Source organism: Lysinibacillus sp. TE18511, from assembly GCF_054062295.1.
Window position 1 is genome coordinate 1 of record NZ_JBSSFD010000035.1, and the last position, 50,146, is coordinate 50,146.

The window sequence follows — 50,146 nt, forward strand, 5'->3', positions numbered from 1 at the left end:
AAATCGCTCAACTAGCTATTTTCCTTGGCTCAGATGAAGCAAGCTTTGTCAACGGACAAGTCATTGCTGTTGATGGTGGTTGGACAGCTTACTAATTTTCTATAGATGAGACAACACACGAAATAAAATTGTGAAGGTACCCCAGAAAGGTAAAGTTATTTCATTAGTCAACATGTTCAAAATGAGTCCGTACCGGACTCATTTTATATATAGTATTCGTTCTATTTTGTCACTTCTCGTTTGAAATGCACCCTACTTTCAAATTCCTTCAAATAAAGAAATCCGAATTTCATATTGTTTTTAAATTCATCGTAAGCCCGTAATCAAATAACGCATATAAATAGCCAGGCACCTCCGGCCATTAGTCGTGCGTACTGAGAAGGTCGCTTATTTTTTTATATTTCGGGCTTACAATTCATCTGTATTAATGGCATTCTTACTAATTCCTTCAGGCATTAAAAAATCACGTACATTGTTTACATCCGAATAAACGGTTTTAGTATTTAAATATAAATTTGACTTGGAGGTTCCTTCATATAAATTTATATCCACAATAATATTAAGTGATTTCAGTAAAAAGTCTTTATCAAATATTAGTGTATATTTGACTTCATTAATCGTTATCTTTAGGCGCTTTGTATCCAATTCCATTTTCATATTATTTTCAATATAATCTGTTACAAATGCTAGACTCTTTTTATCTGATGAATCAGTAACATTGGCAATCAATATGTACTCATTTTCTCGGGACTGAAGTTCAATTATGTCTTCAAATTCTAACAATCTTCTGATATCTTCTTTTAAATAACCTTCTCTAAAAAATCCCTGCTTTTCAGCCATATCTAATTCAGATATCTTATACCAGCGTTCGCTATTATTAAGATTGTAATATTCGCTATCACTATCAATATAAGTCTTCGTCATTTCTTCAGGATCAACGTAATTATAATAAATAAGAAACGGCTCCTTTTGAACTGCCATATCCATTGTGTGAGTTTCGTCTTCTATTAATTGTTCTTTTTTAGATCCGATAGTTTTAGATCCACCAGTTGATTCCATCTTCATTTTATAGCTTGTAATGGTTTGTTCAAGTACGTTGTTAATTACTGTCGCTTTTGAAATACCTTCCGAAACTTCCTCAATCGTATCCTCAGATTCTTCTTTGCTGCAGGCTATCAACAAGAGTACTAGGACTAACATGAAACATTGTAATATTTTTTTCATCATATAAATCACTCCTCAAATTCACTACCATAACAATAACATTCTTTTGTGGTTAATTTATCCAAATTAATGTATATAATTTAGAAAAAATCATTATCAGTGTTAAAATCCTTCAGATATTTAGCTAGATTAGAAATTACTGAATGGTTTGTTGTTAGATGATTTTTATATTAGTATGTGTATAAATTATTTTAAAAGCAAAATTCACACAGAAAAGCTCGAGAAATCAACGTTTCTAAAATTGATTTCTCGCGCTTATTAAAGTTTTATCCAGTTATGTCCCGGCCTCATTTAAAACTTTTACACTCTTTTTGCTGGAATTAAATATCCGATCAAAGCACCAATTAACGCTGGTAGTATCCATCCTAAACCTATGTCATAGAAAGGTAAAAAGTCTGAATATACTTTCTCAACCGCATCAAAAATACTTAATTTCGCCGCTGGAATGCTACTCACTAATGCTTTATAGCCATCAATTAAACTAATAAAAAATGTAAAAATCATCGCAATTACATAAACCGATTGCTTATTGTTAAATAGCGATGAGCTTAAAGCAAGTAGAATTAAAACAATCGCTAGAGGATATAAGAACATTAGTACTGGAATGGCGAATTTAATGATATTATTTAAACCGAAGTTAGCAATGGTAAATGACACAAGGCACAATATGAATACAAACCACTTATAGCTTATTTTCGGGAACACTTCGTGGAAAAATTCACTACAAGATGTGATTAAACCAATACTTGTCTTTAAACACGCAAGGACAATAATAAATGCCAATAAAATTGCACCAAAGGATCCGAAATAGTGTTCAGCAACAGCAGCAAATATTAAACCACCGTTATCAAATGTACCAACAGCCTCAATACTCGATGCCCCCATATATGTTATTAAACCATATATTAGCATCATTAATGCCATGGCAAAAATACCAGATTTCCACGTTGCCTTAGCAATTTCTTTTCTATCAGAAATTCCTGCGCCTTTAATCGCGTTAATAACGACAATACCAAAAGCTAATGACGCTAGCGCATCCATTGTGTTATAGCCTTCTTTAAAGCCCGTCATAAATGCTGAATCAATATAGTCTCCCATTGGCTGCTGGAAATGTCCCATCGGCTTTAAAATACTAATAATAATTAAAATAAATAACATAATCAAAAAAGCTGGTGTTAAATATTTACCGATATAATCCATAATTTTCGCAGGATTCAATGAGAAATAATAAACGATGGCAAAAAATACAAAGCTAAATAAAGCAAGTAGAAGTGTTGTATGCTCTGCTTGAATATATGGTTCAAAGCCAACAACAAACGGAACTGTCGCTGTACGAGGAATCGCAAAAAAAGGACCGATCGTTAAATAGAGCGCTAATGAAAAGATGACGCCGAATAATGGATGAACACGGCTCGCTAAGTCACGCAAACCGTTACTACCTGATAAACCAATAGCTAAAATACCTAGAAACGGTAAACCGATAGCTGTTATTAAAAATCCAATTAGTCCAAACCAAAAGTTGGTCCCTGCTAATTGTCCAAGCTGAATTGGAAAAATAAGATTCCCTGCTCCAAAAAACAGTCCGAAAAGCATCGTGCCAATGACTGCATATGTTGAAAAAGGTATTTTTTGTTGCATTTTGATGTACTCCTTAGATGTATTTAACTTTTGCAAATAATTTAAATAGAATGGATTTCTCCCTACAATTCCACTATGGTATCAGGCATTTATATTAAAAACAATAGTTTTTTCTTTTATAAATATTAATTGTATTGTTCTTAGCTTAAAATAGGCAAAACGAAAAGAGCTGTCTGCTGACAGCTCTTAGTTTGCTACAGACCACTCTATATGATCTAAAAATTTGTATACGTCCTCATACACTTTATCACGTTCTTTGTCTAATGTAATAATATGACCAGAGTTTTCATACCAGATGATCTCTTTATCATCTGTTTCCACCGTATTAAGAATGAAAGGTGCACTTTCTTGATAAAGATCATCATCTAAAGAACCTTGTAATACTAATGTAGGTGCTTTAATTGTTGATAATTCATCGCGTGTTTCTGTAGTTAAACGTGTAACACCATCTAATGAATCCTTTGGTGTAATACGAAGTTCATGTAACTCTGAAATAATTTGATCTTTCGATTTATTTTCAAAGTGTTTATATAAACGAGCATAATGATATAAACGCGTAAATAAGCCTTTAGAATTGTCTCGTGTGATTGGTGCACACATTGCAACACATGCTTTCACTGGAAACGTCTCTGCTACTTTTAACGAGAATACGCCGCCAAGTGAAATCCCTACTACAGCGATTTCTTCATAGCCTTTACTTTGCAGGAAGTTATAACCTTCCACAACATCGTTCCACCAATCTTCTGGTTTTGTTTCAAGTAGTGCTTCTGGTTCAACGCCATGCCCACTATAAATCGGTGCATGAACAGTATATCCTCGTTGAGCTAAGAATTCTCCTAGCTTTTTCACATCTTTTGTGCTTCCTGTAAATCCATGCAGTAATAGTACGGCTTTATTGCCTCCCTCAATAGTAAGAGGTTCTGGCTTTGTTAACTTCATTTTATAATATCCCCTTCACGGAAATTTCTTAATTGTGTATTTTATGTGTCTATCTTAACACCCTTTATTCATAATGTACAATTTATAGTTTTTATCATATTGATGTTTTTCATGCATCAATGATGTGAGGTTAATAGCTGTCATATCACACTTTCTGCGACTTTAAATTTTGCATTCTTCTTTTTAGTTCTCCGTCTTTTAAAAATTTTTTATGGCGCCTATACTTCCTACCCTTTTATCGTTATAATGCAGATAACTCAAATTAAAAGGAATGGGGGTGAGAACATGGAGTGGCAGCAATTAGAATATTTTGTCACGGTTGCAAAACTTGAGCATATGACACGTGCTGCAGAAGCATTAGCGATTTCTCAGCCAGCATTAAGTCGCTCGATTTCAAAGCTTGAAGAGGAATTAGGAGTACCCTTGTTTGACAGACAAGGACGTTCGATTATGCTCAACCGATATGGCGAGCTTTTTTTGTATCGTGTCCTACGTATGCGCAAGGAATATGAAAAAGCAGTTATAGAATTACAGGAGCTGAATAACCCAGAGCTTGGTGATGTGTCACTCGGCTTTTTACATACTCTGGGGACTAGCATCGTACCTGATTTAATCCGCGCTTTCCGGATAAACCATCCGCATATTCGCTTTCACTTTACACAAAATTACTCACATTCCCAGCTGAAGCAATTGCTCGCGGGAGAGTTAGACCTTTGTTTACTTGCAGCGATTGACACGGAGCCCCCTGTTTGCTGGAAGGAGCTATGGCGTGATGAGCTTTATATTATGGTGCCGATCGACCATCCTCTCGCCACCCGTAAAAGCATTAAAATGAAGGAACTGGAAAATGAAAATTTTGTTCTGTTGAAAAAAGGCTACGCATTGCGCCGTACCGCTGATCGATTATTAAATGCTGCAGGTATTAAGCCGAAGATTACCTTCGAAGGTGATGAGGTATCGACAGTTGCTGGCTTTGTAAGTGCTGGACTTGGCGTATCGATACTGCCTGTTGACGAAGACTTAAACCCAAATAAATTGGCTAAAATTCGTGTGGAGGATATGGTATGTGAACGTATAATAGGTATGGCCTGGATAGAAAATCGATATCTTCCACCATCAGCACGACAATTTCAGCAATTTGTATTCGATTTTTTCGAAAAAAAATAATTGAGAGCTCCTGTTGGACTAATGAACAAAAGCGAGTAACAATTTTACCTCTACGTAATTGCTACTCGCTTTTGTTCTATGTTTAAATAGTTTCAGGAAAATTTTCAAGAGGTTTATCCATTTTTACTCTTCAGCACAAAGTAATTTTACTATTATTCCCCTACATATTTTACTTGATAAGAATACATATCTTTTGTATCCCCATCAATCTCAAAATGTCCCTGCTTTGCAAGGGTCACCAGACGTTTTTCCACAAACTCTTCACTTAAATAGTCATCAATTGCAGCAAGTGTTTCGCCGATAATGCGCATCGGTATTAGCCATTCCTCATTTAGTTCGGCATGTGCTCTTTGCGCACGTTCAATAATGATAGGATCTAACGCATCTTCCATTACATGTTTAATTCCATTTTGCCAAACCCGCAATGTACTGGAATTTTGTGTAAGCACATCCCATTCCTTTGCAAGTCGCTGACATTCATCAATAGAAAAACGCTTTGCCTCTGAGCGGAGCTTCATTAGCAAATCTGACACAAGCTCACCAGTATGACGAATCATCATGTTTGGCTGTACACGTTTTAAACCTTTTGTGGCATCAATCCCATAGATCATATTACATTTATTGATCAATTCGCTCATAATAAATCGTAGCCCTATCTCTTCATGAGTATTTTGGCTATACCAAACCCAGACATCAACATCACACGGTAAACCTGCAATTTTCTTCTTCCATTCTTCATGATTTTCCTCGTACAATGCACGTTCTTCATTGTCCTTAAATATATAGGCTTCTAACCAGCTGTTGCGTTCTTCAAAGCTGCTAAGTGGACCAATCGAGAAAATATCATCTAGACTAAGCACCGACTCATCTCGCTGTAAATGATTTTGGCGAATTACATTTTTTATCGCACCTTGTGTAGATAAGCTAAAGGTAATATGTAAAATTGCCATAAAAATCACCCCTTTACTGTTTACTAAGTGCTATTTGTATCCCAATAAAAGTGAAAAGGACGCCTTGAATCGTATTTAATCGTTTAGCAATAGCAGGCTTTCCAATAATCACATTTCTTACTTTACCTGCAAAAATACTAAATAATGAAAATAGTATAAGCGCTTGTACTAAAAATATAATACCCAATAATAACATCTGTAAACCTACATGACCATTAGATGGATTTACAAACTGTGGCAATAGTGCTAAGAAAAATAAAGATACTTTTGGATTTAAAATATTCATTAAAATACCTTTTCTATATAACGTCAAATAGGCTTGTTTATTTTGCTGATCCAATGTGAGTGGATCGCCTTTCGCTCGAAATGATTGCCACGCTAAATATAATAAATAGGCCGCTCCTGCAAATTTAACAATTGAAAAAATAACTGTTGATTGATAAATAATAGCCGAGATACCGAGAACAGCAGCTCCAATATGAACGAGCAAACCTGTACATAGACCTAGTGATGTTGCTATACCAGCCTTTTTATCCTGTGTAATGCTTTGTGCAAGTACAAATAAATTATCGGGTCCTGGCATTATTGTTAATATCATTGCGGCTCCTAAAAACGCTAAAATCGTTGAAATTTCCAATACTTCCCCTTCTTTCTATTTATTTGGCTCATCACCAAAAGTCGCGGATGACATTTGTTAAGATGTACGCCTTGTATATAAGTTGATTGGCGTGGAGGCTGGGCGACTACTTGGGCCACACGTTTTGGTGAGGAGCCACTTCTTTCAGAAAGAACCATTATATAATGGTTTTATTCCTAGTATACTACATGACAATATGTTCTCCTGAACTTCGCTAGAAAAATTCACCAACCAATAATGCTCGTAATTACAATACTTTTCTCTTTTAATACCTTATAATAAAAGTAAGTCGTATCGTTTTGGAGAAAGAGGTGTTTGTCGATGGCAGTAAGTGATATTGTCAAGCAATATGAAGACGAGCAAGGGAATGTCTATTATAGAATGAAAACACATGATATCGAAGTACAGGCTACGCAAACATCAGGTTTAGCGCCTGTTATTACTTATTGGATGGGTGAAAAAGAGATTACGGACGATATTCGAAATTTGCGCTTCAGTCCACGTCCTCCCTCAAGTTATATTCAAGATTACGATGAATTTCACGCCATGCTTTATTCGAAAGAACAAGGTGCTATCAACAAACTATATGAACAAATGAGTATCAAACCCAAAAATATGTCTTCTGGAAAACAAATATTATGGAGTTTCTTCGTAATTGTCATGGCGATGCTCCCACTAGTCATTGCAATTTGGTGGTTCAAGTAAACAAAGATTTGTTCCCCTTCACTCTTTCCCCTCGTGTGTTCGGCATTACCTACTTATTTACTCAGAACTTTCTATTAATTTTTCTAATCAACTTGACAGACACGCTGAAGTAGTGCATTCTTTATTCAATTACTTTTTAAGGATTGGGGCATCAACCTAAAGAACCCCTATACAAAAGATGTTGAATTATACAATAAAAGCGTGCGAAGACTAGTACCTAGAAACTGCTTGATCAGAGAGCGATGCCCATCGGCTGTAAGGCATTGTACAAGAAAGACTAAAGAACCTACTTCGTAAAACGTCCTAGCTAAACTAGGCGCAGTCTCAAGCGTTATGAGCAAAGTGGAATGTCAATGACGTTCAATGTAGGTGGTACCACGGAAAGCAAACCTTTTCGTCCTAATTGTTAGGATGAAGAGGTTTTTTATTTTGAAAAAAACTAGTAGCGAATAATGCTAATGAAATGACGAATTGGAGGAATTGTTATGGAAAGAAAAAGAATCGTCGTTAAAATTGGAAGTAGCTCCTTAACAAATGCAAAAGGTGAAATTGATAAAATACGTTTAATGGACCATGTTCAAGCGATTGCTGAATTAAAAAAATGTGGTCATGAAGTGTTACTTGTTTCATCAGGTGCAGTTGCAGCAGGTTTTAAGCAGCTAGGCTACCCTACTCGTCCAATCACGGTCAAAGGTAAACAGGCTGCGGCGGCTGTTGGGCAAAGCTTACTTATCCAAATCTACAACGCTTTATTTAGCATTTATGATATTGTGCCTGCACAAATTTTACTAACACGTACTGATTTCTCAAAAAAGGAGCGCTATAAAAACGCATACGCTACATTTGAGGAATTACTAGAGCGATCTATGCTTCCGATTATTAACGAAAATGATACCGTATCTGTCAGCGAGTTAACGTTTGGAGATAACGACATGCTATCGGCACTTGTAAGTGGACTTGTTCATGCAGATCAGCTCATTATTTTAACAGATATAAATGGACTTTATAACGCAAATCCAAATAAAGACCCACATGCCAAACGTATTGATCGTTTAACAGAGGTAACCGATGAAATGCTTGGTTTTGCAGATGGTGCAGGCTCTAAGGTAGGTACAGGTGGTATGGAATCCAAATTACTGGCAGCTCGAGCAGCTTTAAATGCAGGCGTTAAGGTATTTATCGGAACTGGTCACGGCGCGAATAAGCTTGTCGATATTATGGAAGGACGCGGTGATGGTACGTATGTTGAGCATGAGGCTCTTGCTGTTTTAACAAATAATAAACAGTGGATTGCACTCACGGAAGTATCTGGTAAAATTTTTATAGATAGCGGTGCTGAACATGCGCTATTGGCAAATGGGAAAAGCTTGTTGCCTGCTGGTGTATGTCGTGTCGAAGGTGATTTCGCAAATGGCGACGTAGTTGAGGTCTATAGTGACAATAGGCTACTTGGCCGGGGTGAGGTCTTATATTCCTCCCTTGAATTAGCACATTCGATGGGAAAACGTACAAATGAGTTAGCGAACTATCCAATTGAGGTTATTCACCGAGACAAATGGCTAAAAATTTAAACAAATTAAGGGGGAATTTACATGACAAGTGAAGTTCAACAAAAAGGAAAACTGGCAAAAGCCGCAAGCTATATTTTAAACATTAAAACGACTTGTGAAAAAAATAATGCACTTACAAAAATTGCTGAGCAGTTGATAATCGACCAAGATACTATTATTGCTGAAAATGCAAAAGATTTAGCTCATGGTGAGCAACAAGGAATGCCTGCTTCTACACTTGATCGTATCATGCTCAACAAAGAACGAGTAGAGGCTATGGCAAATGCTATTCATTTACTCGTAAAATTAGATGACCCAGTCGGTAGCCTTCTAGAGCGAATTGAAAAAGATAATGGATTATTGATTGAAAAGCGTATGGTGCCAATAGGTGTGATCGGGATGATTTACGAGGCGCGTCCTAATGTAACAGTCGATGCTGCAACATTATCATTGAAAACAGGAAATGCTGTTATTTTACGCGGCAGTTCTTCAGCAAAATTTTCAAACATAGCCCTTGTAGCAACGATCCATCGGGCACTTGAAAAAACAGCAATCCCTGTAGACGCGATTCAATTAATTGAGGATACGAATCGGGAAACAGCAAAAGAATTATTCCATTTAAAAGATTACTTAGATGTCTTAATCCCTCGCGGTGGAAAGGCACTAATTGACTTAGTCGTTAATGAGGCCACTGTTCCAGTACTAGAAACAGGTGCTGGCAACTGCCATATTTATGTGGACCAAACTGCCGATTACATAAAGTCAGAAAAAATTTGTCTAAATGCGAAAACACAGCGCCCTTCTGTTTGTAATGCGGCAGAAAGCTTACTTATTCATCCTGATTGGTTTAATGAGCATGGCAAACAGCTACTAAGTGCTTTGCATCAGGCTGGTGTAACAATTATCGGTGATGAAATCGTTTGTCAAAAACTTGATTTTGCTCATCAAGCAACCGAAGAAGATTATGCCACTGAATATTTAGATTTAAAGATAAGCGTTAAAATTGTGGAAAACGTTTATGAAGCAATCGAACATATTAATAAATATGGTACGAACCACTCTGAAGCCATTATTACAGAAGATCAACTAGTAGCGGACATCTTCTTAAATAGCGTGGATGCTGCAGCTGTTTATCATAATGCCTCAACTCGTTTTACGGATGGCTTTGAATTTGGCTATGGTGCAGAAATTGGTATTAGTACGCAAAAATTACACGCGCGTGGACCAATGGGTTTACCTGCGTTAACATCTACAAAGTATTTCATTCATGGTAACGGACAAATCCGAGAATAAAGGTAGAACTATTAAGTAAAAGCCGGCAGTTGTTATCTTACTCCTCTGTCGGCTTTCTTTACTTTTTAAAGCGGAGAGATGGATTGTAGTGGTTTGAGTAGCGTGTCCTGAGCTGCTAGTTGAGCGGTTTTAGTATACATAATCGTCTGTCCTCATAATACTTTTAATAGAAAGAAGGTTTAGAATGAACATTTCAGCCATCATAAAATTAACGGTTTCCATGGCTCTTTTTGGCTCCATTGGTTTTTTTACTGTTCATACGGGCGTACCTGCTATCGAGCTAGTATTTGTCAGATGTATTTGCGCTACCCTCTTTCTAGGAGGAATGTGGCTCATTACAGGCGGGCATAAAACAGAGAAATGGGATAAAAAAGAAATATTACAAACACTTCTTTGTGGTGTCTTTATCGTCTTAAACTGGGTATTTTTATTTAAAGCCTTTGAAGAAATGTCGATTTCCATTGCTATTTCTATCTATAATTTAGCACCTATATTTGTATTAATTTTTGGCGCATTGTTCTTAAAAGAGAAGATGACCATTCAAGCATTGCTAGCAACAGTAACTTGTTTTATCGGAAGTATGTTCATTATCGGCTTAAATAATTTTTTGACACTCTCTGAATTTATGAAATCAGGTTTTATTTGGGCATTACTGTCTGCACTATTTTATGCGTTTACGATGCTCACAAGTAAAACGATCATAAACCTTAGCTCCTATGCATTAACATATATCCAAACAACAGTTGGAATTGTCATACTATTACCATTTGTTGATTTTTCACTATTTGAAGGCTTAACGACAACAAACTGGCTTTATATTTTAGGGACAGGTTTTATTCATACAGGATTTGTTTACTATTTATTTTTTGATAGCATTCGTAGTCTCTCTACAATTCTAGTTTCAGTATTAGTATTTGTTGACCCTGTTGTTGCTATATTCCTCGATATGCTATTACTTGATTTTATGCCAAGCTTCATGCAAACACTTGGTATTGTATTAATTTTTGGTGGCATTTTTTACACCATTTACGTACCAAAGAAAAAGCGTGTGCCTCAGACTGATGTAAAGGAGATTATTCCGTGAGTAAACTTTATGCAATTGGTGAATTATTAATTGATTTTACGCCTACTGAACAAAATGCCTCCCTTTCTACAGTAGAGCAATTTACTAAAAATGCTGGTGGGGCCCCTGCCAATGTTGCAGCTGTTTGTGCAAAGCTTGGGCAACAATCAGCTCTCATCACACAAGTAGGTCAGGATGCTTTTGGAGATTTCCTCGTTGACACGTTAAGGCAGGCTGGGGTCGATACGAGCTATATTAGTCAAACGGATCAAGGTGAAACAAGCTTGGCCTTTGTGTCACTGACAAATGATGCGGACCGTGACTTCTTATTTTATCGTCGCCATGCAGCAGATTTACTTTACAACAAAGATCAACTTCCACCAAATATATTAACAGGTACTGATATTCTTCATTTTTGTTCAGTTAATTTAGTGGAAAGTCCAATGAAGCATGCACATATAGCTTTGATAGAACAGGCTCATCAGGCAGGTAGTCTTGTATCTTTTGACCCCAATGTTCGATTGCCTCTATGGAACGATGAGAAGGCCTGTCGTCAAACCATTTTAGAATTTTTACCAAAAGCCCATCTCGTTAAATTGTCCGAGGAAGAGCTTTTGTTTTTAACGGCGATTGAGGATGAAGAATCAGCAGTCCAATCATTGTTTCAGGGGAAAGTACAAGTACTCATCATTACACGTGGAGCAGAAGGAGCAAGTCTTTATACGAATAAGCACCATATGAAAGTACCAGCTGACAAGGTACATGCGATTGATACAACTGGAGCGGGCGATGCCTTTATTGGAGCGGTGTTAACTATTCTCCTTAGCAAGCAGATTACAGCCATCAATCTACTCGACTTTTGTAAGCAGCAGGCTACCCCTCTCCTTACATTCGCGAATCATTATGCAGGAGCATCGACAGAAAAACATGGTGCCTTTGCATCTTATCTTGCCAAGCACGAACTGTCACTTAAAAACGATATTATTTTTTGAATATTTCGGAACTTATTCTAATGTCATTCGTATTAGGTAGTGACACGTTGGATAAGAGGAGGAGCTAAAGTGAAATCTATTACTAAAAAGCGTACGAAAGCATTTTTCATTGATTTGGCAATATCAACAGTTGTCGGAGCTGGTGTAGAATATGTCCTGCGAAAAAAAGTGAAAAACGAGGCAATCCATGCAATGATCACACCAACAGTCGTTATGTGGTCTCTTGAATTTGCACAATTACGTAAAAATGGACAAACAGTTGGCTATAAAACAATGGGACTCGAACTTGCAAATGAAAATGGGTCAAAGCTAACAACCCCTCAAATTATTAAACGGATGGCTTATCGAGATACAATTAGCACTTTTGATTACTTAAAAAATCCCAAAGCCTTTGAACAACAAAACGGTCAACTTCTTCCTCACGACAACTTTTCAGGTACAGTTGTAAAGGAAGTCTAGAAAATAAGGCTGCTCAAATATAATTTTGAGTAGCTTATTTTAATAGATCAAGAATCAAGAAGGGAGAAAATTTACAATTGAAATTGGATCATGTTGTTGATGTTTTACTTGAAAGTTTAAAAAATGATCAATATATTGAAGCTGTATTTTTAAGAGGGTCAATCGCTAGAGATGAGCATGATGAATTTTCAGATATTGATATGTATTGTGTTGTGAAGGAAGAACATATCGAGGCATTTTTGCCACAACGTATCCGCCATATTGAAGCTTATAAACAAATATTATTCGTTGATGACATCTATATAATCGCGCCTCAGCTCTTAGTCGTATATGAAGATATGATTCATATCGATTTATTCACCGTAGCCCCCTCTGAAATAAGTAATAAAGATGTAAATCAATTATGCCTCGGCATAATTGCGTCCGGAATCGGCTTTGTGCTTGCACAAAGTACTCCTTTCCGATTCCTTGACATCCGCCGGAGGCTTTAACTTCTTTCAGTGGTTGTTTGGACACACACTGAAAAGTTACCTTAAAACCGCATTCATCTCACACCTATGGAGGTGAGAGACTTCCACTGAAAGAAGTTAAAGTATTATTTGATCCAAATGGAATTCTTACATCTAAACAGAGGAATACAACTTTGTCATTAAATCCACTTGAATTTCAAGATGCTGTAGATGATACTGTTTGGTATTTGTATCAATATTATAAGAGTGCTTCGCGTGGAAATGACATTTGGTGCGTTCAATTACTGCGGCATAGTTTAGAACATTTCGCCAAAGTACTACTCCATAAATATTGTCCTGAACGGGCATCACTTGGACTTAAAGCGTTACATCATTCGTTACCTCCTAACCCATTAGATGAGATCGTCGATATTATGAATTGTACGAGCCTAGTAACTCATGGGGTAGCCGTAAAGAAATTAGTGAACGCTTTCCACTATGAATCAAGTTGGATATTCGATAATGCGCCAGATCACGAAGAAATTAAACCATTATGGGAAAAAATCAAAGAGCTATTACAGTGAAATAAAATAGCAAACTAGCCTCTTACCTAGTTTGCTATTTTTCAGGGGCTATTCCCTCTAAACTTTTTGCTCCTCTATAAAAATTCTCACCAGTAAAACTTTGTTTCCGCTGCTAAAATCGTCGTTTGCGCCGGTAAAACCACCTTTTGCGCCGCTAAGATCCTTGTTTCCGCCGGTAAAACTTTGTTCCGCTGCTAAAATCGTCGTTTGCGCCGGTAAAATCCCTTTTTCCGCCGCTAAAACCATCTTTTGCGCCGCTAAATCCCTTTCCCCGCTGATAGGACCACCTTTAAAATATAGAAATAGCAGTGAAAAAAACAGCATCCGATATCCTACGCTTTAGAACGTGGATCCATAAAATCACGTAACGCATTGCTAAGCATATATAAGCCTAGCACCAGTACTGTAATAGCTCCACCTGGCGCATAAGTATACCAAGGGGCCCCAACTAAATAGGCTTGTGAGTCTTTTAACATTCGCCCCCAACTAGGGTTTGGTGGCTGCACGCCAAGCCCCAAGTAACTCAGTGCCGCTTCTGCAAGCATTGCGGTTGCAAAGGTCACAGTTGCTGCGACAATAATCTGCGATGAAATATTCGGTAATATATGGCGGAACATGATGCTATAGGGCTTTACGCCAATTAACTTTGCAGCTAATACATATTCGGCGTCACGATGTTGAACAAAGCCACTACGTGCAATTCTGGCAATGGCCGGTATGGCGATAATGCCTAATGCTATAGCAGTATTGACGATCCCTGGTCCAAATACGGCAACGAGCATTAAAGCTAAAATAATTCCTGGAAAGGCCATTAATGCATCCATCATGCGCATAAAAATTTCATCGATCCAGCCACCTACATAGCCCGCTATCCCTCCAATTAAAATACCAAAAATTGTTCCTATACATACTGTCAGTAAACCGACTGCAAAGGCCGTTTGTGTTCCTTTCATAATACGGCTAAAAATATCACGACCAAATTCATCCGTACCAAAAAGATAGTTACTACTTGGGCTGCGTAACTTTTGAGGTATATTCATAGCGTTCACATCATGTGGCGTATAAAAAAAGCTGACAATCATCACGATTAGAAAACCGACAATGACTAGTAGACCAATGATTAAATTGATATTTTTCGTGTACCTTTGTATATTTTTCATCGTATCCACCCCTCATCGTAATCGGATTCTAGGATCTATCACAGAATATAAAATATCGACCATAAAATTGATCATGACCACCGCTACCGTAATATACATGACGATTCCTTGCACTAATGGGAAATCTCGATTGCTAATAGCTGTGATCAGCAGTTGACCAACACCTGGCAATGAAAATACTTGTTCCACAATAATTGTTCCCGCCACGACCTCTGCCATGATCAGTCCAAAGACCGTTAATATCGGGATCATCGAATTTTTTAAAACATGTTTATACATAACATTGTGCTCTGACATCCCTTTACTGCGAATCGTACGCACGTAATCGAGCTGAACTTGTTCTAAAATAGCAGTACGAACATAGCGGAAATTAACCGCAATTTGCGGAATCGCAATGGTTAATGCAGGGAGAACAAGCGTGCTTAGCGCTCCTGCTACACTTTGCGTCCACGGAATATATCCACTAATTTTAAAAAAACTAAATTGCATGCCAATATACAAAATAATCATCATGCCAAGCCAGAAAGAGGGAACGGCCATACCAACTTGTGTCACTGTCGATAATGACACATCACTTAGCTTATTTTGTCTTCTCGCCGCAAACATCCCTAATGGTAAGGAAATGAATAACACAATGATGAGTGTGAGCCCAGCCAATGACATCGTTACAGGAAGTCGGTCAAATAATAAGTCTTTTACTGGCATTGAAAAACGAATAGAATTTCCTAATTCCCCTGTCAATAATCCCTTCATCCAATCCGTGTATTGCTCATAAAGGGGCCGATTCAAGCCAAGCTCTGATCGCAAATTTTCAATTTGTGTGGGATCGGCTTCAGTCCCCAACATTGTCCGAACCGGATCACCAGGTAAAATTTGAAAAACACCAAATGTAATAATCGACACTAAAAGGATGGTTGTCATTAACAGAATGAATCGACGTATAATATACATCATTGGAACTCATCCCTTTCTAGTTAGAAAATTTCACTTCAGACATGTCGTGGAACCAGAATGGGTAGTTCTTTAATCCTGTAACTTGCTTGTCAGAGCCCCAAACAATTTGATAATCCGCGATGTAAACCGCTGCTGCCTGCTCAGCTAAAATTTCCTGTGCACGATGGTAATAGTCCATTTGCTTTGCCTGATCTGCTTCCTTCAAAACATCTGTCATCATTTTGTCGTACTCATCATTTTTAAATAAGAAGAAGTTTTCACTCTCATTCGTTGAAATGTAATCATTTAATACTTCGTAGGCAGATGCTCGACCTGTTAAATCAATCGTTGTCATTTGATAGTCGCGGCCAAAATAAACTCGGTCTAGCCAAATTCCCCATTCTACAACTTCAATTTCCACGTCAATACCGATTTCCTTTAAATTATCTACAACGATTTGAGCGATATTCGAATAAATATCGTTATGCGAAGACACTGTAATTTTTGTTTTAAAGCCATCAGGGTAACCCGCTTCCGCTAATAATGCTTTTGCCTTTTTCACATCTCGCTTATACATGCTTTCTAGGCCTTTCTTTTGATAGTCTCCCATCGCAGGACTCATATTTGAACCGAGTGGTACAGCATAGCCAGCAAACACGGAGTCAATAATATCGGACTTACTTATTGCGTAGTTGATTGCCTGACGGACCTTGACATTATCAAATGGTGCTTTTGTTTCGTTAAATGTAATGATTAACGATGAGTTATTATTTTGATGCGATACATTATAGTTCCCCTTCACTTCACCTACACGATGCCAAGGAACACTCGTTAAGTCTACTTCATTGGCCATTAAACTCATTATTGCTGCTTGATCATCTGATTGGAATGTAAACGTCACTTTATTTAAGTATGGAAGACCTTCCTTCCAGTAGTTTTCGTTTTTCTTCAGCTCTAAATTTGTACCAGGAGAATATTTTACATAAGCAAATGGCCCAGTACCTATTGGATTTTCATTATGCTTGCCATCATTGCTTTTTGGTACGATCGCTGATTGTCGAGCAGTTAATGAATAGAGGAAATTAGAGTTTGGCTCTTTCAGCTTTATGACAAATGTATTGGCATCTGGTGCTTCTGTTGACGCAACATTATCAAAGCTGTTTGACATCTTTTCTCCACCGTTTTTCCCCATTAAACGATCAAATGAATATTGAATATCCTCAATCGTTAAATCCTCACCATTATGAAATTTCACACCTGGGCGAATTTTGAAGGTATATGTTAAGCCATCCTTAGATATTTCATAGCTTTCTGCTAGCCCTTCTTTTAAAGATCCATCGGTTTCTGGTGCCATTAGTCCTTCAAAAATATTGAGAATCATTTGGTATGATATCGATGCTGTTGCTTTATGTGGATCTAAAAAATCTGGGTCATCATTTACACGAACTACAATTTCTTGAGGTAACTCTGCTACTGACTTTTCACCTGAACTGGCTTCTTTCCCATCATCACTTGAGCATGCACTTATTAGTAAACCTACTATCAATACCAACAACAGCAGCAACCAATTTTTATTCAGCCTCATGTCAATTTCCCCCTGTTCCCTCAATGCTCTTTATTTGAATGCTTTTATAGCTCTCTACTTCTGCTAACCTATCAGCCTCTTTCACACCAACTAATATCGCTTCCTCCATAACCGTTGTAGCCAAATGTCCCAAATAGTCGACTGGATATGTTTTATCTCCTGTACCTAGCACGAAAACCGTATCTCCATCTAGCATTGTGTGAACAGGATAAATGGTGCGTGCGAGGGCATTTTGTGTCAGCTGCGCTATTTTTTTCGCCTCTGCTTTTGTTAGTTTGGCATTCACTGCAATGACACCAATTGTCGTATTCGTGCCAGACAGCGCTTCTGATTGCACATGTTCCTCTAAATAAGCACAACAATCCAACCATTCCCCTGTTTTTGGATTCCTCGCACCTGCTAGTATTTGTCTTGTATTTGGGTCTTTTATATCCCCAACAGCATTGACAGCAACAATTGCACCAGCAACAAGATCATTTTTGCCAGCGATAGCGGCGCTACCAAGCCCCCCTTTCATACAAAATTGAGGTCCTGCCAATTTGCCTACAGTCGCACCATAACCAGCACCTGTATTACCATTTGCGAATGGCCCAACAATCGCACTTTTGGCCGCTTCATAGCCCATTTGAGCTGTAGGTCTAGTCTTTGGATCACCGATAAATAAATCAAAAAGCACAGCACTAGGGACAATCGGTATTGTCGTAACACCCGCATCCACACCAACACCCTGCTCCTCTAAATATTGCATGACCCCTGTTGCTGCATCTAATCCAAATGCACTTCCTCCAGACAAGCAAATCCCATGTACTCGATCTATTTCATTTATAGGATCAAGTGCATCAGTCTCTCGAGTGCCCGGTGCAGAGCCTCTTACGTCGACACCGCAAACTGCACCATTTTCGGCTAAGATTACTGTACAGCCTGTAATGCCTTCATTATTTTCTGCATGCCCAACCTTAACTCCAGGCACATCTGTAATATTGCCAAACATACTATACACCTCACCTTCAAAAAAAGACTTAATATTCAGATTATTAATCATATAATAAGCAGGCTACTCGTTGATCTTTATTTTTCTCTTGAAGTACAGGTCGTTCCTGATGACATCTTTCCATCACAAAAGGACAACGTGTATGGAACACACAGCCAATAGGTGGATTCATCGGGTTCGGCAATTCACCTTGTAACGGTATTTCCTGTTTCGGCTTATCAAAATTTACTACTGGAATCGCTGACAGTAATGCTTGTGTATATGGATGTAGAGGATTAGCAAATAATTCTTTCTTCGTGCCAATTTCCACCACTCTCCCTAAATACAGCACCGCCACTCGATCACTTATATGTTTCACAACACTTAAATCATGTGAGATAAATAAATAGGTTAAATGAAATTCATCCTGTAAATCCATCATTAAGTTCAAGACTTGTGACTGCACCGATACATCTAGCGCAGATACAGGCTCGTCCGCAATGATGAACTCTGGATGAATAGCAAGAGCCCGTGCAATACCGATTCGTTGCCGTTGACCTCCAGAAAATTCATGCGGAAACTTTTGCATCGCATCCTCTGATAGACCTACCTTTTGTAAAAGCTCCTTCACACGTTCTTTACGTTGCGCCTTCGTTAATGTTAATTGCAGCTTCATCGGTTCTTCGATAATGGCACCTATTCGCATACGAGGATTCAGAGATGCAAAAGGGTCCTGAAAAATCATTTGCATTTGATTGCGATAGGTTTGTAGCTTGTTGCCTTTTAATTGCTGAATAGGCTGCCCTTTATACAAAATTTCTCCCGAAGTCGGTTCAACGAGTTTCAAAATTGTCCGTCCAAACGTTGATTTCCCGGAGCCAGATTCGCCTACTATGCCAAGCGTCTCGCCACGGAAAATCTCAATGGAAATATCGTCGACTGCTTTAATGACTTTTTTCTCTTCCTTCATCGACTTACGTTTCACAGGAAAGTAGGCTTTTAAATGATTAATTTCAAGCAAAACTTCTTTTTTCGTCATGATCCACCATCCTTTCCTCTTTAAATAAATGGCAGCGTACTTTATGCTCATCTTGAATATGGATGACCTCTGGCTGAGTGACACGGCATTGTTCCATCGCAAATGGACAGCGTGGTGCAAATCGGCAGCCTTCTGGTAACGCATAAGCTGGCGGGACGGTGCCTGGAATGGAAGGTAATCTTTTAACATCCGTCTCAAGACTCGGCATTGTTTTTAAAAGGGCAGTCGTATACGGATGCTTTGGATTTAGAAAAAGCTCCTGCATTGGTGCTTCCTCTACGATTTGCCCCGCATACATGACCATGACACGATCTGCCGTTTGTGCAACAACGCTCATATCATGCGTAATAAATAATATAGCCGAATGATGCTCTTCCTTCATCTTCATCATGAGCTTTAATATTTGTGCCTGTACGGTTACATCAAGTGCTGTTGTTGGCTCATCTGCAATTAACAACTGAGGATTATTGGACATGGCGATCGCAATCATGACACGCTGCCTCATTCCGCCTGATAATTGATGTGGATATTCTGTCATAACCTTTTCTGTATTGGCAATACCGACTTCTTTTAAAAACTGTAAAGATTTCTCCCATGCGTCTTTTTTAGACATCTTTTGGTGTCTGCGAATTCCTTCTATCATTTGATTGCCAATTGTAAAAACTGGATCTAAAGAGGTCATCGGCTCTTGAAAAATCATACTAATTTCATTGCCTCTTATATGGCTCATCTCTTTATCTTTATAGTCTAGTAGATTTTTGCCATTCAATTTAATAGTACCCGCTGTAATTTCTCCTGGTGGTATTGGTAGTAAACGCATAATTGATAATGATGTAATGCTTTTTCCGCTACCAGATTCACCTACAAGTGCAACTGTTTCGCCTTTACGAATCGTAAAGCTCACATCATCAACAACTTTTGCCTGTTTGCCATTTTTTAAATGAAAATTTATTATTAAATGATTTACCTCTAGTAGCACTTGATTTTCTTCCAAATGCATCCCTCCATCTCACTGATTAGGTGGTGCATAGCGTATGGCGATATTTTTCATTTGCGTATAATTTCTTAGCGCGACAAAGCCTTTTTCTCGCCCAATGCCGCTCTTTTTATAGCCACCAAAAGGCATTTGTATACCGCCTGCTGCCCCGTAGTTATTGACAAACACTTGCCCGGCCTGTACTCGGCTCGCGACATAATGAGCAGTATCTATATCCTTTGACCAAACGCCCGCAACTAAACCGTAGTCTGTACTATTCGCTAAGGCAATCGCTTCTTCGACAGTTGTAAACGTAAAAACAGTCAACACGGGTCCGAAAATTTCCTCTTGTGCTAGCGGATCGTTCACATCTACGCCATCTAGTATGGTCGGTTGTATATAATAGCCTTTTTCATAGCCTTCAATCGTCAATGTTTCGCCACCAGTGACCACATAGCCATCTTCCTTCGCTTTTTGCAATAGTGTTGAGATCTTCGTATATTGTCGTTCATTTAACAATGGACCCATATCAACATCTACTTCACCTGGACCAACTTTTAATGCTTGGAATTTTCGTACTAGTTGTTCGATAAATGTTTCCTTCTCACGCTCTTCTATCAGCAATCTTGCCCCAGCGGAGCATGTTTGTCCTGCATTTTGAATAATCGCACGAACTACCCCTTCAAGCGCCTGCTCCATGTTTGCATCCGAAAAAACAATATTAGGCGATTTCCCACCAAGCTCTAATGTCACAGGTACTACATTTTCAGCTGCGGATTTCATAACAGCTATGCCTGTTGGGACAGAGCCCGTAAACGTAATGTGATTGATATCAGGATGTGATGTTAAATATGGACCGACTTCACGACCTAAACCTGTAATATGCTGAAAAATACCTTTTGGCAGTTTATCTGCAAACCATTCAGTTATGGCATGTGCTGTCATTGGCGTATCTTCAGCACTTTTGACAATCACTGCATTGCCCGTTGCAATGGCAGCTGCTACACTTCTCGCTGTTATTTGAATAGGATAATTCCAGGGCACGATATGTACGGTAATCCCAACAGGCTCTAACACTACCGCATTTAAAATACCATCTTCAATTGGAATTGTATCCCCCATCACTTTATCAGCTGCTCCTCCGTAAAACTCAAAATAGCGAGCTGCTGCCTCAATATCTGCTCTTGCCTGGGATAACGGCTTGCCAACATCACGACATTCTAATAAGCTCCATTCCTCTGCATGCTTGCGGATATAGTGTGCGAATTCAACAAGTAGCTGTCCTCGTTCATGTGCCTTTATTTTCCGCCATTCTTCACTTTCAAACGCTAATCGTGCAGCACGAACAGCTTCATCGACGTGCGCTTTATTCGCATTCGTAATTTGGGCAATCATTTCACCAGTAGAGGGATTCATGACATCCAGTAATTCCTCCGAGCCAGCGTGAACCCACTCACCGTTTATAAATATCGGAATTTTTTTCACCTGATCCCTCCTAAAGTCCGCGACCACCGTCTACATGTAATGTCGTTCCTGTAACCATACTTGCTTCATTTGAAAGTAAATAACTTACTGCACCTGCAATATCTGACGGATTCACTAAACGCCCAAGGGGTACTGATTGAACAAAGACACTTTGCTTTGTTTGCTCGATGTCCGCTCCTTGTGCAGCAAACTGACCCAGCATCTGTGTATCCGCTGGTCCTGGATGAATTGTATTGACACGTATTTGGAACGGTGCTAATTCGATAGCCACTCCACGTGCAAAGCTCTCTGCCGCCCCTTTAGAAGCAATATACGCTTGTAAACCAGGTCTCGGGCGGACAGCAGAAATCGAGGCGATTGTTACAATTGAGCCCTTTTGCCGTTCCTTCATATAAGAAACGACCGCCTTCGTTGTTATAAATAAAGTTTTCACATTGACATCCATTAACCGATTCCACTCATCCATCGTGACTTGTTCAATCGGTGTTGCGGCCTGCGCTATGCCAAGTGCATTGACAAGTCCATCAATCCGGCCATACTTTTCAAAAACCTGTTTGCATATGTCGTTCACACGTTCCTCCTGTAAAACATTAACTTCAAAGCATTGCAAGGCATCCTGTGCTAAGTCTGTTAGAGATGCTACAGAAAGATCGAGCCCTACTACAATATTGCCCTTCTCAAGCTGCTCTTGAATAATGGCTTTCCCCATACCGCCGCCAGCACCTGTGACAATAATGACCTGTTGTTCTGCTGCCATGCTATACACCCCCTGCTGCTAATTTCATTTTGACAATCTCCTGACAAATGGCATCACCCATTTGCGCTGTTGACGCCTGTCCACCAATATCAGCCGTTTTCACAATTCCCTCTCGTAGCACCGCCTCAATCGCATGGACTATGAGCTCCTCTAAATCAGGTCTTCCAATATGTCCAAGCAATAAAGCGAGTGACCAAATTTGAGCGATTGGATTTGCAATTCCCTTTCCTGCAATATCTGGCGCTGAACCATGCACAGGCTCAAACATAGAGGGGAATTCCTTTTCTGGATTCAAATTGGCTGATGGTGATAATCCTAGACCGCCGACAATAGCTGACCCTAAATCAGATAAAATATCCCCGAATAAATTGGAGGCAACAATAACTTGAAAATTCTGTGGTCGCTCCACAAAGTAAGCTACTAATGCGTCGATATAAATAGATTCTAGTTCTAGCGTTGGTAAATTTCGGGCAAGAATTCTTTTCGTATGCTCATCCCAGAACTTCATCGAATGGATAATCGCATTCGATTTTGTTGCACTCGTAATTTTTGTTTTGCCATATTTATAGGCATAATCACAGGCGGCTTGTACAATTTTTTCAATACCGATCCGTGTCATAATCGTATTTTGAATCGTCATTTCCTGTAGCTGATTATGATACATTCGTCCACCACTATCGGAATATTCCCCCTCCGCATTTTCTCGGAAGATAACGAAATCAACATCACTCTCGTTGGCAAGCGGTGAGGCTATGCCTGGTAGCGATTTAATTGGACGGAAATTCACATATTGCTGGAAGTTTTTTCGTATCGGCATAATTAATTCCCATACCGTAACGTCGTCTGGAACGCGAGCATCTCCAATAGCTCCGAATAATATCGCATCAAACTCTTTTAAAATGTCTAGTGCATTTTCAGGCATCATACGACCGTGCTTGAGATAATAATCGGAGCTCCAAGGAAAAATGGTTGTTTCTATTTGGAAAGACGAATCATGTTCCTGAAGAAAATTTAGTACCTTTAGCGCTTCCTCCATAACTTCCTTTCCAATACCATCACCTGGAATGACTGCGATTTTTACGTGAGTCATTGTGTATCACCTGCTAAAAACTTAAGTGCTGCCAAACGATATATAGCTGTTGTTTCTGCCAATTCTTCGATATCGACATATTCGTCAATTTGATGGGGAATATCACGATCACCTGCACCAATCGTCACAATTGGGACACCGTGCACATGAAGGAATGTTCCATCTGTAGCCCCTGGGACACCGTTATATTTTGGTTCTTTCTCCGTTACTTCAGCAACTGCCTCATAAATGGCTTGTACTACAGGTTCCTCCTTTGCAGTAGCTGTGGCTGGTCGGTTGTCAAGCACCGTTAGTTCTACCTTAAAATCAGGGTCATCTGCTTGCAGACGTTTAATAATCGCATCAATTTTGCCGAGAAGCTCATCATGATCCTGAGCAGGTACTGTACGAATATCAAGCGTCGTCATACAATGATCAGGAATCACATTAATTTGTGCATCCCCTTTGACTGGTGCTCGCAAAATAGTCGGTGTAATAGATGGCCAATTAAGCATTGGATCTCGTCCCAAACGTGCTTGCTCTTCTTTTTCTAATTTTTCTAGCTCCACGATAAAACGTGCCATACGCCAGTTCGGGTTAATGCCGCTCCAAGAAATTGCACCGTGCGCCATCTTACCAAAAATATCTACCTTCAAACGTATCGCTCCACGCTGCGCAATACTGACATTATTTTCCTGCGGTTCGCATATAATGGCCCCATCTACACCATCTGCCCAACCATTTTTTATAAAATGTTTAATGCCAAGCATCAATCCTTCTTCATCACAAGGAATACATAAAATAATCTTGCCTGTAAATTCCTCCTGATCCAGTAATAACGACTGGCAAGCTGTAATCATACATGCAAGATTTCCTTTTGTATCATTTGTACCACGGCCATACATTCGACCATCAATAATTTCTGCACCGAATGGATCGTACGTCCATGCTTCACGATTACCTTCAGTCACAACATCTGTATGTCCTTCAAAGAGTAGCGTTTTCCCTGGTTTACCCGAATCAATAATTCCAACCACATTCGGTCTGCCTGGCACAACTTCCTCTACATATGTTTCAATCCCGATATCACGTAAATATTGAGCAACAAAATTTGCCACTTCTTGTTCATTGCCATTTGGATCATTTTCTCGATAAACACTCTCAATACGAACTAGCTTTTGAGTAAGCTCAATAACTACTTCTCGGTCACGCAAATAAGATTCTGTTGTCTTTAAATTTATTACTGTCATCTAAAGGCCCCCTTATTTTATAGAATATTCTGAATTCGGATTATTTTAACATTGTCCTTTTAGATAAGCATTAGACAATTTGTTAATAAAACATATAATGCTATTAACATTTTGTTTAGTAGTAAAAAGTTAGAAAAGAACAAAACAATCTATTTTATGTTAATTTTCGATAAAAAAAGATTGAATCATTACCAAAATGTGGGTTTGATTTCCGTTCCGATTGGGCGCTTTCAAAAAAATTTGCTGAATGAAGATAAAAAACCAGCATCTAATTTGAATAGCTCAAATAAATGCTGGTTTTTTCATTTTATTGCTTGCGTGATTCTGTCATTTGCTTCCAAACAGAGCCTTTTGCTTCTTCACCCTGTTCGATGCGGGCAACCGCCATTTTTACTTGTAGTTTCACTTCGAATTCTTTATCTTCTTCGGCAGCCTTTAATGCCACTAATGACTTTTCAGTACCGACTTCATATAAGTACATAGCTGCACGCCATCGAACAAGCTTATTTTTATCCTGTAATGCTCGCTGCATCGCATCTTCAAATTCCACTAAGCCAAGGTCACTCATACAATCGCCAGCAGTTCGTCGTACAGCTGCACTTTTGTCTTGTAATGCCTTTTCTAAATAGGGAACAACTGCAACATCTTCAATCATTCCTAAATACACTGTTGCCAGGCGACGGATGGACATTTGTTCATCTTGTAACGCTAAATCTAAAAGTGGTAAATCATCTAGTTCTGGATCCGCCATTTGGTCAAGTAATTGGAAACGCTTTTCCCATTCAGGTTGTGTGAACTGTTCAACAGTCACTTTTAGCTTAGCAGGTTTCACTATTGTTTTCTCAGAATCATTAGTCGTTGAGACAATTTCTGCTAAACGCTCCTCAGAATATGTCACATTGATTTCCTGCTTCACTGCTTCCGCAATTTCCACGAGCTCTCCATAACGAACGCCATAGTCAATCCACTTACGTTGGAAAATATAATTTTCATCAACTGTTGTATCAATAATTTTATTGAAAGCCTCCACAAATTGCTCGCCACAGCTCACACGGTGCTCACGTTGATTATCAAATACTTTTACTTGTAGTGGCACCTGCTTATAAAACTGCACATGAACGTACACTTCACCATAAAATTCACTGGCTACTTGCGTTTCATTTTCTTCTTGTACTTCTTCACCTAACACTTGACGAATACTTGCTAAAATACCTTCCCATGCATACTTTGCGTTACGCTCTACAGCGAAGAAATCTGCTACATGATAAACTCCCTTGACACCTTCAATTGCTAAAATCGCAGCAGCTTCACCAGTTGCTTGATCTTTATTATCCTTTGTAAAATTATAGCTTTTGCCAAATGGTAACTCTGTATCAACGACAATTTTCATTGAATTAGGACTTGGTGTCGGTTCAATTGTAATAATCTTCACGCATATCGCTCCTTATCCGTTTACAATTTCATCTAAATACGACCATCTTTCAATTAGATGTTCATAATGTGCATTCAGCTCATCAAGCTTCGCCGTTAATTCCTGTAATTTTGTAAAATCAGCACCCGCGTGAGCAATACCTTCTTCTGTCTCCGTAATTGCTGTCTCTGTCTTTTCTATTTCATCAGCAATTGTTTCCCATTCTTTTTGCTCTTTAAAGGATAATTTTTTCTTGTCTGACTTAGGCTTTTCGGTTTTCGGTTTTTCTACCTTTGGCGCCTCTACCTTTACAGCAGCTTCCTGTTCACGCTTTTGTAAATACTCACTGTAAATATCAAGTGTCTCCTCAACATGTCCAAGACCATCTAAAATCCATAGTTTTTTCGCAATACGATCTAGGAAAAAGCGATCGTGGGAAATAGTCATAACGACTCCAGGGAAATGCTCAATGAAATCTTCTAGCACACCTAGTGTTTCAATATCCAAATCATTCGTAGGCTCATCTAGTAACAATACGTTTGGTTGCTCCATTAATAAACGTAATAAATGTAGACGTTTACGCTCGCCACCCGATAATTTACCGATCGGTGTACCATGCCCATGAAGCGGGAATAAGAAACGCTCCAGCATTTGAGCCGCCGAATAGCGCACACCCTCTGCATCTGTTATATCATTTGAAGCTTCTCGAATATATTCAATCATACGCTCATTTTCATTCATTTTCGGTAATGTTTGTTTGAAATGCGCTAACTTCACTGTCGAGCCAACATGAATTTCACCTATATCCGGTGTAAGTTCACCTGCTAGCATGTTCAATAATGTTGATTTTCCTACACCATTAGCTCCGATAATACCAATACGGTCTCCCTGTTGTAGTAAAAATGAAAAGTCTTCAAGGATTTTTTGTTGGCCAAAAGCCTTTGAAATATTTTCTGCCTCTAAAACCTTTCGACCGAGACGCGTTGTAGCTAGCCCCATTTCAAGCGAAACATCCTCTGAATTACGCTCCAAGCCTTCCTCTAACTGTTCGAAGCGTTGAATACGTGCCTTTTGCTTCGTCGAACGCGCCTTCGCACCACGACGAATCCATTTTAACTCTGAGCGATAGCGGTTGCGGTCTTTTTGTGCAGAGGCTGCTCTCATTTCCTCACGAATCGCACGTGCTTCTAAATAATCTCCATAATTCCCTGTATGTCGATACAATGTTTGGTCAGCTAGCTCATAAATATGAGTAGATAATTCATCTAGGAAATAACGATCATGGGTAATAAATATGACTGCTCCCTTTAATCGTAACACCATTTCTTGCAACCACTCAGTTGACTGCACGTCTAAATGGTTGGTCGGCTCGTCCAATAAATAAAGATCTGCTGGCTCTATTAATACTTTAGCTAATGCGACGCGCTTTTGTTGACCACCTGACAGTGTTAATACTTCTTTATCAAACATTTCAATGCCAAGCTTCGTAAGTGCTGTCTTAGCAAGTGCATTTACATCCCATGCCTGCTCCTCATCCATGCGATGCTGTATGCTAAATAACGTTTTTTGTAAACTTTCTGAAGTTGGATTTAATGCAAGTGCAGCAACCGTTTCCTCATATTCACGATTAAGTTTTAAAATCGGTGAATCCCCTGCAAACACTGCCTGTAACACAGTTTCTCCGCTTTCAAAAGTAGGCTCCTGTGGTAAATATGCTACACGGTATTTATTTGGGCGGTCAACATTCATTGAATCCGCTTCGATTTCACCTGCTAAAATAGAAAGCAGCGTTGATTTACCAGTACCATTAATACCAATTAGCCCCGCACGCTCTCCCTCATAAATGGTAAATTCAATATTTTGAAAGAGCGTTTTATCGCCCACTGTTTTCGTTAAATTTTGTACAATTAAATGACTCATTACACTTGTCCATCTCTTTCATTTAGGTGTTGTTAGTGTCCGTACTACTTTTAATATGTAGTTTATTATTGATATCCATTTTTATCATAACATCAAATGACAGGTAAACAAAGGACAACAAACCGAGCTTCCCTATCAAAAAATACGCTCTCCCCCATTAACTTGCTGCCTTTATCCATTGGAGAACAGAAGAAATAGATATATATTATATAGGCTCTTCACCAAAATCTGTACTTGACAGCACATTCCACTACAGGCGGACGCTTTCCTGGGGGCGAACCTTGAGCCTCCTCGTCGCTTACGCTCCTGCGGGGTCTCAAGCTGTTCACTAATCCCCAAGGAGTCGCCGCCTTCCGTTCCATGTGCTAATTTCGTTTTTAAAACCAAGTACATGTTTCGGTGATGACCCATTATATAAGCAGCTTTAATAGCTACTAAACAAAACATGGAACAACCACTTAGTGAAGACTATCCATTCTGATTGAAATAATATCCGAAGAGGAGGTAAAAAATTTTTAAAGGTGTCGAGTACAAAGAAAGACAATATGAAGAAAGGTATAAGCTCGCTATTAATCCAGCGGCGCTTATACCTTTTTATCTTGTTGAAAGAAGTTAAAGTTTTAAAGATTGCATTTACAGTTACTTAGAATTGAAAAGTACATTTATTTTCCTATTTCATTTTTTAATTGCTCTAAAAACTGTACCATAAATTGATGGCGTTCTTTAGCCATTTGCTTGCCTTTCTCTGTTACCATTAAATCCTTTAATAATAAAAGCTTCTCATAAAAGTGTGTGACAGAGGCCGTATTTTTTTTGCGATATGCCTCCTCTGTCATATTCATACGTGCTTCTTCCGTTTCATCGTAAAGCTTTCGACCTTTCGCACCGCCATAAGCAAATGTGCGTGCAATACCAATCGCTCCTATAGCATCTAAGCGATCTGCATCTCTTACTATTTTTGCTTCAAGAGAAGTTACCTCTAGCTCATTACCACCATTAAACGATACTTGTGCAATGCAATCTCGAATATGTTGCTTTTTCTCCTCGTTTAAAGACAGCTCAGCAATTAACTTATTTTCTTGCTCTTTACTATCGGTATACTTTTTATCACTTACATCATGCAAAAGCACAGCAATTTTCACGACCTCTGCATCAGCTTTTGGCTCTGTATGTAAAATCGCTAATGCATTTTGATAGACACGTTCAATATGTTGAAAATCATGACTAGCATCAAACTGTTCATAAATCCCACGTACTTTATTCATTAAATTGTTCATATTTTTAATTCAGTCCTTTCCTTTATGATTATACTGTATAGCTTAGAGGAGTTGGTAGCTAAGTACCTTTCTTTTAGATTTAAAATTAAAATTAAAATTAAAATAATATGCATATTTCAATTGACTAATTTTTCAGAATATTGTAAGATGAACATACAGAACAGCTAATTATGTTCTGTAAGCTCACTATTTCATTAGTGTACAATAACTATGCTTTGACAGATTAAACAACTTCAGCGGGCTTACAATTGAATATTTTGTTGAAAGATGATGTTCGTATAATGTAAATCCATCATCTAAGAAAACAAATAAAAGTGAACACTTTCCCTTAGTAAATTCTTTGTTTTAACCCGCATAGTAAATGTACATGATGAGATGAGTGAACAAACAGTTAGCCTGTTTTCACGACCAAAAATGCTTTGACCAACTGTTGCAAGCGTGTCATTTTTTATCATTAATTGATGTTACCTTCTTCTATTACTTTGAGTATAATGTGAACGTAACTCCTCCCATTAATGGCAAAGAGAACACCAATTTGCTAACATAGTGCGAAAAGCTGAATCATCAGAGTCGTGCTAACAAAACTAGATCATTCTTTTTTAGGCAACATTTTTTCCGAATTTCATTTAAGCCGTAAATGAAGTAATAAGTTATGAAGGAAGTAGGAACGATCGTTATGTTATGTAATACCCACCCGCTGAAGAAACAATAAAAGCTGCCCATTTACTATATGTAGATGATGGCAGCTTTTATTGTTTCTTCAATTTCCATTTTAAAGACATTTATCCTATCTCACTTTTCTCTGCTTCTTTTTTTCACATGTTCCTTAGAAGACCATGATCTATTCGCCTGGAAGTTAATAACTCTTATTGATAATAAGTTTGTTAATTAAAGCAAATTCTCCCGCCCTGCAAAATTAACACACATTGTCGTACAATTGTTGCTCATACCACTCTTCATTTCACGCCTTAGCTCTTCTCAGAAATTATAGCTTCGTTAACCCTAACGTTGTTGATCGTCATTATTTTGGATTAGCCCTTTCTTAATTTCTTCAATACGCTCCATAGATAAGCCTGTTATTTTACTAATAAAATCAATATCCATATTATTCACTAAAAGATTGTTGGCCATTTCTTCTTTTGCTTCATTCTTCCCTTCTTCTATACCCATTTGCTCTACCATATGCTTCACATCCTCTAGCTTCGCCGCTTCATCGAGGATATACTTTAAGCGTGATAGATAGGCAATTTCTTCTTCCTGTGATAAATTTAGCTCTCCCCAGACATTGATAGCCTTGTTAACCTTATCGCTGTTGATCGTCATTATTTTGGATTAGCCCTTCCTTAATTTCTTCAATATGCTCTATAGATAAGCCTGTTATTTTACTAATAAAATCAATATCCATATTATTCACTAAAAGTTTGTTGGCAATTTCTTCTTTTGCTTCATTCTTCCCTTCTTTTTTCCCTTCTTCTATACCCTTTTGCATACCTTTTTGCATACCTTTTTGCATACCCTGTTGCTCTGCCATATGCTTCACATCCTCTAGCTTCGCCTCTTCATCAAGGATATACTTTAAGCGTGATTGATAGGCAATAACATCCTCCTGTGATAAACTTAGCTCTTCCCAGACATTGAATGCCTGTAATAGATGTTCGTCCTTCATCGCTAGTTCCTCCAATTCATGATAAATTTTTTCATAAACCTTTTTCTTTCGTGCATCGACCATTCCTAATAACAATAACCAACGTGCTAAAATATCATCCAGTGGCTTAAGAACTCCCCTATGCCATTGTTCAAGGAATTTATTCATTTCAATAAAGTGCACTTCCAAAGCATCATCCTGTATAACTAATCGCTTTAATGTTTTATCCTCATATAAATGGAAGGTACTGTGATAATATGCACTTTGAGGAAATACGGTGAAATTACATATATTAATGGTAATAGTCGGTAGCAATTTATGATAACCCATACCTTTTTGCAATTGTGATGTATATAGTTGAGCCCAGTAAAATAATGTACGCTTAAACATATCGTGCTGATTAGACAATTGAATTTCAATATTAATCATTTGCTGATCCTGCGTTTTCACCACAATATCTAATCTTGACTGCTTATCATCCTTATATTCGCCACCAAATTCTTGTTTTATAAAAGCCACTTCTTGGATGGTATTTCGACCAGTTCGATTTAAAAGCGCATTAAGAAAAACAATGGTCATATGTTTATTTTTTTCGCTACCAAACATTTGTTTAAATGCATAGTCTACTTTCAAATCCATCAATTTCGTTAGCGGAATTCTACGTAAAGCCTTTTCACTCACAACTATCACCCCATTCACTTAAAGTTTGGTCATAAATCTTCATATTTTATATTATTTTAACATGCTTCAATTGTAGGACCAACTTCAAGAAATAAAAAACAAGCCTTCTGTAGTTTATTAAAAATAATTCTAATAGCCCTAATACATGACCATCGTTATCCATGTTAATACACAATGCTGCTGTTGAGGTATTATAGGAACGAATGTTATGTAATCCCCCTGCCGAAGAGACTGTAAAAGCTGCCCATCTATTCATGCAGATTCAAAAAACTAATTCCAGTTGGATATCCACGGCAGGTACTTTCAATAAAACTCATTGTATTGTTCTTCCTTTTTCTTTATAAGAGCATAAAAATAGACTCTGGCTATTCACCACAGTCCTAAAACGAAAGAGCTTGCAACTAACTTAAAATCGATAGCAGTTCTCTCAATCAACTAAAGGGCCAGCATAATAAGAAATGACAGCTCATATCTTCAGTATGAGAGGATGATTATGTGAAAGACCTATTAGAAAACGTATATCAATTATCTATAGCAGTCCTACTTTTATGTTCTGTTATTTCCGTTAGACTTCTAAAAAATTTAAAGCGTGAAAGAAAACTTTCTTACTTTGAATATACAATGTATTTAATCATTCGAATTGCGATTTTTTTATGGTTAGCTAGTTTTCTACTTATTCATTATGGTGCATAATTTACTTGACCATCTTCGTAATATCAACACCCTTGAGTAAAAAGGCAATTTTTTATCATTTGGAAATCACCAAACGATATGATGATGAGCCTAAAAGCTTTCTTTTATAACTTAAAGAAGCAACTGAAACTGTAGACAAAAGGTTTTTGAAGAAAATTATTAAGATTCACAGCTACTAATAGCTGAATTCTTTATTTCCAAAGAAGCAAAAAAATGTCGACAAAGTCTAAAAACGGCTTTGTCGACACTATAAAAGAGGCATCCTCATATAAGGATGCCTCTTTCTTATGGTTACATCATTAAAATTAAAGTTTTACGATGTTTGTAGCTTGTGGTCCACGTGGGCCTTCTTCTACTGAGAATTCAACTTTTTGACCTTCTTCAAGAGTTTTGAAGCCGTCACCTTGGATAGCTGAGAAGTGAGCGAATACGTCGTTTCCGCCTTCTACTTCGATGAATCCAAAACCTTTTTCTGAGTTAAACCATTTTACTGTACCTTGTGTCATTTTAATGACCTCCATTAATTGTATTAAATAAATATCATTTTTATAAGAAAAAAAATTCACATATTACAAAAAGCATCTAATAAAACACGATTACTCTTTGTAATATGTGAATTCATTGTTTTCTTTGTAAACGATTTTATTACATTCATTTTATAATATAAAATTATAAATGTCTAGTACAAAAGTGAATTTTTTTAAAAATAATGTGCTACAGTGGGAGAATTCCGCTAAAATAAGCTAAAAGCTGCCCTTTCTCAGATAAAAAGAGCAGCTTTCATACATTTATTTTCAATATCTTCTATTGATTAATGATAAATTCAAACTCTATTTAGAACAATCCTACCGCATGTCCTTCATGATCAACATCCATACGCAATGCTGCTGGTGCTTTTGGTAAACCTGGCATCGTCATAATGTCACCAGTTAAGCAAACTAAGAAGCCAGCACCTAGTTTTGGAATGACTTCACGGATTGTGATTGTAAATCCTTCAGGACGACCAAGTAAACTTGGTTGGTCAGATAACGAATATTGCGTTTTGGCCATACAAATCGGCATAGAGTCCCAGCCGAATTTTTCGATTTGAGCGATTTGCTTTTTCGCTTGGTCGGTAAATTGAACATCTTTCCCACCATACACTTTTTGCACGATCGTACGTACCTTTTCTTCAATGGATTCTGTTACTTCATATAATGGTAAGAAATTATTTTCTTCCTCAAGTACAGTTAGCACCTGTTCTGCTAGGGCTAGGCCACCTTTTCCGCCTTCTTCCCAGACATTTGTACGAGCAATACGTACATGTTTCTCTTGACACCAGTTTAATACTGCTTCAAGTTCAGCCTCTGTATCTGTAATAAAGCGATTTAACGCGATAATTGGTTCAACCCCAAATGTACGAACTGTTTCAACGTGCTTCTCTAGGTTTTCAATTCCTTGTAAAAGTGCATCTACATTTTCGCCAACTAGTGCTGTTTTCGCTACACCGCCATGCATTTTTAATGCACGAATTGTTGCGACGATCACAACTGCACTAGGTTTAAAGCCTGCTTTGCGAGCTTTAATATTCATGAACTTTTCAGCACCTAAATCGGAACCGAAGCCCGCTTCTGTTACAACGATATCCGCAAGCTTACGTGCTGTTTGTGTTGCCATAATCGAGTTACAGCCATGTGCGATATTAGCAAATGGGCCGCCATGAATAATAGCAGGTGTCCCTTCAAGTGTTTGTACTAAATTTGGTTTGAAGGCATCTTTTAATAATAATGTTAATGCTCCCTCTACTTGAAGATCACGTACGAATACAGGCTCACGATCAAATGTATAACCGAACACAATGTTTGCTATACGTTCACGTAAATCATCAATGCTTGTCGCTAAACAGAAGACTGCCATTATTTCTGATGCAACAGTAATGTCAAAGCCGTCCTCGCGTGGCATCCCTTGAACAGGACCACCGAGACCCACAACTACTTTACGAAGAGCACGATCATTTAAGTCCATTACACGCTTCCAAATAATACGACGAGGGTCAATGTTTAAAGCATTTCCTTGGTGGATATGATTATCAATAAAGGCTGATAATGCATTATTCGCCGTCGTAATTGCATGAAGATCTCCAGTGAAATGCAAATTAATATCTTCCATTGGTACAACTTGTGCATATCCACCACCAGTTGCGCCACCTTTTACACCCATTACAGGACCAAGTGACGGCTCACGTAAAGCTACAACAACATTTTTATTACATTGATGAAGTGCATCAGCAAGTCCAACAGTTACAGTTGATTTCCCTTCACCTGCTGGAGTTGGGCTAATGGCTGTTACTAAGACAACCTTCGCATCATCACCACGTGCTGTTATTTTTGAAGGATCAATTTTCGCTTTGTAGCGACCATATTGTTCAAGTGCATCCTCTGAAATACCTGCAGCTTTTGCAATTTCGGTAATAGGCTTCATAACCGCTTGACTAGCAATTTCTAAATCTGTTAAAGGTTGATTTTTCGTTGTCATATGGAATACCTACTTTCTATGTTGTTAAATTCCATTATAGTCTTTATTGTACAAGAAATCATAATTAGTTATACAAGCATTTCGACAATCAATTGACAACTTTGCTCAATTCATGTATGTTCTAAGTGAAAATGCATTTTTTCACATTTTCTCAATACTATCACGACTTGATTGATTTAGTTTTACATTCAAGCGCAATGGAGGCGAATGCTTATGCAACAGGGAATCGTAAAGTGGTTCAATAATGAAAAAGGTTATGGCTTTATTGAATGTGATGATGGAGAAGATGTATTTGTACATTTTACGGGGATCCAAGAGGAAGGCTTCCGTACACTTGATGAAGGTCAAAAGGTAACATTTGATGTAGTGGAAGGAAATCGCGGACCACAGGCGTCAAATGTTGTGAAATTATAAGCGTAAAGGAGCTGTTCGATTGCTGAACGGCTCCTTTTTAAATATTTGATGTTTTGTTTTCTATTGACTACTACTAGCTAAAACTTCAACGATTGATCCAATAAAAAGCTCCTGGAAATACTATTGTTTCTTTTATTTTTTCAGGATCTTTAAGTGTCACCCCAAATGGTCCCTCACTTAAATGACCAAGTGCCATCGCAGTTGCAGCATCTTTTTCATAAAAATCTAAACGAATATTCGGAAAGCGCAAGGACATATACTGTGAATGTTGCTCAGGCTCTGGTAATTGCAATACCTCCTGCCATAATTTCACGGTAGCTCGCACATCCTTTACATAAAATTGCACCGATTCCATTGTGATCGATTGTTTTGGATGGATTGCTCCACTTGCCTGTAATTGTGCAAAACGGTCCTCATCATCAGCAGCCCACTCGATTAAAAAAGGAAAATCAATTGCCTGCTCTGACTTCCCAAAATGCAATAGCTTCCATTCTACGACGGAGCCATCTGGTCTTGTTCGACTGCAAGCATCAGGACCATACACCTCAAAACCAAGTGCACGCAAACGTTGTCCTTCTTCTTCAATATTTTTTGTACGTAATGCAATTCGTGAAAATCCATAATGCTCCTGCGCCCGCTTAAACGTATAGTGTAGGGAATAAGGCAATTCCGCTGCATTTTCAAATAAATTACGATCATAAATTGCTATTTGCTCAATATAGTTTAATCCAAAGTAGCTTAGCGCATTATATGTCCCCCACATTGTGTGTTGACCGCCGTTAACTGTATGGATATTACGTTTGTTTAAAAAAACCTTTACATTGTCTGGTGATTGAACTTGATGAACTAGATGGTCAAAATATAAAGTCATGACTACCCCCCTTTTTTCTCCCACTATTATATACTTTACCTGTTAGTTTTGTTGGTTTAAAATAAAATTAAGAATATTCAATTTGTTAAGAAGTTGCTATATTTTATGCTAACTATTTCAAGATGCTCAGCAAGGAAGTTAATATTTGCTGAGCATCAAATAAAAAAGTTTTTCATTTAGGTAAATCGATGTTATATTCACATAAAATAGGTTCATCACCATAACGTGTGGTTGATTTCCGTTCCGACTGGGCGCTTTGCCGCTGACGCTTCGCTTTCGCGCAGAGCAGAGCTTCCTGGGGGCGTCCGATGAGCCGCTTCACTCGCGTTGCTCGCTCCAGGGTCTCATTTGTGACGCTGATCCCCAAGGAGTCGCCCAGTCTCCACTCCAATCAACTTATATACAAGGCATACGTCTTAACAAATGTCACCCACAACTTTTGGTGATGAACCATAAAATAACAAGAGGTGATTAGAATGACAGACAAAGTAGCTGCTTTTAAACTAGCATTGGGTAATTATCCAACAGGCGTTACGGTTGTCACAGCTTGTAATGACGCTGATGAACCTATTGGCTTAACTGTCAATTCCTTTGCGTCAGTTTCCATAGATCCACTCCTTATTTTATGGTCGCTCGACAAAAAATCACAGCTTCATCCATATTTTACAGCAGCTAAAAAGTTCGCTGTGAATATTTTAGCGAGCAATCAAGAACATTTATGTACACTATTTTCAAGTAAAATCCCAGATCGTTTTGCTCAGGCAAAGTGGTCAACTTCCGTTCACGGTCTACCGATTTTACACGACACTGTAGCCACTTTACAATGCACAACCATTCAACAAATCGATGCTGGAGACCATACGATATTTATTGGGCAGGTCCTAGCCATTGATAATGCACAAAAAGAGCCCCTACTCTATCATCGTAGACATATTGGGGAGATCCCTAAAAGTTTTTATAGCTAGGATACTATCTCATAAGCAATTAGAATTGACTACATCTGAAAATAGGATGGTTCATCGTGATCCATCCTGTTTTTTGTATCATAAACAATTGCTGAAGATTGAGCCATATTATGAAACGCTATTAACGTCGATGTCTTAAAAGAAGAATGTTCAATTTTAACGGAAATACCGCACAGCAGGACCTCTACAATAATCAAGCACCTCTGGCTAACTTCTAAAAAAGCCACAAATAAGCAAAGAAAATAATCCCTGCTTTCTTTGTGGCCTTCAAATATCTAGCAAACTGACATCCTATTATTTACTTTTTCTGTGGAAATCTCTGCTTTTCAAGTCTGTTAATCTGAACAATGACACCGTCTTGAATCGTAATGTTCACTTCTCCATATTCTAAATTCTGAATGGCCTTTGCAATTGCCTCTAGCTTTTTGTCATCGATCTTTGCCTGTTGAGTCATCCGATACACCCCTTCTTTTTACATACTTTTTGTACATAAGAGGCCAACGCATCAAATTGATTTATAGCCCCCTTATCTCTCAGATCGCCCTGTTGGATTTGGCACCTACACTATTGGTTGCCGAGGCTTCATTGGGCCAAGTCCCTCCACCTCTCTCGATAAGAGTATTATGTTTCTTGGAAATAATTCTATAATTCAGAAAACCTCTTGTCAATATAAATATTACAATTCCTAGTCGAATACTTTGTAATTAAGTAAAAAGGATTATTTAAAGTTCGAATATTTTAGTTAAGACGTTTATTTTCCTTGAAGCTTACTATATACAAGTTATTTTATTCCGTATTAAAAAGTAGTATTACTCCCACCATTCACTTATTACAGAGTGAAATGCATTTTCAGAAAACCTAACGCATACAACTTCCATTTTGTGAATATTCACAAAACAAAATGAAAAACTGTGCAGATCTTTTTCTCTACACAGTTTTCACTTTACGTATTTTGTAAAAAATCCATTAATGCTGACGCCGTTTTTTGCTTGCCCATTACCTTTATTGGTTCGCCTTCAGCCGGTACAATCCAATGTGGCTCATCTCCACCATATAATGACTGCGAGCTATTTGCTACCATAAACTGAGCGTTAGCCGATTCCATCCGTAGACGTGCGCGGGACAGTAAAAATTCCTCATCATCTGTTGCCTCGAGTTTAAAGCCCACTAAAGTAACATTCGGTTGCCATTCTTTTATTTGACCTAATACTTTAGGCGCCTTTTTAAAGTGAATGATAGGTGGCTCGTCAGATGGCATTTTACCTGCTTCCTCCATTAAATTTCCGGATTGGTCATATACTTTATCAATGAGCCAATCTGAGCCAGCTGCCGCCATAATAACGATATCCACCTGTTCTTGCTGAACAGACTGTCGAACTTTCTCGCCTAAATCCTCTATACCTTCAAATCGAATGGTACGCATTTTATCTTTATTTATCGGCAGTTGTGCGAAATAACCATGCAAATATAAGACGTTAGCTCCAGCCGCTAGTGCCGCCTCAGCTAAATAACAGCCCATCGACCCTTTTGATAAATTCGTATGCCCTCGCACACGATCCCATTTTTCAAGCGTTCCCCCACTTGTAATGAGTACGGTCTTACCTCGTAATGTCCCCATACACTCACCTTTTTTCTAAAAAATATACAAATACTATTTTAACTTAAGGATATGTAAAGCTTCAATGTTGTTTTTATAGGGCGTGTTGCTCTTCTCTATAATTTACCTCAAGATTTATGGATCATCACCATAACGTGTGGTTGATTTCCGTTCCGACTGGCCACAACTTTCAGTGATGAGCTAAAATCATTCCAAATTTTGTTCTTTCAACCAGTTTCTTAATATTTCCGCAAATTTTTTGGTCACTGGTGATGCCTGGTGTTTCATTGCTATTCCAATTGTACGATAGCCACCTTGTTTTAAAGGTATGGCTTTTATCGTAGTAGGCAAGTTATTCGTAACTAATTTCGGTAAAATACTAATGCCAAGCTGGTGAGAAATCATCGAAATGATCCCTACCTCTTCTGATAGTTCAAAACGAATATTTGGCTTTACGTGATATTGCTCTAAAAGTACTTTTACATCATTTGTCCCTTTATAAGAAGTCATGATAAATGGCATGTCTTCTAATTCCACTATATCAATTTCTGTTTTATCATAAAGTAGACTTTTATCAGAGACAATACACAACAATGGATCCTGCTGGAGTTCGATATATTGAAATTGCCCAGACTTTTGACCATTTAAAAATCCAGCATCAACCTCCCCACTCAGAAGCCATTGTTCAATTTCATAATAGTCTCCCTCTCGCAATTCGACTTGTATGCCAGGAAATTGATTGTCCATCATACGAACAATTTCAGGCATCCAGTTTGAGGAAATACTTGAGATGACACCAATTCGTACTTTTCCACGAGTAACACCAAGTATATGTGCAGCTTCCTGTTGTAGTAATTCCTCAGCATCAAGGACATGTCTCATTGCTCTTAACATTGTATCCCCTTCGCTCGTTAACGTGACACCCGCGCGGCTTCTATGAATGAGCGCAAAGCCGAACTCCTTTTCTAAACTCGAAACGGCATGGCTTACAGCGGATTGAGTTAAACCTAAAGCATCTGCTGCTTTTGTAAAGCTTGCTACCTCAGCCACTTTATTCAAAATCTCATATTTCACTAAACTCATTGCCTGTCCCTCTATATACATGAATTTTTTTAATACTAATCATTATAAACATTCGTTTTACTAATCACAATACAAGATATATAGTAATTTTTAGAATGAAAACTGTTTTAGTACACAGATTGTAGGTGAGCACAATGGGGATCCAGGGAAAAGCAAATTTATTGATGGTTATTGTGACAATGTTTTGGGGATTATCTTATACCTTTATGGTAATGGGACTTGAGACAATGGCAGTTTATAATGTGGTGGCATTGCGTTGTATCATCGCATTTTTGGCAGCAGGTATTATCTTTTATAAACGAATAATTAAGGTCGATGCAAAAACATTAAAATATGCAGCTATTCAAGGGTTTCTGTTATTCATTGTGTTCGCTCTTAGCTTAATCGGACTAGAAACAACTTCTGTATCTAATGCTGGATTTATTTTAAGTTTAACAGTTGTCCTAGTACCTATTTTCAGCAGTTTTATTGAAAAGAAATTACCTTCAAAATCAGTTAGTTTTGCGATAATTTGCACAATGATTGGTATTACAATTTTAACTACTCATGGCTCAGTTTCCTTTCAAAAAGGGGATATTGTAGTAGCCATCGCAGCACTATGTTATTCAATTTACTTATTATTAAATAGTTCATTTACAAAAAACGTTGAATCAATCTCCTATGGCATTTACCAGCTTGGTTTTGCAGGACTTTATGCACTTATCTTAACATTCATTTTTGAAACACCAACACTTCCAAGTACCACGACTGCATGGATTGCCATTATAGGGCTAGGTGTCATTTGTAGTGCATTTTGCTTCGTAGGGCAAACTGTTGCACAACAGTATACTTCTGCTACACATACAGGACTTATTTTTTCTTTAGAGCCGATTTTTGCAGCGATGTTTGCAATGATGTTTATCGGCGAAGGAATAACGATAAAATTATTAATTGGTGGTAGCTTTATTCTGATTGGTAACCTTGTTGCTCAATTAGAGCATCTTCATGTTTTACGCTTTATTAAAAAACAAGAACATGAGAAAGCTATTCATTAATATTGAATCCACACAATACAAAAAACCGAGTGATGCATGTACATTCACTCGGTTTTTTGTATTGTGTGGATATCTTCAAATTTGTTCTGCCTCATTCATACATACGCTCCTCGTAATGTTCAGGAGTTTCTACATTATCAATAGTAGATTCTAGTACAGTTTGACGTAGACTAAGCAGATAATGATTATCTTTCGAAATAGTTGATATCATCATAGACTCAATTAAATCCCACACTCAGTTAATAATACAATAGCACCTAGTTCTACGAGTTGAGCATAGTATGCTGTTTGTCCCTCAGTAAGATCAAATCTCTTTAATCCTTCTGTTACAGCTGATTCACCAGTAAACCATGATTTAAATTGATCCACCCAATTCCCTACCTCATGTGTTTTAACGTCAGTATCCCATTTTACATCCTCTAATTTGCTTGGATCCTTTGCAATAATGTGAATGTCCTCTATTTGAAATGCTTTTAATCGCATACTTTCTAAAATATGAAGCATTTCTTCTCTAGTATGGGCCACTTCAATTTGTGAGTTTTGTTCATTCATCATGTTCAATTCCTCCTAATTTATATGGCTTACTAGGTATTTACCCTACTTTTCAAGAAAAAAACATTTTGCTACCTATTCACGTCTTGTTACAATGGGTTGGTGTATTTATTAAATGAAAAAAAGAGGCGATGGTCACTTACTCAAAAGTGATCCATTGCCTCTTTTAATATTTACTTTTTGGTTATTAGCCACCTAGGAATGCTTTTAACATCCAAGTATGCTTTTCAAGGGACTGAAACATGGCATTAAGTAAATCCTCTGTACGGTCGTCTCCTTCTTCAGCCGCAAGCTCCATTGTTGAATTTAAAGCTTTCATTAGCTTTTGGAAATCTGAAATAGTTGTAACTACCATTTCCTCGGTTGTCTCATTTCCTGTCGCTTCCTCAACATATGATAGTTCAAGATGCTCTTTTAAAGTCGCTACAGGCCTGCCATCTTTCGAAAGAATGCGCTCTGCAATTTCATCTAGATTTAATGTTGTTTCATTATATAATTCTTCAAATTTTGCATGTAATGTAAAGAAGGCATTACCAGTTACATACCAATGATAATTGTGCAATTTTGTATAAAGTACCGAGCATGTAGCGACAAGTTTATTCAATTGTTTGTTTAAGTTTTGCGTCATTATTTCTCCTCCATTTATGTCACTTGTTCTATCCCTTAGTATGTGTAACAATGCATGTTGGCTATACGCACAGTTTTTTCATTAACAGGATTTAAGCTCCTTACGAATTTCTTGTACTTTTGCTACTGGAAGCTTTGCAACTTCAGCAATCCACTCATCTTCAGCACCGTTTTCAATCAAACCAATAATTATTTGTTTAATGCCTTGTTCGATACCTTGTTCGATACCTTGCTTAAAGCCTTCCTGTCTCTCTAATTCTAAAACACCAGCAAGTGTTGGTGGTAAATCCTCTTTATATAAACGCAAAATTTCTTCCTCCCCTGGAGCTTTTATAAATGGACATACATAAGCATTATTGGGATTTGTTGAATTGAATAGTGTCCAAAATTTTTTATCGTTCTACACAATTAATCTATTTACGTTCCATACGAATTTCCTTTATCTTTGCTACTGGAAGCTTTGCAACTTCAGCAATCCACTCATCTTCAACGCCTTTTTCAATCAAACCAATAATTATTTGTTTAGTGCCTTGCTCAATACCTTGCTCAATACCTTGCTCGATACCTTGCTCGATACCTTGCTCAAAGCCTTCCTGCCTCTCTAATTCTAAAACTCCAACAAGTGTAGGTGGTAAATCCTCTTTATATAAACGCAAAATTTCTTCCTCCCCTCTAATCTCAACTTTAACATCTTTTACAAGCTGCTCAGACATAGATTTCGGTAGTTTCATTAAGAAATCAATAAAGTAAAGTAGCGCTCTTATTTCTGTTCGTTCAATATTATTTAATAACCACACTTCTCTTAGGAGTGTTCTTTTATATGCACTACGTAAGCTCATTTTATTTTTAGTCCGATTCATATAAATAGAAGCTAGTAACGCTTTACTAAACAGCTTTGGTGATTTTTTCAATTCTTCTTCATCAAAATTTGACACGACAAACTTATTAAAAGTATATGTTATTTCAGTACCGTAATATTTATCATGATATCGATTCGTGCTTTTGGTACTCGTATCTGTAAAAATTGCAATTGCCACAATCTTTTTACCATATCGATCACTGATACGATAGAAATATTCAAACATACGCTTTGCAAAATGCACTTCATCTACAGCTTGTATTTCCGTATGGACAAGGATCCATTGCTCTTTCCCACTTTTTAGATGAACCTTCGCAATTTGATCAGCTACTTTGCGCCCTTGACGATGTTCAATAATTTCTTTGAAAAGCTCCTGTTGTAAAAACTCAACTTGCTTTGAAAAATCCACTTCTGCATGTAACTCTGGCAAAAAGAACAACAAAAAATCTTCAAACAAATCCGCAACTAACTTCTTCCATAGATCATCTTGATTCCCTTGGCTAACTTTATATACGTCTGGTTTCTCCCAAACTAACTGCATTATAACTTCATTCCTCCTTTCTTTAAATCCATTATAGCGAATACGAACATAAGTTTCTACACCATTGTTTTATTTTTAAAAATATTAAAACTATTCTCTATAATTATTTCACTTTCCGAAATAGTTTCGTTATAATGGAGACAGTTACATAAAAAGGGGTGTTAATTGATGGAAGTTTTACCATTACGAAAAGATGTGCCAGTAGAAGAAACTTGGGATTTAAAGGGTTTACTTGAAAATGACGCGGATTTTGAGCCTGCTTTAGCTCAGCTTGTAGAGGATGCACTAAACTTTGAACGCAAGTATCAAGGTACAATTACAGATGCCCAACAGGTGATTGCTGTATTAACAGCTTCTGAAGCATTACAAGAAAGCATTGTTCCTATTGGCGCTTATGCAAACTTAAATATTCAAGCAGATCGTACGGATGACGTAGCTCAAATGCGTTCTGCAAAATTCAGTACAGCAGTCGGAAAAATTAGTAGTGCACTATCATTTGTACGCAGTGAATTACTAGCATTAAATGAAGAGATTTTACAAGAAGCTGCGAAGTCTAGCCCTATTTACAAGATTTACTTAGAAGAATTGTTAAAGCAAAAGCCTCATCAGCTACATCCAGAAGTGGAAAAAGCATTAGCTTCATTCAGTTCAACTTTTAAGGCACCCTATGAAACGTATAATACGGCAAAGCTAGTTGATATGCATTTTGGACAATTTGAGGCAAATGGTGAAAAGCATCCACTAAGCTTTGTATTATACGAAAATAACTGGGAGTTTGAGGCTAATACAAATGTACGCCGCGCTGCATTTGAGGCATTTTCCGGTAAATTACGCGATTATCAGCACACAACTGCCAAAATCTATAACACACATATCCAACAAGAAAAAACAATGGCTGATTTACGAGGCTTTGACTCTGTCATTGACTATTTACTGTTTGATCAGGATGTTGATCGATCGCTATATAATCGTCAAATAGATCTTATTACAAAAGAGCTTGCGCCTCATATGCGCCGTTACGCGAAGCTTATTCAACAAGCGAATGGCATCGAGAAAATGACATTTGCTGACTTAAAGATAGCACTTGATCCAGATTACGATCCTAAAATAACAATGGCTGAAGCAAAGGGTTACGTAGAAAAATCGTTAGCAGTTATGGGTGAAGAATACAAGAACTTAATGGAGAAGGCTTTTAACGAGCGTTGGATTGATTATGCACCAAACAAAGGAAAATCTACGGGCGCATTCTGTTCGAGTCCATATGGCAGTCATCCATATATTTTAATGTCATGGAATGAACGTATGAATGAGGTATTCACTCTGATCCACGAGTTAGGACACGCAGGTCATTTTGCGAATGCGCATGCACATCAATCTTATTTTAACAGTCGTCCTTCGCTATACTTTATTGAGGCACCATCCACAATGAATGAAATGCTACTAGCAAATTATTTATTAACTCATAACGATGACCTTCGTTTCAAACGCTGGGTTATTTCTAATATTGTGTCCAAAACGTATTATCATAACTTCGTGACACACTTACTAGAAGCAGCCTATCAACGAAAAGTATATGAATTAATTGACGCTGGTGAAGCTGTTAATGCTACAGTTTTAAATCAATTAAAACGTTCTGTCCTTGAAGATTTCTGGGGCGATACTGTCGATATTTCTGAAGGTGCAGAGCTTACTTGGATGCGTCAGCCACACTATTATATGGGCTTATACCCTTACACATATAGTGCAGGCTTAACGATTTCTACACAAGTATCTCAGCGTATATTAACGGAAGGCAGTACAGCGGTAGATGAATGGTTAGCTGTCCTCCAAGCTGGTGGCACGAAATCACCTGTAGAGCTAGCTCAAATGGCAGGTGTTGATATTACAACAGAGCAACCGCTTCGAGATACGATTTCTTATATCGGTCACCTCGTTGATGAGCTTGAACGATTAACAATGGGGATTGAAGCTATTAAAAGATAATCAACCCTACTCTGCTTAACAAGAAACCATCCAACGCTTTTAATGCGTAGATGGTTTCTTTTTTTAGTTCTAAGTTAGAAAATATGTACATATACTATAATCAGGGCGTCCATCTACCTTTTTTAGATATTTCTAAATAGACTATCATTTTTCTTCGTACTAATGTACCGTTATTATTAAGTGTAAGCAATTTATTTAGCAAAATTCGACTAACAATTTTCAAAGGAAGTGTTTCTAATTATGGTAAAACGTAATGATCCATGCCCATGCGGTAGCGGCAAAAAATATAAAAAATGTTGTGAAGGTAAACAGCAGGTTACAGTAGAAACTGTAGCAATCGAAGAATTAGAGCGTGTACTACAAACATTTTACTTAGAATATCCTGAACGCAAAGATGTTCGTGCCTATATCGAACATGTAGGCACATGGCAGCCTAAATTAGAAAGCGTACTACAAAGAGAGCTAATTGAGGCAATCGCGTTAGACGACTTCTTCTTCCATCAAGAGCCATCTATTTGGAAAGGTTACTTAAAGAAAACGAAGAAAAAAGCGGTAAGACCTTCTACGTTAAAAGTATTAGAAGGCTGGTCACAACCAAATTTATTTATTGGTTCTGTGTCAGTTGTAGAAGAAAAATATTTCAAGGCTATACATGTGTTAACAAATGAAGAAATTTATATTCGTCGAGAAAATGACAAGCCAATTCCTGAAGGCATGCATGTTTTTGCATTCATTTTACCAGATGGTACAAAAAAATCAGAGTATTATTTAGCTGTTTCAACGCTGATTTTCTTCCCAGAAGATCATGCAAAAGTATTTGAGCAATTCAAGAAAAATTTTGAGGCTTCTGACAAGAAGGTTGAAGCGTTCTTAAAAGGAGATCATTTATCCTTCTGGGAATTACTTGTTTCAAATGGTTATAAAGGCGAGGAATTCACTAACTTTGAGAGCAATGTACTTACACAAGTTAAAGATTTCCTTGAGCAAAATGATCGTGAAACAGCTCCTATGTTAGAGCTTTTAGAGGACTATTTAATTGAAGGACAACCAGCTGCGCGTAAAGAGGCTGCCATTGCTGCAGGTGCGATTCGATATGGTCAGGAAAAAGAGTTATTCGATTCGCTATCAATGACAGTAAAAGAAATCGCAGCAACGTTTGATATTTCAGCTTCCTCTCTGACAAAATATTACCAAGACTTAAGTAACTATGTTGCAACTAAATAATGCATAAAAATAAAAAGACGCCGTACACCTTTTTTCTTAAAGTGTACGGCTCTTTGTGTATAAATAGAAAAAAGCTACTTTTGTAATAAGTAAGGACCTATCAACAAAGTAGCTTTTTCTATGGTAACCAACCAATTCCATTATTTCCGAACATATTGTTATTTATGCATTTTATTTAGTAAATATGATTATTTATTATGCAAAAATAAAACTTTTATCACTATTATTTGAACGTACTCAATTTAGTACTTATGATTGCTTTGTCAAAGCCTTTAAAATTCGCAGACATTACCTACTGTAAACCTTTAGAAGCTCTTCTCCTAGAAACTGTAGTCTCTCCCCTACTGAGCAAGCTTCAATACAGAAACGATGAGCTCCAGGCTTACCACGCTCTTTTCGTAATTGCTTTATCACTAGGCAATCAGCGCAATACGTATCATGCAGTTCATCAATATCTTTCATAACCGTCACTTTATCCATTTTGAGCTCTTGCTCCTTTCACGTCCAAATTTCACTTCTTACTATTATGAAGTGAACGTTTTGATCAAGCAACTATTTTGTTTTTGTTGATCTTCATCTCATTAAGATATTGTGTAAAAGCACTATTGATGTACAATTAAAGTAAAATCTAAATTAAAAAGTAGGGATTTTATGTTAGAAGTAAACATAGATGCTGCCAGTGCAGGAAATCCAGGCCCTAGTGGTATTGGAATATTTATTAAAGGAGAAGGCCAACATATACAAATCAGTGAGTATATAGGGGAAGCCAATAACCATATTGCTGAGTTTACTGCCTTAGTACGTGGCCTTGAAGAAGCACAAAAACTCGGTTCAAACATTGTCTCAGTACGTTCTGATTCAAAAATTGTTGTAGCCTCTATGGAAAAAGAATATGTCAAAAATGAGGAATTTAAACCTTATCTTGAGCAGGCACTTACACTTGCACGTAGCTTCGATTTATTTTTCATCAAATGGGTTCCAGATGCGCAAAATAAAGCTGCAGATGCACTTGCACGTAACGCAATTCAAAAAGAAAAAAAATAAACCACCTTATGAGGACTGTCCCTTGCCTACATCCATCAAGTGTCAGTCCCTTCAATTCGTTCAGGTACTTACTATCCCCCAATATGTTATTTTTTACTCTTTTTTTTATTAGGCTCTGTTTAATAAAGGTGTTGATATTCGACTATTACTAACATTCATTCTAAGATCTAGGGTGCAGAACAAACTAGCGCGTTAGAGCATGCCGTTTCCGAAGAATTTCCATCTCATCAAGGTTGGATTCCAGATACTCAGTAAATGTTTTTACTACCGAACAAATTGAGATGAAAACGAAATAATCGTCTGATTTTTCAGAAATCGTGTATAATAAAATTACAAATCAAGTACTAAGAAAGGAAACTTAGAGAATGGTTAAAAAAAATACTTTATATATATTAATTCTTATGATTGGTATTTTTGTTTTTAACGGTATTCTTAAATGGCTAAACATTCCTACTTATGACCAGATACTTGAAACAATGTTAGGAAAGCCAGATACGTCAAATATTTTCATTGCATTAATAATTACTGGAATACTAATTTACTTAATTATCTTTGGTATCTCTAAACCTCAAAAGTTTTTTAGAAAACGTTGATTTAATTAAATATACAAAATAAACCTAAAAAACGTTCCCTAATGAAAGTTAGGGAATAACCCCCCATTCAATTGATTTTATTAAAAGTCAAGTAAATGTTTATAAAGCTCTATAACTAAATAATTCAATACAATGTCACACATTATATAGGGTTAAAAGGAAAGGATAGATGAACAGGGGGATTACCTGCTTATATCTATCCTTTTCAGATTGATGTTGAAAGACAAAAAAGTTGGGAACTAAAAACTCGATCCATTAGCTGTGGGTCGAGTTTTTTATTACACTAAATAATTCAAAAAGGGTTTCACCTAATAATTGTGAAATATGTTAATATAATCACAAATGATTTATGAAGCAGTAGCAATTACTTTGTTGATTCAGATGTATATAAAAATGATTTTATCTATTATGTGGTCACGTCAGATTTAAGCTGTTTACAACGGTAAGAAAAAAATATTTACCAAACGAAGGTTTGGGGACTTTTTACGTCAATTAATAAAAAAGTTATTTCCAACGAATTTAATGGTAAACTTTTTTAAAAGGAGGTTATTAAATTGTTTGATGAAATGAAAGGTACGATTAATCATTTGGAGGAAAAAGAATTGAAATCATTATTATTTCAATTCTTTTTCCGTATACAAGCTGTCGAAGAAAGAAAAGGTTATTCAGAGCAGCAATTCTTTTTAGACATAAAAAATACATATAACGACCTGTTGGAGTACAAAAAAAATCAAGAAAGTGTCGAACAACACACACAATTTCATACTACTCATATTGTATTTGGCGATTCGCCTACTGGTAGCTTAAAAATTGCTTTAAAAGAGTTAGGACTAAATCAACAGGAACAGATTATTGCCTTTTCCGATTTATTTTCAATAGGTTCAATTTGGAATTTACATAACTCACAAGGTGTTGCTAATAGGTATGAATGGTTAAAAACACATCTAAATATTGATGATGAAGTGCTATTTAGTTATCAAGCTAACTTTAACAGGACTATTTTAAAAATTGAACAAACCCCAAGTTACCACCCTATTATTATTTGGGCTGGAGAAAATGCACATGAACAAACAGGTTTAAGATTTGTTCTCTATTTATTAAAAGAGAAAACAAACGACATCTTTATCATTAATACAAATGAGGCATATAAAACTCATTTTGATAGAACCGAAATCGATTTTACGCCATTACATATGGGTGAACTCTCATCTGAGCAATTAAAACAAATTTATGAAAACGAGAAAAATGGTCATGCTCTAACTCAAACGGAACGTAAAGTACTTGAACAGCAATGGGAGCAACTATGTGAGGATAAAGAAGTTTTAAGAATCTGGGACAATAATAAAATAATGAGTGTTACTGAAAATTATTACGATGAGTACATCATTAATACAGTTAAGAAGTCCCATCAGAAGAAAAAACACAATGACTTTATAAAATCAGCTAGAATAATTGGCGAAGTAATTGGTCATTTAAATCAATATGTTGGCGACCAATTTATAGAATATCGTGTCAGACGTTTAATCGTCGATGGCATATTTGACATGGAAGGTGTTCCGAAGGCAATGCGATACTATAGCATTAAAATTCGATAATGCTTCAACTTTCTAGGCTATATTGCAACTGACATTTCAGAATGTTACCAAACCTGAAGTGACCCCTAAAAGTTAGACACGGTTATTTCATTTAGGCAGCTTGGGTAAATTGCGTTCGGTATTGCACCGGGCTCAATTTTAATTTTGCC

At 37.5% G+C, this 50,146-nt stretch carries 52 protein-coding genes and 1 riboswitch; of the genes, 18 read left to right on the forward strand and 34 right to left on the reverse strand.

The features are described 5' to 3' along the window. A partial coding sequence (locus tag ACVWXS_RS19735; RefSeq protein WP_456959877.1) for an SDR family oxidoreductase occupies nt 1–95 on the forward strand: 95 nt, incomplete at its 5' end. A 313-nt stretch (nt 96–408) separates the two neighbouring features. Here the strand turns inward: ACVWXS_RS19735 and ACVWXS_RS19740 are convergent. From ACVWXS_RS19740 to ACVWXS_RS19750, 3 genes are all read right to left on the reverse strand, one after another. Next, entirely contained in the window at nt 409–1,227 is an 819-nt protein-coding gene (locus tag ACVWXS_RS19740) for a DUF6612 family protein (protein WP_456959812.1), read from the reverse strand. 297 nt (nt 1,228–1,524) lie between these two features. Continuing rightward, entirely contained in the window at nt 1,525–2,862 is a 1,338-nt protein-coding gene (gene brnQ, locus ACVWXS_RS19745; protein ID WP_456959814.1) for a branched-chain amino acid transport system II carrier protein, read from the reverse strand. Between the two features lie 186 nt (nt 2,863–3,048). After that, entirely contained in the window at nt 3,049–3,801 is a 753-nt protein-coding gene (locus tag ACVWXS_RS19750; protein ID WP_456959816.1) for an alpha/beta hydrolase, read from the reverse strand. A 285-nt stretch (nt 3,802–4,086) separates the two neighbouring features. On the opposite strand from ACVWXS_RS19750, the gene ACVWXS_RS19755 reads away from it, so the two are divergent. Further along, nucleotides 4,087–4,968, forward strand: coding sequence for a LysR family transcriptional regulator (locus ACVWXS_RS19755; RefSeq protein ID WP_402990494.1), 882 nt, complete (start codon nt 4,087–4,089; stop codon nt 4,966–4,968). 152 nt (nt 4,969–5,120) lie between these two features. Here the strand turns inward: ACVWXS_RS19755 and ACVWXS_RS19760 are convergent, their stop codons facing one another. Continuing rightward, the gene (locus ACVWXS_RS19760; protein ID WP_456959818.1) at nt 5,121–5,918 is read right to left on the reverse strand and encodes a DUF1835 domain-containing protein; all 798 of its coding nucleotides are present in this window, start codon (nt 5,916–5,918) and stop codon (nt 5,121–5,123) included. A 13-nt stretch (nt 5,919–5,931) separates the two neighbouring features. Further along, entirely contained in the window at nt 5,932–6,555 is a 624-nt protein-coding gene (locus tag ACVWXS_RS19765; protein ID WP_456959820.1) for a LysE family translocator, read from the reverse strand. A gap of 321 nt (nt 6,556–6,876) precedes the next feature. Here ACVWXS_RS19765 and ACVWXS_RS19770 point away from each other — a divergent pair, with 321 nt between their 5' ends. The 8 genes from ACVWXS_RS19770 (at nt 6,877) to ACVWXS_RS19805 (ending at nt 13,650) form a co-directional block, all read left to right on the forward strand. After that, nucleotides 6,877–7,260, forward strand: coding sequence for a sodium:proton antiporter (locus tag ACVWXS_RS19770; RefSeq protein ID WP_402990485.1), 384 nt, complete (start codon nt 6,877–6,879; stop codon nt 7,258–7,260). A 485-nt stretch (nt 7,261–7,745) separates the two neighbouring features. Then, complete coding sequence (gene proB / locus ACVWXS_RS19775; RefSeq protein ID WP_456959822.1) at nt 7,746–8,831, forward strand: glutamate 5-kinase; 1,086 nt, start codon at nt 7,746–7,748, stop codon at nt 8,829–8,831. Between the two features lie 21 nt (nt 8,832–8,852). Beyond that, on the forward strand, nt 8,853–10,103 hold the full coding sequence (locus ACVWXS_RS19780) for a glutamate-5-semialdehyde dehydrogenase (RefSeq protein ID WP_456959823.1): 1,251 nt from the start codon (nt 8,853–8,855) through the stop codon (nt 10,101–10,103). 184 nt (nt 10,104–10,287) lie between these two features. Then, nucleotides 10,288–11,187, forward strand: a complete 900-nt coding sequence (locus tag ACVWXS_RS19785; RefSeq protein ID WP_368637452.1) for a DMT family transporter — start codon at nt 10,288–10,290, stop codon at nt 11,185–11,187. Continuing rightward, complete coding sequence (locus ACVWXS_RS19790; protein ID WP_456959825.1) at nt 11,184–12,158, forward strand: carbohydrate kinase family protein; 975 nt, start codon at nt 11,184–11,186, stop codon at nt 12,156–12,158. Before ACVWXS_RS19785 ends, ACVWXS_RS19790 begins: the two co-directional genes overlap by 4 nt. Nucleotides 12,159–12,227: 69 nt before the next feature. Next, on the forward strand, nt 12,228–12,617 hold the full coding sequence (locus ACVWXS_RS19795; RefSeq protein WP_456959826.1) for an RDD family protein: 390 nt from the start codon (nt 12,228–12,230) through the stop codon (nt 12,615–12,617). A gap of 77 nt (nt 12,618–12,694) precedes the next feature. Further along, nucleotides 12,695–13,108: a nucleotidyltransferase domain-containing protein gene (locus tag ACVWXS_RS19800; protein WP_456959827.1), complete on the forward strand. Its 414-nt coding sequence runs from the start codon at nt 12,695–12,697 to the stop codon at nt 13,106–13,108. A 152-nt stretch (nt 13,109–13,260) separates the two neighbouring features. Further along, nucleotides 13,261–13,650 carry a hypothetical protein gene (locus ACVWXS_RS19805; RefSeq protein ID WP_456959828.1) on the forward strand — a complete coding sequence of 130 codons (390 nt, stop codon included), beginning with the start codon at nt 13,261–13,263 and terminating at the stop codon, nt 13,648–13,650. Nucleotides 13,651–13,707: 57 nt separating this feature from the next. Here ACVWXS_RS19805 and ACVWXS_RS19810 read toward each other — a convergent pair whose 3' ends face one another. The 17 genes from ACVWXS_RS19810 to ACVWXS_RS19890 all read right to left on the reverse strand — a co-directional run bounded on the left by ACVWXS_RS19810 (nt 13,708) and on the right by ACVWXS_RS19890 (nt 31,808). Beyond that, nucleotides 13,708–13,974, reverse strand: a complete 267-nt coding sequence (locus ACVWXS_RS19810; protein WP_456959830.1) for a hypothetical protein — start codon at nt 13,972–13,974, stop codon at nt 13,708–13,710. Between the two features lie 8 nt (nt 13,975–13,982). Then, the gene (locus ACVWXS_RS19815) at nt 13,983–14,810 is read right to left on the reverse strand and encodes an ABC transporter permease (RefSeq protein WP_368637447.1); all 828 of its coding nucleotides are present in this window, start codon (nt 14,808–14,810) and stop codon (nt 13,983–13,985) included. A gap of 12 nt (nt 14,811–14,822) precedes the next feature. Continuing rightward, nucleotides 14,823–15,764 (reverse strand): ABC transporter permease, encoded by a 942-nt coding sequence (locus ACVWXS_RS19820; protein ID WP_456959832.1) that lies wholly within the window; start codon nt 15,762–15,764, stop codon nt 14,823–14,825. A 16-nt stretch (nt 15,765–15,780) separates the two neighbouring features. Beyond that, nucleotides 15,781–17,328 carry an ABC transporter substrate-binding protein gene (locus ACVWXS_RS19825; RefSeq protein WP_456959834.1) on the reverse strand — a complete coding sequence of 516 codons (1,548 nt, stop codon included), beginning with the start codon at nt 17,326–17,328 and terminating at the stop codon, nt 15,781–15,783. A 1-nt stretch (nt 17,329) separates the two neighbouring features. Further along, a complete protein-coding gene (locus ACVWXS_RS19830) occupies nt 17,330–18,319 on the reverse strand; it encodes a P1 family peptidase (protein ID WP_456959836.1) in 990 nt (329 codons plus the stop codon). 43 nt (nt 18,320–18,362) lie between these two features. Then, complete coding sequence (locus ACVWXS_RS19835; RefSeq protein WP_456959838.1) at nt 18,363–19,337, reverse strand: ABC transporter ATP-binding protein; 975 nt, start codon at nt 19,335–19,337, stop codon at nt 18,363–18,365. Next, a complete protein-coding gene (locus ACVWXS_RS19840) occupies nt 19,312–20,337 on the reverse strand; it encodes an ABC transporter ATP-binding protein (RefSeq protein ID WP_456959840.1) in 1,026 nt (341 codons plus the stop codon). Before ACVWXS_RS19840 ends, ACVWXS_RS19835 begins: the two co-directional genes overlap by 26 nt. 9 nt (nt 20,338–20,346) lie before the next feature. Continuing rightward, nucleotides 20,347–21,798, reverse strand: coding sequence for an aldehyde dehydrogenase family protein (locus tag ACVWXS_RS19845; protein WP_456959842.1), 1,452 nt, complete (start codon nt 21,796–21,798; stop codon nt 20,347–20,349). A 10-nt stretch (nt 21,799–21,808) separates the two neighbouring features. Beyond that, complete coding sequence (locus ACVWXS_RS19850; RefSeq protein ID WP_456959843.1) at nt 21,809–22,555, reverse strand: SDR family NAD(P)-dependent oxidoreductase; 747 nt, start codon at nt 22,553–22,555, stop codon at nt 21,809–21,811. A gap of 1 nt (nt 22,556) precedes the next feature. After that, nucleotides 22,557–23,645 carry a tartrate dehydrogenase gene (locus tag ACVWXS_RS19855; RefSeq protein ID WP_456959844.1) on the reverse strand — a complete coding sequence of 363 codons (1,089 nt, stop codon included), beginning with the start codon at nt 23,643–23,645 and terminating at the stop codon, nt 22,557–22,559. Continuing rightward, complete coding sequence (locus tag ACVWXS_RS19860) at nt 23,642–24,874, reverse strand: M20 family metallopeptidase (RefSeq protein ID WP_223555055.1); 1,233 nt, start codon at nt 24,872–24,874, stop codon at nt 23,642–23,644. The genes ACVWXS_RS19855 and ACVWXS_RS19860 overlap by 4 nt, the downstream gene beginning before the upstream one ends. Nucleotides 24,875–25,181: 307 nt before the next feature. Further along, the gene (locus ACVWXS_RS19865; protein WP_456959845.1) at nt 25,182–26,306 is read right to left on the reverse strand and encodes a conserved virulence factor C family protein; all 1,125 of its coding nucleotides are present in this window, start codon (nt 26,304–26,306) and stop codon (nt 25,182–25,184) included. A 12-nt stretch (nt 26,307–26,318) separates the two neighbouring features. Next, complete coding sequence (locus tag ACVWXS_RS19870; RefSeq protein ID WP_456959846.1) at nt 26,319–28,205, reverse strand: ABC-F family ATP-binding cassette domain-containing protein; 1,887 nt, start codon at nt 28,203–28,205, stop codon at nt 26,319–26,321. Nucleotides 28,206–28,376: 171 nt separating this feature from the next. Then, on the reverse strand, nt 28,377–28,592 hold the full coding sequence (locus ACVWXS_RS19875) for a hypothetical protein (protein ID WP_456959847.1): 216 nt from the start codon (nt 28,590–28,592) through the stop codon (nt 28,377–28,379). A gap of 275 nt (nt 28,593–28,867) precedes the next feature. Next, nucleotides 28,868–29,482 (reverse strand): HD domain-containing protein, encoded by a 615-nt coding sequence (locus ACVWXS_RS19880; RefSeq protein ID WP_456959848.1) that lies wholly within the window; start codon nt 29,480–29,482, stop codon nt 28,868–28,870. A gap of 1,002 nt (nt 29,483–30,484) precedes the next feature. Next, entirely contained in the window at nt 30,485–30,805 is a 321-nt protein-coding gene (locus tag ACVWXS_RS19885; RefSeq protein WP_456959849.1) for a hypothetical protein, read from the reverse strand. Further along, nucleotides 30,786–31,808, reverse strand: a complete 1,023-nt coding sequence (locus ACVWXS_RS19890; protein ID WP_456959850.1) for an Rpn family recombination-promoting nuclease/putative transposase — start codon at nt 31,806–31,808, stop codon at nt 30,786–30,788. Before ACVWXS_RS19890 ends, ACVWXS_RS19885 begins: the two co-directional genes overlap by 20 nt. 495 nt (nt 31,809–32,303) lie before the next feature. On the opposite strand from ACVWXS_RS19890, the gene ACVWXS_RS19895 reads away from it, so the two are divergent. Continuing rightward, a complete protein-coding gene (locus ACVWXS_RS19895; protein WP_456959851.1) occupies nt 32,304–32,501 on the forward strand; it encodes a hypothetical protein in 198 nt (65 codons plus the stop codon). A gap of 305 nt (nt 32,502–32,806) precedes the next feature. Here the strand turns inward: ACVWXS_RS19895 and ACVWXS_RS19900 are convergent, their stop codons facing one another. Beyond that, nucleotides 32,807–33,007, reverse strand: a complete 201-nt coding sequence (locus tag ACVWXS_RS19900) for a cold-shock protein (RefSeq protein ID WP_068982670.1) — start codon at nt 33,005–33,007, stop codon at nt 32,807–32,809. A 328-nt stretch (nt 33,008–33,335) separates the two neighbouring features. Next, nucleotides 33,336–35,015 (reverse strand): formate--tetrahydrofolate ligase, encoded by a 1,680-nt coding sequence (locus tag ACVWXS_RS19905; protein WP_456959852.1) that lies wholly within the window; start codon nt 35,013–35,015, stop codon nt 33,336–33,338. A 213-nt stretch (nt 35,016–35,228) separates the two neighbouring features. Between ACVWXS_RS19905 and ACVWXS_RS19910 the strand changes: the two genes are divergently transcribed. After that, entirely contained in the window at nt 35,229–35,429 is a 201-nt protein-coding gene (locus ACVWXS_RS19910; RefSeq protein WP_068982672.1) for a cold-shock protein, read from the forward strand. 85 nt (nt 35,430–35,514) lie between these two features. Here ACVWXS_RS19910 and ACVWXS_RS19915 read toward each other — a convergent pair whose 3' ends face one another. Both ACVWXS_RS19915 and ACVWXS_RS19920 read right to left on the reverse strand, forming a co-directional pair. Further along, nucleotides 35,515–36,300, reverse strand: coding sequence for a VOC family protein (locus ACVWXS_RS19915; RefSeq protein ID WP_456959854.1), 786 nt, complete (start codon nt 36,298–36,300; stop codon nt 35,515–35,517). Nucleotides 36,301–36,472: 172 nt separating this feature from the next. Continuing rightward, complete coding sequence (locus tag ACVWXS_RS19920; RefSeq protein WP_456959856.1) at nt 36,473–36,691, reverse strand: hypothetical protein; 219 nt, start codon at nt 36,689–36,691, stop codon at nt 36,473–36,475. An 85-nt stretch (nt 36,692–36,776) separates the two neighbouring features. Between ACVWXS_RS19920 and ACVWXS_RS19925 the strand changes: the two genes are divergently transcribed. Continuing rightward, nucleotides 36,777–37,265, forward strand: a complete 489-nt coding sequence (locus tag ACVWXS_RS19925) for a flavin reductase family protein (RefSeq protein ID WP_456959858.1) — start codon at nt 36,777–36,779, stop codon at nt 37,263–37,265. Nucleotides 37,266–37,563: 298 nt separating this feature from the next. Here ACVWXS_RS19925 and ACVWXS_RS19930 read toward each other — a convergent pair whose 3' ends face one another. The 3 genes from ACVWXS_RS19930 to ACVWXS_RS19940 all read right to left on the reverse strand — a co-directional run bounded on the left by ACVWXS_RS19930 (nt 37,564) and on the right by ACVWXS_RS19940 (nt 39,945). Beyond that, a complete protein-coding gene (locus tag ACVWXS_RS19930) occupies nt 37,564–37,719 on the reverse strand; it encodes a YezD family protein (RefSeq protein WP_083226859.1) in 156 nt (51 codons plus the stop codon). A 69-nt stretch (nt 37,720–37,788) separates the two neighbouring features. After that, nucleotides 37,789–37,884, reverse strand: a riboswitch (SAM riboswitch). 324 nt (nt 37,885–38,208) lie between these two features. Continuing rightward, nucleotides 38,209–38,883 (reverse strand): phosphopantothenoylcysteine decarboxylase domain-containing protein, encoded by a 675-nt coding sequence (locus ACVWXS_RS19935; RefSeq protein WP_456959860.1) that lies wholly within the window; start codon nt 38,881–38,883, stop codon nt 38,209–38,211. Nucleotides 38,884–39,069: 186 nt separating this feature from the next. Continuing rightward, nucleotides 39,070–39,945, reverse strand: coding sequence for a LysR family transcriptional regulator (locus tag ACVWXS_RS19940; protein ID WP_456959862.1), 876 nt, complete (start codon nt 39,943–39,945; stop codon nt 39,070–39,072). Nucleotides 39,946–40,079: 134 nt separating this feature from the next. On the opposite strand from ACVWXS_RS19940, the gene ACVWXS_RS19945 reads away from it, so the two are divergent. Further along, nucleotides 40,080–40,979 carry a DMT family transporter gene (locus ACVWXS_RS19945; protein ID WP_456959864.1) on the forward strand — a complete coding sequence of 300 codons (900 nt, stop codon included), beginning with the start codon at nt 40,080–40,082 and terminating at the stop codon, nt 40,977–40,979. Nucleotides 40,980–41,201: 222 nt separating this feature from the next. Here ACVWXS_RS19945 and ACVWXS_RS19950 read toward each other — a convergent pair whose 3' ends face one another. The 4 genes from ACVWXS_RS19950 to ACVWXS_RS19965 all read right to left on the reverse strand — a co-directional run bounded on the left by ACVWXS_RS19950 (nt 41,202) and on the right by ACVWXS_RS19965 (nt 43,558). Next, a complete protein-coding gene (locus tag ACVWXS_RS19950; RefSeq protein ID WP_456959866.1) occupies nt 41,202–41,534 on the reverse strand; it encodes a general stress protein in 333 nt (110 codons plus the stop codon). 184 nt (nt 41,535–41,718) lie between these two features. After that, complete coding sequence (locus tag ACVWXS_RS19955) at nt 41,719–42,159, reverse strand: Dps family protein (RefSeq protein ID WP_068982679.1); 441 nt, start codon at nt 42,157–42,159, stop codon at nt 41,719–41,721. Between the two features lie 81 nt (nt 42,160–42,240). Further along, nucleotides 42,241–42,465, reverse strand: a complete 225-nt coding sequence (locus tag ACVWXS_RS19960; RefSeq protein ID WP_456959868.1) for a hypothetical protein — start codon at nt 42,463–42,465, stop codon at nt 42,241–42,243. Between the two features lie 106 nt (nt 42,466–42,571). Continuing rightward, a complete protein-coding gene (locus ACVWXS_RS19965; protein ID WP_456959870.1) occupies nt 42,572–43,558 on the reverse strand; it encodes a hypothetical protein in 987 nt (328 codons plus the stop codon). 168 nt (nt 43,559–43,726) lie between these two features. Between ACVWXS_RS19965 and pepF the strand changes: the two genes are divergently transcribed. Then, nucleotides 43,727–45,541, forward strand: coding sequence for an oligoendopeptidase F (gene pepF, locus ACVWXS_RS19970; RefSeq protein ID WP_456959872.1), 1,815 nt, complete (start codon nt 43,727–43,729; stop codon nt 45,539–45,541). Nucleotides 45,542–45,781: 240 nt separating this feature from the next. Beyond that, the gene (locus ACVWXS_RS19975; protein ID WP_456959874.1) at nt 45,782–46,765 is read left to right on the forward strand and encodes an SEC-C domain-containing protein; all 984 of its coding nucleotides are present in this window, start codon (nt 45,782–45,784) and stop codon (nt 46,763–46,765) included. A 288-nt stretch (nt 46,766–47,053) separates the two neighbouring features. Here ACVWXS_RS19975 and ACVWXS_RS19980 read toward each other — a convergent pair whose 3' ends face one another. After that, nucleotides 47,054–47,245: a zinc-finger domain-containing protein gene (locus ACVWXS_RS19980; RefSeq protein ID WP_068982684.1), complete on the reverse strand. Its 192-nt coding sequence runs from the start codon at nt 47,243–47,245 to the stop codon at nt 47,054–47,056. 171 nt (nt 47,246–47,416) lie between these two features. Here ACVWXS_RS19980 and ACVWXS_RS19985 point away from each other — a divergent pair, with 171 nt between their 5' ends. Further along, entirely contained in the window at nt 47,417–47,809 is a 393-nt protein-coding gene (locus tag ACVWXS_RS19985) for a ribonuclease HI family protein (RefSeq protein ID WP_456959875.1), read from the forward strand. A gap of 1,147 nt (nt 47,810–48,956) precedes the next feature. Next, nucleotides 48,957–49,997: a DUF1835 domain-containing protein gene (locus ACVWXS_RS19990; protein ID WP_456959876.1), complete on the forward strand. Its 1,041-nt coding sequence runs from the start codon at nt 48,957–48,959 to the stop codon at nt 49,995–49,997. The last annotated feature ends 149 nt before the right edge of the window (nt 49,998–50,146 follow it).

Excerpts from the sequence above, each read along its gene's own strand:
- ACVWXS_RS19980 (WP_068982684.1), bottom strand. The coding sequence starts at position 47,245 with ATGGATAAAGTGACGGTTATGAAAGATATTGATGAACTGCATGATACG.
- ACVWXS_RS19770 (WP_402990485.1), top strand. The coding sequence starts at position 6,877 with ATGGCAGTAAGTGATATTGTCAAGCAATATGAAGACGAGCAAGGGAAT.
- ACVWXS_RS19915 (WP_456959854.1), bottom strand. The coding sequence starts at position 36,300 with ATGACTTTATATTTTGACCATCTAGTTCATCAAGTTCAATCACCAGAC.
- ACVWXS_RS19955 (WP_068982679.1), bottom strand. The coding sequence starts at position 42,159 with ATGACGCAAAACTTAAACAAACAATTGAATAAACTTGTCGCTACATGC.
- ACVWXS_RS19850 (WP_456959843.1), bottom strand. The coding sequence starts at position 22,555 with ATGGCAGCAGAACAACAGGTCATTATTGTCACAGGTGCTGGCGGCGGT.
- ACVWXS_RS19945 (WP_456959864.1), top strand. The coding sequence starts at position 40,080 with ATGGGGATCCAGGGAAAAGCAAATTTATTGATGGTTATTGTGACAATG.
- proB (WP_456959822.1), top strand. The coding sequence starts at position 7,746 with ATGGAAAGAAAAAGAATCGTCGTTAAAATTGGAAGTAGCTCCTTAACA.
- ACVWXS_RS19815 (WP_368637447.1), bottom strand. The coding sequence starts at position 14,810 with ATGAAAAATATACAAAGGTACACGAAAAATATCAATTTAATCATTGGT.
- ACVWXS_RS19740 (WP_456959812.1), bottom strand. The coding sequence starts at position 1,227 with ATGATGAAAAAAATATTACAATGTTTCATGTTAGTCCTAGTACTCTTG.
- ACVWXS_RS19755 (WP_402990494.1), top strand. The coding sequence starts at position 4,087 with ATGGAGTGGCAGCAATTAGAATATTTTGTCACGGTTGCAAAACTTGAG.
- pepF (WP_456959872.1), top strand. The coding sequence starts at position 43,727 with ATGGAAGTTTTACCATTACGAAAAGATGTGCCAGTAGAAGAAACTTGG.
- ACVWXS_RS19785 (WP_368637452.1), top strand. The coding sequence starts at position 10,288 with ATGAACATTTCAGCCATCATAAAATTAACGGTTTCCATGGCTCTTTTT.
- ACVWXS_RS19780 (WP_456959823.1), top strand. The coding sequence starts at position 8,853 with ATGACAAGTGAAGTTCAACAAAAAGGAAAACTGGCAAAAGCCGCAAGC.
- ACVWXS_RS19830 (WP_456959836.1), bottom strand. The coding sequence starts at position 18,319 with ATGTTTGGCAATATTACAGATGTGCCTGGAGTTAAGGTTGGGCATGCA.
- ACVWXS_RS19855 (WP_456959844.1), bottom strand. The coding sequence starts at position 23,645 with ATGACTCACGTAAAAATCGCAGTCATTCCAGGTGATGGTATTGGAAAG.
- ACVWXS_RS19930 (WP_083226859.1), bottom strand. The coding sequence starts at position 37,719 with ATGACTCAACAGGCAAAGATCGATGACAAAAAGCTAGAGGCAATTGCA.
- ACVWXS_RS19985 (WP_456959875.1), top strand. The coding sequence starts at position 47,417 with ATGTTAGAAGTAAACATAGATGCTGCCAGTGCAGGAAATCCAGGCCCT.
- ACVWXS_RS19910 (WP_068982672.1), top strand. The coding sequence starts at position 35,229 with ATGCAACAGGGAATCGTAAAGTGGTTCAATAATGAAAAAGGTTATGGC.
- ACVWXS_RS19760 (WP_456959818.1), bottom strand. The coding sequence starts at position 5,918 with ATGGCAATTTTACATATTACCTTTAGCTTATCTACACAAGGTGCGATA.
- ACVWXS_RS19840 (WP_456959840.1), bottom strand. The coding sequence starts at position 20,337 with ATGCATTTGGAAGAAAATCAAGTGCTACTAGAGGTAAATCATTTAATA.
- ACVWXS_RS19860 (WP_223555055.1), bottom strand. The coding sequence starts at position 24,874 with ATGACAGTAATAAATTTAAAGACAACAGAATCTTATTTGCGTGACCGA.
- ACVWXS_RS19835 (WP_456959838.1), bottom strand. The coding sequence starts at position 19,337 with ATGACGAAAAAAGAAGTTTTGCTTGAAATTAATCATTTAAAAGCCTAC.
- ACVWXS_RS19870 (WP_456959846.1), bottom strand. The coding sequence starts at position 28,205 with ATGAGTCATTTAATTGTACAAAATTTAACGAAAACAGTGGGCGATAAA.
- ACVWXS_RS19820 (WP_456959832.1), bottom strand. The coding sequence starts at position 15,764 with ATGATGTATATTATACGTCGATTCATTCTGTTAATGACAACCATCCTT.
- ACVWXS_RS19940 (WP_456959862.1), bottom strand. The coding sequence starts at position 39,945 with ATGAGTTTAGTGAAATATGAGATTTTGAATAAAGTGGCTGAGGTAGCA.
- ACVWXS_RS19900 (WP_068982670.1), bottom strand. The coding sequence starts at position 33,007 with ATGACACAAGGTACAGTAAAATGGTTTAACTCAGAAAAAGGTTTTGGA.
- ACVWXS_RS19905 (WP_456959852.1), bottom strand. The coding sequence starts at position 35,015 with ATGACAACGAAAAATCAACCTTTAACAGATTTAGAAATTGCTAGTCAA.
- ACVWXS_RS19950 (WP_456959866.1), bottom strand. The coding sequence starts at position 41,534 with ATGATGAATGAACAAAACTCACAAATTGAAGTGGCCCATACTAGAGAA.
- ACVWXS_RS19885 (WP_456959849.1), bottom strand. The coding sequence starts at position 30,805 with ATGACGATCAACAGCGATAAGGTTAACAAGGCTATCAATGTCTGGGGA.
- ACVWXS_RS19975 (WP_456959874.1), top strand. The coding sequence starts at position 45,782 with ATGGTAAAACGTAATGATCCATGCCCATGCGGTAGCGGCAAAAAATAT.
- ACVWXS_RS19750 (WP_456959816.1), bottom strand. The coding sequence starts at position 3,801 with ATGAAGTTAACAAAGCCAGAACCTCTTACTATTGAGGGAGGCAATAAA.
- ACVWXS_RS19825 (WP_456959834.1), bottom strand. The coding sequence starts at position 17,328 with ATGAGGCTGAATAAAAATTGGTTGCTGCTGTTGTTGGTATTGATAGTA.
- brnQ (WP_456959814.1), bottom strand. The coding sequence starts at position 2,862 with ATGCAACAAAAAATACCTTTTTCAACATATGCAGTCATTGGCACGATG.
- ACVWXS_RS19925 (WP_456959858.1), top strand. The coding sequence starts at position 36,777 with ATGACAGACAAAGTAGCTGCTTTTAAACTAGCATTGGGTAATTATCCA.
- ACVWXS_RS19935 (WP_456959860.1), bottom strand. The coding sequence starts at position 38,883 with ATGGGGACATTACGAGGTAAGACCGTACTCATTACAAGTGGGGGAACG.
- ACVWXS_RS19965 (WP_456959870.1), bottom strand. The coding sequence starts at position 43,558 with ATGCAGTTAGTTTGGGAGAAACCAGACGTATATAAAGTTAGCCAAGGG.
- ACVWXS_RS19880 (WP_456959848.1), bottom strand. The coding sequence starts at position 29,482 with ATGAACAATTTAATGAATAAAGTACGTGGGATTTATGAACAGTTTGAT.
- ACVWXS_RS19810 (WP_456959830.1), bottom strand. The coding sequence starts at position 13,974 with ATGCTGTTTTTTTCACTGCTATTTCTATATTTTAAAGGTGGTCCTATC.